The following is a 54,585-nucleotide window of genomic DNA, read 5'->3' as shown; positions in this document are numbered from 1 at the left end:
ACATTTTCCCAACTAACAGATGATGGAAAAACTCTCTATGGCGAAGCAAAAAAACTGCATTACTCATTAAAGGATGATCAGTTAACCATGACTGATCAGGCTATGTTGTCCCAAGATGATAGCGTGATCCGTGGCACCACCATTAAGTACCGAATCTCATCACAGAAATTAGTAGCGGACGGCAATGCCAATGAACGCGTCTCAACAGTCCTTCAACCTCAGCAAGTTCAAGAGAAATAGATTCAGCTATGGCGTTATTGAAAGCGACACATTTAGCAAAAAGCTATAAAAACCGTAAAGTGGTCTCAGACGTTAGCCTTTCGGTTGAGTCTGGTCAGATAGTGGGATTGCTGGGCCCTAACGGCGCAGGTAAAACTACGTCGTTTTACATGATTGTAGGTCTGGTTGCCCGTGATGAAGGCACCATCACTATAGACGGGGAAGATATTAGTATTCTCCCAATGCATAGCCGCGCCAAAATGGGCATTGGCTACCTGCCACAAGAAGCCTCCATTTTCAGAAAGCTCAGTGTTGAAAACAACATTATGGCAGTGCTTGAGACTCGTAATGAGATCACTCAAGAAGAGCGACAAGATAAACTAGAGGACCTGCTAGATGAGTTCAATATTCAGCACATTCGGAAAAGTGCTGGTATGGCGCTGTCTGGCGGCGAACGTCGACGTGTCGAAATTGCTAGGGCTCTAGCCGCTAACCCACAGTTCATCTTACTGGATGAGCCATTTGCGGGTGTCGACCCAATTTCAGTGATTGATATCAAGAAGATCATCGAGCACTTGCGCGATAGAGGCTTGGGAGTTCTTATCACCGACCATAACGTTCGTGAAACCTTAGATGTGTGTGAAAAAGCATACATTGTGAGCCAAGGTCACCTAATTGCTGAAGGAAGTCCTGAAGATGTTCTCAATAATGAACACGTAAAACAGGTTTATCTCGGTGAACAATTCAGACTATGATTTAATAGGCTTGGATAAAATTTTAATAATAGGCTAGCAATACTGCATGAAACCCTCATTACAACTCAAGCTAGGTCAACAGTTAGCAATGACGCCCCAGTTGCAACAAGCAATTCGCTTGCTGCAATTGTCGACGCTCGATCTGCAACAAGAGATTCAAGAGGCCCTAGACTCAAACCCATTACTTGACGTGGAAGAAACCGCGGAAGAAGCACCGCCTTCTAATGAGGAAAAGTCGAGCCCTGAAAGTAAAGAAGAAGCATCTGCAGAGCCAGTTAGCGAACCAGAGCCGAAAGACAGTTCTGAACAAATTGAAAGTTCTGAAATATCGACAGAACTTGAAATGGATACTACATGGGATGATGTCTATAGCGCCAATACCGGTAACACGGGCATTGCCGCTGATGATGACATGCCAATATATCAAGGTGAAACCACACAGTCTCTACAAGACTACTTAGTTTGGCAATTAGACCTAACGCCATTTACTGAAACGGATCGTGCCATCGCCTTAGCCATCATTGATGCTGTCGATGACTACGGCTATCTGACCCTATCCTGTGAAGAGATTCTCGACAGTGTCGATATTGAGGATGTTGAGCTTGATGAGATTGAAGCAGTAAGAAAACGCGTTCAGCAATTCGATCCGCTAGGCGTTGCTTCTCTTAATCTGCAAGATTGCCTACTACTGCAACTCGCCACTTTCCCTGAAGATACTCCATGGCTCGCTGAAGCTAAGTTGGTCTTGTCTGATCACATCGATCAATTGGGTAACCGTGATTACAAACTCGTAATTAAAGAGACTAAGCTTAAGGAAGCGGATCTTCGAGAAGTTTTGAAGCTCATCCAACAGCTTGATCCTCGACCAGGTAGTAAGATCACGCCTGATGAAACTGAGTACGTAGTGCCGGATGTCTCCGTATTCAAAGACCGCGGAAAATGGATAGTTCAGATTAACCCTGACAGTGTTCCAAGACTTAAAGTGAATCAACAATACGCGAAACTCGGTACAGGCAACAGTGCTGACAGCCAATATATTCGCTCTAATTTGCAGGAAGCGAAATGGTTGATTAAGAGCCTTGAAAGTCGCAATGAAACTTTGCTCAAAGTAGCTAAGTGTATTGTCGAGCATCAACATGACTTTTTCGAATACGGTGAAGAAGCAATGAAACCAATGGTTCTCAACGATGTTGCCCTTGCTGTAGACATGCATGAATCGACGATTTCTCGAGTTACCACTCAGAAATATATGCATACCCCACGCGGCATTTTTGAGCTGAAGTATTTCTTCTCAAGCCACGTATCGACCGACAATGGCGGCGAGTGTTCCTCGACAGCCATTCGAGCACTAATCAAGAAGCTTGTTGCTGCAGAAAATCCAGCCAAGCCATTGAGCGATAGTAAAATCGCAGCGCAACTAGCTGACCAAGGAATTCAGGTTGCTAGACGAACAATAGCGAAATACCGTGAGTCGTTGGGCATTGCCCCTTCCAGTCAGCGTAAACGCCTACTTTAAGGCCAATAACTAAGAAGGAAAGTCTATGCAAATTCAAATTGAAGGCCACCACGTCGATGTCACTGAGTCAATGCAGGACTACGTTCAGAGTAAATTTCAAAAGCTGGAACGCTTTTTCGATCATATAAACAGCATTAACGTCATATTAAAAGTTGAAAAATTAAACCAGATCGCAGAAGCTACGCTCCACGTTAATCAAGCTGAAATTCATGCGGCGGCAAATGATGAGAATATGTACGCTGCCATTGACGGGCTTGTCGATAAGCTCGTTAGACAATTGAATAAGCATAAAGAAAAATTAAGTAATCACTAAAATGCAAATAAGTGAAGTATTAACTCTGGACTGCACCAAAAGTGCAGTCCCTTGTACGAGTAAAAAGCGCGCCCTAGAAATTATTAGCGAAATCGCTGCAGAACATACTGGTCAAAACTCTACCGAACTGTTCGAGTGCATGCTGAGCCGTGAAAAAGTGGGCAGCACTGGAATTGGCAATGGTATCGCTATTCCTCATGCCAGAATGCATGACAGCGATAAAGCTGTTGCGGTGTTACTTCAGTGCCAAGCGCCGGTTGACTTCGACTCTATTGATAACCGCCCAGTTGACCTTATGTTCGCACTGCTAGTTCCAGATGCGCAGTGTAAAGAACATTTAAAGACTTTGTCATGTATGGCAGAGCGATTAAATGATAAAACTGTCCTAAAGCAACTTCGTAATGCTCAATCCGATCAAGAGCTTTACGATATTATTGTTAGCCATTAGAACAAGCTGAGAAAAAATGCGATTAGTCGTTGTAAGTGGACATTCAGGCGCAGGTAAAAGTGTAGCGTTGCGAGTACTAGAAGATTCTGGTTACTACTGCGTTGATAATCTACCGATCGATTTACTGGAAGCCTTTGTGGATTCATCGAAAGATTCCCAACAAAGTGTTGCCGTCAGTATTGATATTCGTAACTTGCCTGACAACCTGAATAACTTAACCTCTAAGTTGAAACAATTGTCTAAGCAACACGACGTCAAAGTGCTTTTCCTTGATGCATCAAAGTCAGTGTTGTTAAAACGCTACAGTGAAACTCGTCGTATCCACCCTCTCTCTCAGCGAAAAGATAAACTGTCACTTGAACAGGCCATTGATCTAGAACACACACTTCTCAAGCCCATCAAAGAGCATGCCGACTACACCATTGACTCGAGTGAGCAGTCCATACACGACTTAAGCGAAACCATTCGATTTGAATTAGAAGGCCAAGAGAAGAAAGATCTTGTCATGGTTTTCCAATCGTTTGGGTTTAAATATGGTATGCCAAGTGATGCCGATTACGTGTTTGATGTGCGTTTTCTACCCAATCCACATTGGCAGCCAGAATTAAGACCAATGACTGGACTAGATGCACCAATTAAATCTTTCCTAGAAGCTTATCCTGACGTCATCGAGTTGAAACAACAAATTCAAGGCTTTGTTGAACGTTGGCTACCTTTACTTGAAAAGAACAATCGCAGCTATCTGACTGTTGCAATTGGTTGTACCGGCGGTAAACACCGCTCTGTTTATATCACTCAGCAGATTGGTGAATATTTTGCTCAGCTCGGCCATCAAGTAAAAATTCGTCACGCATCGCTAGAGAAAAACAACTAACAGGAATCCAAATGTCACTATCTCGCACTGTTCTCATTCAAAATCGTCTTGGTTTGCATGCTCGAGCTGCGGTCAAGTTAGTCGAACTAGCGCAGAGCTTCGAGGCAACCGTGACGATTTGTAATCATGAACAGAAAGAAGCGACAGCAGATAGCGTGATGGGTCTTCTTATGCTCGAGTCTGCTCAAGGTGAGAACATCACCATTAAAGCGTCAGGAAACCAGGCTGAGGATGCTCTGCAAGCGGTATGCGAGTTGGTTGAACACCGTTTTGACGAAGACGAATAGATTCCGCACACTTTTCTGTTTTATTTCCACTCTCCGATAACTTCTTCGCGCCCTGTAGGTTACTTGAACCCAAAATTAAGCTACTATTCAGTACATTAAAAAGCAGTTGAGTGTAGGGGGCATCCATGGCGGAGCAAATAGAATTCGATCAAGCTCACCAAACCCTCCAAGAAGTTAGTGAAGCGCTAGAAAATGGCCGCTTCGTTTACGTAAGAAGACAACTTCAGGACATGGAGCCTGAAGATATTGCCCATCTTCTAGAAGCCTCTCCACGTAAAAGTCGTGAAGTCCTGTGGCAACTCACCGACCCTGAAGACTATGGTGAAATCCTTGATGAACTCAATGAGGACGTCAAAGATAGTCTAGTCTCCAAAATGGCGCCAGAAAAACTGGCTGAAGCAACGGAAGGCATGGACACCGATGACGTAGCTTATGTCCTACGTAGTCTGCCTGATACCGTATCGCGCGAAGTCCTGTCACAAATGGACACCGCAGACCGTTTGCGTGTCGAGACTGCCCTTTCTTACCCAGAAGATACCGCCGGCGGTATCATGAATACCGATGTAATCACTATTCGTGGCGATGTCGATGTCGATGTGGTTCTGCGTTACCTGCGCATGAAAGGTGAGCTACCGGAAGCGACAGACGCACTGTATGTGATAGACGAAGAAGATATGCTGATTGGTCACCTTTCTTTGACCACACTTTTAACCACTCAGCCCGATGTCAAAGTCGTCGATGTCATGGACGATGCCGATGAGGCAATCCATGTTGAAACTAGCGATTCGGACGTTGCCTCGTTATTTGAACGACGCGACTGGGTCTCTGCCCCTGTTGTAGATAGCGAACACCACCTAGTCGGTCGTATCACCATCGATGACGTGGTCGATATTATCCGAGAAGACGCCGAACACTCAATGATGAGTATGGCGGGTATGGATGATGATGAAGATACCTTTGCGCCGGTTGTGAAATCTGCTCGTCGACGCAGTGTTTGGCTAGGCGCCAACGTACTTGCCGCTTTAGCAGCAGCATCTGTCTCCAATATGTTTGAGGCCACATTAGAGCAGATGGCAGCGATAGCTGTATTGATGACCATCGTACCTTCCATGGGAGGGGTTGCAGGTAACCAAACCGTTGCCCTAGTAATCCGAGGCTTAGCTTTGGGTCATATCGGTGACAGCAACCGTCGAGAACTGCTACTCAAAGAAGCCGCCATCGGCTTTCTCAATGGTATCCTCTGGGCCCTAATTATCGGTGGTATCGTAGTAGCTTGGAAAGGTGATTGGATGCTAGGCGGGATTATCTCTGCCGCCATGATGACCAATTTACTGGTTGCTGGCATTGCTGGCGTTACCATCCCTATTCTGCTCAAAAAAATGAATATAGACCCTGCCTTAGCGGGCGGAATGGCCCTTACGACCATTACCGATGTTGTTGGTCTTTCGGTCTTCTTAGGCTTAGCCACCATAATGATCAGCTAATGCCAGATACAAAAAGGGCGTAACCAGTAGGTTACGCCCTTTTTCTCTATTTGAGATTTACTCACCAGCGACTTTCATTGATTCCAACAGGATAGAGCCCGTTTGAATTTGTGAGCGCGTTTCAACATCACTGCCAACTGCCACAATTTGCTTGAACATTTGCGCTAGATTACCAGCAACAGTAATTTCCGAGACTGGGTATTGGATTTCTCCATTTTCGACCCAGAATCCTGCAGCACCGCGAGAGTAATCACCGGTAACGATATTGACCCCTTGCCCCATCACTTCGGTGACCAGCAGGCCAGTGCCAAGCGTTTTCAACATGGCATCAAAATCTTGTCCTGTCGACTTAACAAACCAGTTATGAATACCTCCAGCATGCCCTGTTGGCGTCATATTCAGTTTGCGCGCAGCGTAACTAGTCAGTAAGTAGGTCGCCAGTTTGCCGTCAGTGATAATATCTAAATCTTGAGTTGCCACACCTTCGTTATCAAACGGACTAGATGCTAAGCCTTTAAGTAGGTGAGGTTTTTCTTCAATAGCAAACCAATCTGGCAGAATCTGTTCACCCAGTTTATCTAACAAGAACGACGACTTACGGTATAAATTACCGCCGCTAATCCCCATTACTAAGTGTCCCATAAGGCCAGTCGCAACATCATTGGCAAAAAGCACTGGGTATTGACCCGTTTTGACTTTTCTAGGGTCTAGACGCTCAACTGTTTTAATAGCAGCCTTCTCACCGACCAACTCTGGTGTCCACAAATCATCACGGTGACGAGCAAGAGTATAACTGTAGTCACGCTCCATATCGCCATTTTGACCTTGGCCAATGACACTACAGCTAATGCTATGACGGCTAGACGCATAACCGGCCAACAGGCCATGGGAGTTTCCATAGACCTTAACGCCATAGTGGCTGTCGTAACTGGCACCATCACTCTGCTTTATTTTGTCACTGTAAGCTAATGCTGCTTTCTCAGCAGCAATTGCTTTTTGCGCAGCCACATCGGGATTTGGCTCATCTGGATGGAAGAGATCAAGGTCTGGGATATTCGTTACCAACAACTCTTTCGGAGCTGGCCCTGCAAATGGGTCTTCGGAGGTGTACTGGGCAATATCCAGTGCAGCAGCTACCGTTTGTGCAATGGCTTTTTCACTCAAATCAGAGGTTGAAGCACTGCCCTTACGCTGTCCACGGTATACCGTGATACCCAGCGCACCGTCACTATTAAACTCTACGTTTTCCACTTCACACATGCGCGTGGAGACGCTTAAGCCAGTGCTCTTAGTAATAGCGACCTCAGCGGCATCTGAATTTACTGAAGCCATATCCAACGCTTTAGCAACAGCGGCTTCTAGCTCAGCTTGCTGCTGAGCAACTTGCTCTCTTACATCCATAATCCATCTAACTTTTATCGTTTAATTGAGACTAGAATAACAAGGTTTTCGCATTCTCCCCAGATTTCTTGCTAAAATAGCCAATATTCGTAATGAGATAGTGATATAGGCAGTAAACATGGCCCGCAAAAATCAGAAAGCGCCTTGGGAAGAGGAAGAAGAAATCATTTGGGTAAGCAGAACCGAAATGAAAAACGACATGGAAGAGTTGCAAAAACTCGGTGAAGAGTTAGTTGGACTAAAGCCTGCTGTGTTGGATAAGTTTCCTCTTAGTGAAGATCTGAGAGAAGCGGTCGCCGATGCCCAGCGCTTCAAGAACGAAGCTCGACGTCGCCAACTGCAATACATCGGTAAGCTGATGCGCACCGAAGATCCAGAGCCAATTCAGGCGGCTCTCGACCGTGTACGTAACAAGCACTCACAATCTACTGCAGCACTTCACAAGCTTGAACAACTGCGTGACCGTATTGTAGAGCAAGGCGATGAAGCCATCGCGGATGCACTTGAGTTGTACCCAAACCTCGACCGTCAGCGTCTGCGCCAACTTGCTCGTCAGGCCAACAAAGAAAAGAAAGCTGGAAAGCCTGCAAAAGCATTCCGTGAAATTTTCCAAGCACTTAAGCACGAAGAAGAACAAGAGTTCTAACTTCAATACTCAATTTAAGACTATAAAGGCAGCGTAAGCTGCCTTTTTTATATCCATAAAACGCTAATGCGCCGCTTTTACAAACCGCGCGAGCTCTTGATTGTCATGTTGCGCCGTCAACGCCGAGATGTCTCCTTCAGCAGTGATGATGCCATGACTAAGGTAGGCAAACCGGTTGGCAATGGCTCTGGCATCACTAAGGTGATGCGTCACCATAATAACTGTCGCTTGTTTTTCTTGAGCTAGAGAGCGAACAACCGACAGCATTTCTTTACGAAGTACCGGGTCCAACGCCGAAAACGGTTCGTCAAGTAGCCAAATCGGGTGAGGCTGAACAAAGCAACGGGCTAAAGCCACTCGCTGCCTCTGCCCACCGGAAAGCTCAGACGGTAAACGTTGAATCTTATCAATAAGACCCACCTTGTCTGCCGCATCTCGCACTCGCTGTTGATCTTCTGCAGTTAGTTTAAGGGCTGGATTGAGTCCTAGAGCGATATTATCGAACACTGAAAGGTGCTCGAATAAGTTGTGCTCTTGAAACAACATAGACAAAGGCCGCAGGTGAGGCTGCTTAGATTGAATATCTTCATCATCGACAGATATCCTTCCCGATTCAGGCTGACAAAACCCCGCTATAAGCGCCAACAGTGTCGATTTACCAGCACCACTGGGCCCAATCAACGCCAACACATCACCTTTTTCTACTGAGATAGAAAACCGAAACCAATCACTGTGGTAGCGATAATCGACATGATCCATAGTTAACATTATGATTTCTCTCGCTCGGTCGGTACAGGTCGTAACAACGACTCCGTTAAGGTAAATACACCAATACTCAATATAAACAGCACTAGGGATACTACAGCCGCTGCTTGCAATTGATAGCTACCCATCAGCTGATACAGGTAAAGCGGTAAGGTATTAAAGTTCTGACTTCCAAATAGCGCGATAACAGTAAGATCGCCCATGGAAAGGACAAAGCTAATCGAGAAAGCATGCAATATCGGTGCGCGGATTGCTCTCCATTCCATTAACCAAAATCGTCGAATACCATGCAATCCTAAACTTTGCCAAAGCAGGTGATATTGCTTGGCTAACCTCAACATTGGCTGATTAAGTGTTTTGATAACATACGGCAGCGCCATCAAAGCATTCACAACGACAACGATCCCAAACGCAAGACTAAACACATTGGTCATTCCGCGAAGCATTAGAAAAGTCGCTGTGCTCAATACCAACGCGGGTGTCACCAAAATAACCGTACCAACAAACTCCAAGCCATCCGCACGGCCATAGTGAGACTTTATTCGTAACATTCGTGAACTACTCAATAGCACAATGCCAACCACTAACGCGATACTAGCAGCCATGATTGCCACTTGTAACGAGGTCATAACTGCCGACCAGAACTTGCTATCAGCAAGCACTGACCACAATTTCTCATTCAGTCCACTTGCAACAATGGCAATAAGTGGCGGAATGACCAGCATTAGGGTTGCCATGATCCAAAAGCTATCCCAGCACTTTTTCAACCATGAGTCTTGAGGTTGAATGGTTGGCATGTCGCTATAATTGGTTTTACCCTCCAAGTCTCGACTGAATTTGCCAATAAACAGCACCAGTAATGCGCAAATTAACATTTGCCATAATGCCAGAACCGCTCCAGTTTGTAGGTCAAAATCAAACTTGATCGCTTGATAAATCGCTAGTTCAATCGTAGTGGCTTTCGGACCGCCACCTAACGCCATGACGGTTGCAAAACTGGTAAAACACAACATGAAGACTAAGCCAATAACATGAGGTAAATGTGCTTTTAGTCGTGGCCACTCCACTAATCTAAAACACTGCCAGCTGTTCATTCCCAAGTGCAGTGCTAACTTGCGCTGCTCTAGTGGAACACTTTCTATCGTCACTAAAAGCAAACGGGTTGAAAAAGGCAAATTAAAGAATACGTGTGCCAGCAAAATACCGTTTAAACCATAGAGGGAAAACGGCATAGAATCGTTCGAAGTGAGCCACCATTGAGCAATAACGCCTTGATTGCCATAAATGGCGACAATGCCAAACACACCGACCAGTACTGGCATCACCAAGGTGGTCGCAAACAATTTGAGCAACCATGATCTTCCCCAAAAATGGCGACGAGAAAACGCATGTGCCACTGGGATAGCAAGCCCTACACTTAGCAACGTTGATAGACTTGCTTGCCAAAAGCTAAATTTGGCTACGTGCTGGTAGTATGGGTCCGTAAACAGCAGAGCAATATCAGTCATTGACGAGTAGGAAAGCAGTGTCCACAACGAAGCCAGCACATATATGGCAATGAGCAAAGCAATCACTAAACCTGATTTTGGTATTTGGGTCACAATAACCTCAATGGAGAAGTAGACACGAAAACGATTCATTACACCAGTGAAGCTCTGGTGCAGTATTGGCTTGCCCCTGCTTGTACAGGGGCGATAATCTGTAGGTTTTCTCAGATGCCAATACTACTTAATCAGCGCAGACTGCCACTCGCGAATCCAAGCTTTACGGTTATTCGCCACTTCATCTGGACTAAATGTCAGCGCCTCACTTGGAATGGTTAAGCTATCAAAACCTTCAGGTAGCTTGCTCTCAACAACAGGATACATCCAGTTGCCTGTAGGGATTTTTGATTGAAAGTCTTCTGAAACGATAAATTGCATAAATTCATCAGCTAACTTTTGCTTGTCACTGCTGGCCACTTTAGCCGCCACTTCCACCTGAGTGTAATGGCCTTCCGAAAAGTCTGCGGCTGCAAATCGCTTATCTTGCTCGGCAATAATATGGTAAGCCGGAGAGGTCGTGTAAGAGAGAACCAGGTCAGACTCTCCCTCAAGGAACATAGAGTACGCTTCCGACCAACCTTTGGTCACAGTTACGGTCTTTTTCGCTAGCTTTTGCCATGCCTCACTGGAGTCATCACCATAAACAGACTTCATCCAAAGTAAGAGTCCTTGACCCGGAGTTGAAGTGCGAGGATCTTGATAAATCACCTTAAGGTCATCACGTTGCTCAACCAACTCTTTCAGGCTTTTCGGTGGATTTTTTACCTTTTCTTTGTTGTAAACAAACGCAAAGTAACCGTAATCGAAAGGAACAAAAACATCGTCACTCCAGCCGTTTGGTAACTCAAGCGCAGAAAGATCAGCATTGTGTTTAGCCAACAAGCCAGAGGCTTTCGCTTCGCTCATTAAGTTATTATCGAGACCAAGTACGACATCGGCTTGGGAGCTGGAGCCTTCTAGACGCAGGCGGTTTAGAATCGAGACACCATCATCTAGTGCAACAAAGTTGAGATCGCATCCACATTTAGCTTCAAATGCTTTTTCAATCGCTGGACCAGGGCCCCAATCTGAAGCAAACGAATCATAGGTATAAACGGTAAGTGTGTTCGCCGCAGCGAGTTGAGAGGCACTTAGAAGTGTCGTTGCCAAAGCAAGTTTAGCGAGTTGATGTACTTTCACTGGTTCTATCCTTAGATATATATTTTTATATTATATGATCCAGAAAAAGCCTCCATAGAACGGAGTTCTCATCCCTACGCCAGCATTATCTGGATCAGGTATACGGGTGTCAGGTATTACCTTCTCTCAGCACCACTGCTAGTGCACCCCGTGAGTCACAACCTTTAGAAAGCGAATTGTAACCTTTTCGTCACAGATTCGCCAAATCTATCCCTAAACTCGTTTGATTGATGTGGATTTATCGCTGATCGTAGCCCCAGCGAGGCACGAGAGTTTGGTCGATACCCATATGGTCAAGCACACGAGCCACAATAAAGTCGACCAAATCCTCAATAGATTCTGGCTGATGATAAAAACCAGGCGCAGCTGGCATGATGGTCACGCCCATTTGCGAAAGTTTGTGCATGTTTTCTAGATGTATGGTTGAAAATGGCGTCTCGCGTACCACTAAGAGAAGTTGACCACGCTCTTTCATTACCACGTCAGCGGCACGTTCAATTAAATTGTCCGACATCCCATGAGCAATCGCAGCCACACTGCCAGCCGAACATGGGCAGACGATCATCTGTTTGGGCGCTGCCGACCCGGAAGCCACTGGTGAAAACCAATCTTCTTTACCACACACTACCAGCTTATCTGGCGAGCAATTCAGTCTTTGTACTAGTGCTTTGTGCGCGGCATCCGGACCGCTCGGCAGTTTAATATTATGTTCAGTCGCCAACACCACTCTCGCAGCGGAAGAGATCAATAAGTACACGGTATAATCTTGAGCTAACAAGCACTCAAGGAGGCGCATCCCATAAGGAGCGCCAGATGCACCAGTAAATGCCAGCGTGATCGCTTTCTCTACGGGTTTCATTACGCTAATGCCTCTAATAATTTTTGATGAATACCACCAAAGCCACCATTGCTCATCACCAGAATTTGATCGCCTGATTGAGCCTGTTCAACAATGGCCTGCACCAGCTCATCAATAGAGTCACTGACTGTGGCTGGTTGCGAGCATGAGTGCGCAATCTCTTCTACTGACCAATCAATATTGTCGGGCTGGAATAAGAACACCGCATCGGCTTGAGTGAGCGATTGCGCTAATGTCTCTTTGTGCACGCCGCGTTTCATGGTGGCACTGCGTGGCTCTAAAACAGCTAGGATTCGCTGCTTGCCGACCTTGTTACGTAAACCGCCTAACGTCAGTTCAATTGCCGTTGGATGATGGGCAAAATCATCGTATACCGTGACTTGATTCACTTCGCCCTTCAGCTCCAAGCGTCGCTTGGTATTGATAAACTTGCCTAATGCTTCGCACGCAAGATCCGGAGTCACGCCAACATGCCTTGCTCCAGCAATAGCCATCAGGGCGTTATCGACATTATGGTCCCCCACTAGCTCCCACTTCACTTCCCCGACTTTGCTGCCATGTAGGTACACTTCAAAATGCGAACCATCACGCTTTAACTTGTTAGCATGCCAATCCGCATTCTCTCCCGTGTGTTCCACTTCACTCCAACACCCTCTTCCTAGTACGTCACCCAACGCCTTATCTTTACGTGGAGCAAGGATGCGGCCGTTTCCAGGAACAGTGCGAACTAAATGATGAAATTGTCGTTTGATGGCTTCAAGATCGTCAAAAATATCCGCATGATCGAACTCAAGATTGTTCATAATGAGAGTGCGTGGATGGTAGTGAACGAACTTAGAACGTTTGTCAAAAAAAGCACTGTCATACTCATCCGCTTCCACCACGAAAAACATAGATTCACCCAAACGAGCTGACTGACCGAAGTTGCCTAATACCCCACCGACTAAGAAACCCGGTTGATAACCACAATCTTCAAGAATCCAACTTAACATGCTGGATGTGGTAGTTTTTCCATGAGTCCCTGAAACAGCCAGCACCCAGCGATCATGCAAAAGAAACTCTTGTAACCACTGTGGGCCAGAAGTGTATTTCAGATTATGGTTAAGCACGTACTCAACGCAAGGGTTGCCACGACTCATCGCATTCCCAATGACGACAAGGTCTGGAGCAGGATCGAGCTGAGCTGGGTCAAACCCTTCGATAATCTCTATGCCTTCCGACTCCAATAATGTGCTCATTGGTGGATAAACGTTAGCATCACTGCCTGTAACTCGGTGTCCCAACTGCTGGGCCAATACCGCAGCGCCTCCCATGAAGGTACCGCAAATACCCAGAATATGAATGTGCATAGTTCGCTCTCTTAACTCTTTGCGTCTAATTTTACGCTATTGTCGCTATATATACCCAAAGCGTGCGTCAAAAGCGAGAAAGTTAGCGGTTAGGGAAATAAATGTGACATTCATCATACAAAACGGAGCGTGTCAGGGTTACTTCATTACCATTAAAAAGTTCTGCCACCTACAATACACATGTGTGTTGATGAATACCCCCAATAAACGCAATCGTTTGGTTGCCACATTTCTCTCACACACTACCCCCAAGAAAATAAGCAGAAAAGTTAAGGATATAACATGTCTGAAATGCGCACCCTTGGCGAATTCATTGTTGAGAAACAAACTGATTTCCCCCACGCTAGCGGTGATTTATCTTCCCTTTTGTCTTCGATTCGACTCGCTGCAAAAATCGTAAACCGAGAAATTAACAAGGCAGGCCTTGCTGATATTACTGGTTCTGTAGGCTCTGAAAACGTTCAAGGTGAAGCTCAACAAAAACTCGATGTCTATGCTAACGACAAATTTAAAGCCGCTCTGGAAGCGCGTGACCAAGTTTGTGGCGTTGCCAGTGAAGAGGAAGATGAGGCAGTAGCATTTAACAAAGAGCTCAACAAAAATGCCAAATACGTCGTACTAATGGACCCACTTGATGGTTCATCGAACATTGATGTCAATGTATCAGTAGGTACCATCTTCTCTATCTATCGTCGCGTTTCACCGGTTGGTACTCCTCCGACTCAAGAAGACTTCCTACAACCGGGCAACAAGCAAGTTGCAGCAGGCTATGTGGTGTACGGCTCGTCGACTATGTTGGTTTATACCACGGGTAAAGGCGTAAACGGATTTACTTACGACCCATCGATCGGTACCTTCTGCCTATCTCATGAAAATATGATGATCCCTAAAGATGGCACCATCTATTCCATTAACGAGGGCAACTATATTCGCTTCCCTATGGGTGTGAAAAAGTATATCAAGTACTGCCAAGAGAATGTGCCAGAAGAGAAGCGTCCATACACGTCTCGCTACATTGGCTCCTTGGTATCTGACTTCCACCGCAACCTGCTTAAGGGCGGCATCTACTTGTACCCAAGCACGCAAAGTCACCCAAGTGGTAAACTGCGCCTACTGTATGAGTGCAACCCAATGGCTTTCATCATGGAGCAAGCAGGCGGCTTAGCATCGGATGGCACTCAACGTATCATGGATATCAAGCCTACCGAGCTTCACCAGCGAGTCCCATTCTTCGTCGGCTCAAGCCGAATGGTTGAAAAAGTCGAGTCTTTCCTAGAAGAATATAAAGACCAATAACTTCGAAGTGCCTCTCAATAGAGGCACTTTTTGTTTTAAAACTAACCAAGTATACTCTTTGTAAACGATTCGTGTTTCAGCCCTCTATTTCCTCCTTAAAGGAATAATGAATACAGAAAAGGAAAGTCAAAATGAGCTTAAACAATGTCCCTGCAGGTAAATCATTACCTGATGATATCTATGTAGTGATTGAAATCCCGGCTAACGCCGATCCAATTAAGTACGAAGTCGACAAAGACTCTGGTGCTGTTTTCGTTGACCGCTTTATGTCAGCACCTATGTTTTACCCATGTAACTATGGTTACGTAAACGAAACGCTTTCTCTTGACGGTGATCCGGTTGACGTGTTGGTACCGACACCTTATCCGTTGATGCCTGGTTCAGTAATTCGTTGCCGTCCAGTAGGCGTACTTAAGATGACCGACGAATCTGGTGAAGATGCAAAAGTCTTTGCCGTACCTCATAGCAAGCTTTCTAAAGAGTACGACCACATTCAAGATGTAGATGATATCCCAGAGCTACTCAAAGCTCAGATCACACAGTTCTTTGAGCGCTATAAAGAACTCGAAGCGGGTAAGTGGGTCAAAGTCGATGGCTGGGCCGATGTTCAAGCGGCAAGAGAAGAGATTGAAACTTCCTTTGAGCGCGCTAAGTCAAAATAACGCTCGCTGAATACATGAAAAAGCTCTCTAAATTAGAGAGCTTTTTACTTTGGCTTAGAGTAAAGGAGCTAATAGCCGTAGCGGCCACGAGAAGCTTTGCCATTGTTATACCAGGTTCGAAAAGTTGGTTTGATATCATCACAGATGCCACGATACATTTCCCCTCGCTTTCCCAGAATGCTTGGGTCTTGTTGACAGTATGCGATACGACCTTCCTCATAGCCGTTAGAATAGGCCTGGTATAAATCTTCCGTGAAATCTATGGTAGTCGAAGATTGTAACTGTTGAACTGACAGTTTCTCATACCCTATAAGAGCTTGCTCCAGACCGTACTGCTGCCAGTCTTGAGGCATAACAGAAGTAAGAGAAATTTGTTGAGCACAACCCGACATGATTAGTAAGCCAATGATGAATAACAGCCTCATACGATCCCCCCAGCACTAATTGCTAGCGCTTAGCGCGAGCATTTTTACCACGCCAATACTCATCGAGATACATTCGGTCTACATCGTTACAAATACCGTAATAGATTTTGCCATTTCTTCCTAAGACAAACGGATCTTGTTTACAGTATTCACTCTTACCTTCTTGATATCCTTTGAGATACGCTTTGTATTGACTAGCTGTGACGTCAGGCACTTTAGAGCGTAGCTTCGTTTCTGGTTCAACAATATAGCCCTTCAACGCCCATTGCTCGCCAAACTGTTGCCAGCTCATATCACTCTTGTCAGTGGGAGGCTGTAGTTGGACACAACCCGCTAACAGCCCTCCAATTATTAACAACAACCAAGGCCTCATATTACCCTCTCTATTCCGCTTGTTACTTCATAAGTATACGAGAAAAAGCGCGAATCGATTACGTTGTGCGGCGGCGCAGCAACGGCTCGTGTTAATCCACTTCAAACTGATACAGGAAGGTTACAGAGCTATAAAGCCCAGACACCGCTTCAACGTAAAAGTCTTCAATGATTCGATAGCGTATGGTGAATTCACCAAGGGAGTTAAAAATACCTACCCCATATTTCACTTGTAGCCCTGGCAGAACATACCCACTCACGGTTACTTGAGAGTCATTACCACTACCTGCAGTATCAAGCTGTAAGTCTTGTACACCAAAAGCTTGGCCAATATCGCCGACCACTTTACCACTGCGAGCTAAACTCAAACCAATCAAGGTCGTGGTTAGTGCATTACCACCTGTTTCACCATCAATATCTTGGCCACGTAACAAGTAAGAAAGGGCATTTGCTTGTGGCATAGTTGGATCAGAGAAAATCTCGATTTTAGGCTCTGATGCCAAACCGGTTACTTTTACCCCGGCTTTAACATCATCAGCTGTGGTCTCTGGGTTTCGTATCGCGGTAATATTGACGTAAGGCTGATCAACAGGCCCAGTCATTAGGATTTTACCTTCTTCAATCAACAAGTCTTGACCAAATGAAGTATACGAACCGTTGATGATATTGACTTCACCTTGAACAAATGGCCCTTTATCTTTTTGGGAAACTTGTAATCGCCCTCTTAAGTCACCCTTTAAGCCAAATGCAGATACACGAAAATCATTACCGATGTTAATCACAACATCACTTTCGATATTGAAAGGAACCACTGCTTCTTTGTCGATAGGCGTCATATCAGGGTTGAGTAGTACTTGGTCACTGGATACCGACACTGCACTCTGGGGCAGTTCCTCAACCAAAATTCGTCCCCAGGGCAAGCCTATCGTACCCGTTACTTTCGCCAGCTGTGGGTTGGCCTCGATGGTCATATCCGGGACAACCTTAACTTTCACCATCGGTGGCACTTCGACATTCAACTCATCGGCAAACACTCTCAATTTGGTGCGCCATGCATTGAGATCCTGCCAATTACCCTCACCGGATAATTGCAGTTCGCCATCATCAGTCTGAATTTTCGCATCTAAGTTGGCGTCATAACCATTGAAAGCAATGTTCACACCACCCGACTTCACTTGAATTGGCGAAATGTCACCTTGAAGGGAAAGGTCCGAAATGGAAAAGTCACCAAACAACTGCGGATGTAGAGCATCCCCTTTAATTTTGATGTTTGAATCAAGATTCGCTTTGAGCTTATTGAACTCTCCAATAACAGGCTGCAGGAAGTCCAAGTTAAACGTAGAAAGGTTGATCTCACCCTCTATCTTTTTATTGTCTGCGAGCACATCAGGTAAGGTCACTTGACCAGAAAGATCGCCGTTATCTGTTACGTCTACTAACCAACTGGCTTCGAGCTTATCATCCGCTAAATTCGCCGATACATTCACCTTATCCCAGCCCATGACAAGAGGCGCTTCTAGTGTTTGCGTGACCTTGCCCTTCGGCAGGCTCACATCCAGCTTAACTTGCGGAGCAACCTCTGGCGCCCACTTTGCCCACACCGTCACATTAGCGGTCCCTTCCACATTGGTATTTTTAGGAATGTAAGCATCAAGCTGTTTAAAGTTGAAATTCTTCACTGTGACTAAGGCTTCACCTGACGTCCCTGCCTGAATGTCTTTTTCCAAACACACTTTCGAGTCAGCTTGTGCCCAACAGTGCGCCGAGACATCTGCCACTTGTTTATCGATATCCACTTTGATATCGATAGGATCCACCAAATCAAGCGGCCCTTGTTCTGACTCTAAATGGACGTCAGCAAGTCGCCCAGTCCAAACAAGGTTTGGCTTATCCTGAAGAGAACCGTCTAAGTCAATCTTTGCAGACAGGAGGTTGGAAACAAGATCTAATGACAGTGTATGCCGTGCTTGGGTACCACTTAAGGCAAGATCCACACTCTCCACAACCTGTTCTTGATAAGTAACCCCAGAAGCCTTTAGTGAGAGGTTCGCCTGAGCTTGCTCAAGAGGTAAAGGTTTCGCCGTACCGGATAAAGATAAGCTATCGATACTTGCTTCTTGTTTCCATTTTACTTTTTCTACTTTGAGATCGGTGGCAATATCAGGTTCTAACATCGCCCCTTTAATACCCACCGTCCCTTTCAGAAGACCAGTGAGATCTGGAACCGATTTCGCTAAGTCAGGAAAATCGATGCGAACATCCATATTCCAATCCTTATCGAGGGTTCCTTTTGCACTTAGTTGGTTTGGACCATGAGCGACTGACAGCCCTTCAGTCCTGACTTTATACTTGCCCTTGCCAGAAGTGTCTGCAGCTTCTAGTTGCCCTTTAACGTTTAGCGGGTAATTACGAAGTACGCCAACAATATCAAGAGTAGGAACCGACACGTCCCAACCACCAGCCTCTGTAAGTTGGCCACTGGTGACAATATGGCCGCTAATGTCGCCTTCTGCCTCTGGCCATTGAAGACCTGGTTGAATGTGTGTGAGGTTAATATCCCCTTTCCAGTTTATCGGCGACTCCCAGTTCGCCATAACCTGACCAGTAATGTTGCCACCTAAGCTATCAATGGAGAGCTCACTTAGGTCAATTTGCTTCAAGTCACCCTTACCAATCAACTGGACTGCCACATCTGGAATGTCCTTACCTGATGCTTGAGCGTTTAGAGCAACGTCATACCCTTCCAATGAGCCTTTCGCTTTCAAGCTTTCAATAGCAACTTGATAATCACTTTTACCGGTTAATGGCCACGTCGCTTTTGCATCACTGATCGTGGCATCAAACGGAAGTGTTGGTTCCAGTGGCTGCAACTCTCCATTTAAAGCACCAGTGATTAGCCCGGAAAACTGACTATCTAGAGATAGCTTTTCAACGCTTCCTTTAGCCTCTAGTTGTAACCTCTGACCCGCCAAATCTGTTTGTTTGAGATGAGCCGTAAGGAACAGGTCTAATGGGTAGCCCTGATTTAAGGTGATGTCTCCATTAAGAAGGGCATCCACTTGCGGCATGTCTAGCTGTAGTTTATCCACATGAACATCGTGTTCACCTGCTCGGCCCACCAACTGCAAATTATTGACAATGACAGGCTCATCTTGCTCAAGTTTAAAGTCTTGAATTTCGATTCCCGCAATATTAACGAAGAGCGGAATTAATACCTCTGGTAGCTCGATAGCCTGAGGCTTGGTCTCCTGTTGAGGCTCTTGTGGTTCTGCACTGGTCTCATCCGACGGCGCTAACGCTACTCTAGGTGATTTTAGTAAGGTATCACCGACCGTGAGCTTGGAACCGGTCATTGCGAGAGACGTAGAAAAAACATCCCAATTCACTTTAGTGCCTAAGATATCCAAATTGATATCACTAAAGTTCACCTTACCGATCGCAATTGGAATGGGTGTTGAGATTGACGTGAGCGGCTCGCTTGGCTCGGTAGAAGGCTCACTTGGTGCGACTTCAGGCATCGAAAAGTTCAAACCCGTTATCGCCAGTTCATTAATACATACCCTAGGATCGCTCAAGCAGTTGAGATCAACGGCCAACGTCAATGACTGAGCGTTAAGATCAATATGGAGACTCTCGTCGACAAAACTGACTTGGTTAAGAGTAAACCTGGGGAATAGTGAGCCCTTGGCTTCCGACACCTGTAACTGAGGCAGCGCTTTGTTTACCCCCCAAAGAATGCTGTTCAACCCAGCATTAGTGAACATAGCGAAGGCCAGCGTTGCCACAATAAGTAGTATCAACGTCGCAAAGCCGATAGAGACCCACTTGGTCACTCGCCAAACTTTTAACATCATAATTCTGGCCCTAAACTAAAGTGAATACGCCATTCTGCTTGCGGTTTCTGATCTAACCCCTTTGCATAATCAAATTTCACCGGGCCAACAGGCGATACCCAACGGATACCGAAACCGGCACCACGTTTCCACTCTGGACTATCATTAAATGCATCACCAACATCGAAAAACGTCGCTGCCCACCAATTTCCAGTAATACGATATTGATACTCTAGTGTACTGGTCGCCAAGTATTGGCCACCGGTCTTATTACCGACATCATCCTGAGGAGAAATACTCTCATAGTCGTAACCTCGGATACTGTTATCACCACCTGCATAGAATCGTAGTGACGGTGATAACTTAGAAGGGTCACTAGCAATGTTGGCACCAACATCCACTTTAAAAATACCACGATGATTTTCACCAATACTGGAAATCCATGTGGACGTTCCACGCATGCGGAACACGGAAGTTTCTGAGAGGGCGCGCTCGTCGCCGACTTCAAACATGATGGTCTGTTTGTTACCACTCATCGGCAGTACACCACCTCGAGACACCACTCGTGAATACGATAGGCCAGGTAAGACGAACTGACCTAACTCACCTTGCGTATTGAACTCGTAGTTCTCCACCAAATAACGTAGATAAGCGGTGCGATGCCAACCGCTATCGAGCACCCAGTGACGCTCGAAGGCCAAGTTGGATTCCAAAGTCTTTTTATCACTTCGGTTTACGTTTTTTAGACCATATTGAATGAGATAGTAATCTTTCAGCACATCATCCAAAGGAATCTTGTAGCTTGCGGTCACCTGTTGTTCAGGAATAGAGAGATCAAGACTGGTATTAAAGCTGTGGCCATGTTCGTTCAGCCATGGTTTTTTCCACTTGAACTTAACTTTTGCCCCCACATCAGTGGAGTAACCAAGACCCGTTTCAAATTGGTTTTTTACTTGCGGGGCCAATGACACCTTCATAGGTAACTCTCGGCCTTTACCTACTTGCGATAAGTCAGGCTCAACGAATACCGATGAAAACCATTCGGTATTAGATAAGTTCTGGTTATGGATACCGACTTTAGAGGCAAGATAATCATCCCCTGTTTTATATGGTTGTAATGATTCTACTTTTTGAATATCGATCTGACTGCCGGTGATGGTGGTTTTGCCAAATTGATAGCGAATCCCACTATCGTAATGCAATCGAATAAAAGCTTGGTTAAGTTCAGGGACCACTTCGAGTCGGCTCAGCACATATCCGCCATCGAAGTAACCTTTTTGCAAAGCAAGATTACGAATACTTGATTTCATCGCATCGTATTGGCTGTGGTTTAAAATGACACCTTCTTTAAGAGGCGTCAGTCGGATAAGACGCAGAAAATCTTCATCGCTCTTCGCTTCACCAGAGATATCAATATCAACCAATTTGATTCTCGTCGGCTCACCTGCATTGACGTTTACAATCAGCTCAGAGTCCTTATCGTCTACGGAGAACTCGATACGGGCATTGTAATAACCCACCGCATTCAGGGCTGTATTGATTTCTTTGGTTAGGCGAGATTGAAATCGAAGTGACGTTGAGTATTCACTGGGCTCAATAGCGGATATGTAGGCATCAACATTATCCTTCAATGCACCACTTAAACCATTAATATCCAATGACACACCATCTTTTGCCATCGCTAAACTCGATGACAGCAACAGAATTAGCGGTGGTAATACTCTCTTTATCATGCTTTATTGTTGAGACTGTGATTCGTTGTTTTTGTATTGAACTGGAATGATAACCCCGATCAATTTAGAAGTCTGTAGTCACCACCCACATGATGACAGATTAGCGTTATTTTATTGATGGTTTTCAGAAACTTCGTACACCCAATAATAGTCCAAAAAGGAGCCTATGATGCGTAAAACGGAAATGATATCAGCAGACCAAGCTCTACCGGGGCGTGACCATGCCATCGCAAAAATGGAGCCACACTTCATCAATCAATCTGACCTCAATGCCTCACTTCAAGAGCATCAACAGTCTGTCGTTATCGGCCTTGGTTGCTTTTGGGGAGCCGAGCGTGTGTTTTGGCAGTTAGACGGTGTTGTCTCGACATCCGTCGGCTATGCGGGTGGCTACACTCCAAATCCGACCTATGAAGAGGTCTGTTCTGGAAATACAGGGCATACTGAAGTGGTGCGTGTTGTATTCGACAGTCGGGTAACCTCTTTGACAGACATACTCAAAGTCTTTTGGGAGAAACACGATCCAACTCAAGGAATGCGTCAAGGGAACGATATTGGTACTCAGTACCGCTCTGCTATTTACGTTAATGATGAGCAACAGCTTTTGACGGCGCAACAGACTCAGCAACAATACCAACAGGCACTTGGTGATACTTCCATAACAACAGAAATTGCCTTACTCAATCACTACTACCTTGCTGAGGTATACCACCAGCAATATCTCGCTAAGAACCCTAATGGGTATTGTGGAATTGGTGGTACAGGCGTCTGTTTTCCTCCTCAATAACCAGACGGCGCACAACAAAAAACGCTCTTGGTTTCACACCAAGAGCGTTTCTAAAAAATTCTATTGATATATCTGTTCTACATCGCGAGCGCAGCAATCTCGATGTTAATCTCTTTAAATGCATCGAGTTTTTGTTTGTCACCGACCTCTGGTAGTAACACTTTGCCGTTATCGAACCGAAACACCCCGATACCCGCAATAAAAAACTGTCCCTTAAAAAGCGTTTTAACAAATTTAGCAATTTGTCTCGGACGATAAACCGTAAACTTTCGCAGCATAACCTAACCTCAATATCCGTTTGAGTACAACCATCATGTTCTCGCTTTATGCGAGTGTTGTCGCAATATTTTTTGCGCTCGGGACAAGTATACAGCATATTTATTCGTTCACAAAAGATAAATTAACATCTTTGCAACAAACTATAAATTACTGTTATGCTTGGTATGATTTTATCAAGTAAAGGACATCTCTTGGTCAAATCGCACCAATAACATTGTGGTAATTCCTAGGTTAACCTATGGTATGCCGCTCAACACAAAGTAATGGAAACAATTACAATGAAACTAAAGCCTCTCCTAACAATAGCTATGCTGTTTTTACCCACTCTTGCTATGGCCACGAATTTACAAGTTGGTGGCAACGCACGCTCAATATCTGTGAAGGATCATGGTGAGCTTATTCTCAACAATGATGCAATTACTTACCAAGCGTGGAGCAGTAAAGATATGCTTGGCAAAGTACGAGTTATTCAAGCCATCGCTGGCCGTAGTAGCTCAAAAGAGATGAACGCCCCACTAATGAAAGCCATTACGGATGCAAAATTTCCAGAAGACAGCTACCAAACCACGACAATTATCAACCAAGATGATGCGATGTGGGGCACAAGCTCCTTTGTCAAATCTTCAGCTGAAGACAGCAAGCAAGAATTCCCATGGTCATCCATGGTGCTCGATAAACACGGCCTAGTTGCCAATGCATGGCAACTCAAAGAAGATAATTCAGCAATTATCGTTCAAGATAAGCAAGGCAAGATTCTGTATGTTAAAGAAGGCGCTTTAACAGATAGTGAGGTTCAAGAAGTGCTGACGATGATCAGCGATAACCTATAACCTCTCGCTATGTTGAAATCACAATGGGAGCAAAGTCGCTCCCATTGTTTTTTTCCTGTTAGAAACCCAAAGCGGACCATTGTTTACGTTGGTAAATATTTTGATTTGTTATAACATAACAGATCAAAATTAAACGAGAACAAGTCGCATGTCGCTGATTCAACCGATGAAAACAGGTTCTAAGCTAAGAGCTGCATTGTGCTTAAGCTTGCTGCTGCTTGCTCTCAATGCCCTATCCATCGAGCACAGCTACGATTCTCACATCGACCACCAGGAACATCATTGCCCTTTATTTACCAAAGGCACCCATTCACTTCCCGTCAGTCTTTTCCATGCAGCGTCAGTGGTTGTTTCTCATTCAAGATTGATCAATATAGATAATAGTGTCTGCCATTCAAAGCCGGAGTGCATCAGTGCACGCTCACCGCCTTTGTTTACCTAGATTCACTAAAATCATCTATTGTTATCACAGACTAAAATTTAAGGAATCCCAATGAAACTCAAGATGACTCTATTAGCTGGACTCGTAGTCTCCCAATTTGCGGTGGCAGAAGAAAACTTCCGACAACACGATGCCCATGTTCACGGCCATGTCGAGTTCAATATTGCTCAAGATGGACAAGACCTTTTGGTGGAGATTACGGCTCCTGGCGCGGATGTAGTCGGCTTCGAGCATGCCCCAAAAACTGACGCAGAAAAAGCGGCGCTTACCAAAGCCAAGGCGACACTCAACGACGTGAATAACCTACTGATCCTACCAAAGGCTGCTGGATGCCAACTCGTGGATGCGGATATTGATAACACGCTAGAGTCTCATCAAGGCCATGATGACCACGATGACCATCACAACCATAAAGATCATGATGATCATAAAGGTCATGACGACCACCACGATCATGACCATGACGGACACGATGATCATAAGGGCCATGACGACCATCATGACCATAAAGAACACGATGATCACAAAGGTCATGACGACCACGACCACGACCACGACCACGACCACGACCACGACCACGACCACGACCACCATGATGGACATGGTGAGTTCAACGTGCAATACCAATTTACCTGTAGTGATTTCAGTAAGTTAAACCAAATTGACACAAAATGGTTTAGCTACTTCCCTGCAACTGAAAAAGTCTCTGTTAACCTATTAACGGACACAGCACAATCTGCAACTGAACTAACCTCTGGCAACACTGTCATTAAACTGTAAGCATCTCGCCCTAAGAAGTAGCTTTGCTCTCTTAGGGCATCTTCTTGGATAAGAGGACATTATGGCTAGAGTAATCGAACTCACCGATCTCACTTTCAAATGGCACCCAGAACAAGCCCCCACACTCGATATTCCTTCACTAACTGTAGAACAGGGTGAACATCTATTCTTAAAAGGACCAAGTGGCTGCGGGAAATCAACCTTATTGGGGCTACTCACTGGTATCAATACAGCAACTTCAGGCAATGTTGTCGCTCTGGGACAGTCACTACAATCATTATCTGCCAGTGCAAGAGATAAATTTAGGGCGGATCATATCGGTTATATATTCCAACAGTTTAACCTGCTGCCGTATCTCTCTGTCATTGATAACGTCACCTTACCTTGCCGGTTTTCTCAAGTCAGAAAAAACAAGGTAGCGGGCCCTTTAGAGCAAGAAGCCAAGCGGCTTCTCGAACACTTAAGGCTGCCTTCACACCTTCTCAACAAACCAGTGATTGAGCTCAGTATCGGTCAACAACAACGTGTGGCCGCCGCACGTGCCTTAATTGGTCAGCCTGAATTTCTTATTGCCGATGAGCCAACTTCGGCTTTGGATCACGATAACCGAGAAGCTTTTATCGAATTACTTATGGAACAAGCTAACCAAGCTCATTCCACGCTGATCTTTGTCAGCCACGACCCGACGCTCGAATCCCTATTTACGCGAAGCGAAAATTTACTGGATATCAACCAAGCGAGAGCATTATGAGTATTACATTGAAACTAGCTTGGAAAAGTCTTCTCAACCGAAAAACCACCGCATTGTTAACCGTTATGACAGTGGCGATTTCGGTTATTCTTCTCATGGGTGTTGAACGTATTCGAACTCAAGCAAAAAGCAGCTTTGCCAACACGATTTCAGGTACAGACCTCATCGTCGGCGGTCGTTCTGGCCAAGTGAACCTGCTGCTCTACTCTGTCTTTCGTATTGGTAATGCCACCAATAATATCGATTGGAAAAGCTATGAAGAGTTTAGCCAACATCGCGCTGTTGACTGGGCAATTCCCATTTCTCTTGGAGACTCACACAAAGGTTTTCGAGTCATGGGAACTAATCACAGCTATTTCGAGCACTACCAATATGGACAGAAGCAACATTTAAGCTTCTCTTCAGGCCATGAGTTTAATGGGCTATTTGAAACCGTGCTGGGCTCCGATGTTGCCAAATCCCTAGGCTATGATATTGGCAGTGAAATCATTATTGCGCACGGCATCAGTGATGTCGGCTTTAGCCGTCATGAAAACCTCCCTTTCAAAGTGGTCGGTATACTCGCCCCAACAGGGACACCAGTCGATAAAACCGTTCATGTTTCTCTTGAAGCAATTGAAGCGATACATGTTGGTTGGGAATCTGGTGCAAATCTGGGTAACACACCAAGCAAAGAACAGCTGGAACAGATTGACTTCCAACCAAAGCAAATCACGGCCATGTTGATAGGCCTTAAGAGCAAGATTCAGACTTTCGCTCTACAAAGACAGATTAATACCTATAAGCAAGAACCACTAAGCGCCATTCTTCCAGGTGTCGCCTTGCATGAATTATGGGGCATGATGAGTGTGGCAGAACAAGCGTTGCTTATCGTCTCTATTTTTGTTGTCGTCGCAGGTTTGATGGGAATGCTCTCGAGCTTACTGACTAGTTTACAAGAGAGACGAAGAGAGATGGCGATACTACGTGCTATGGGAGCTAGACCACGACACGTATTCACCTTGTTGGTCAGTGAGGCCACCGTTCTAACTTCTGTCGGTATCATTTGCGGTATTGGTGGCATGTATGCCATGCTAGCGGTCGCTGCGCCAATCATCACTGCAAACTACGGTATCAATATTGCGCTAACCGCAATTACTGCTCATGAGTGGATGTTGCTAGGGTTTGTTCAAATCGCAGGAATGATCATTGGATTCTTCCCTGCACTGCGCGCGTACCGACAATCATTAAGCGATGGCATGACCATCCGAATTTAGCGAGATTGACATGAAAATACTGCCTAAACTCGTTGGCATTCTATTATTAACGATAAGCATTCTAATGCCACATATGGCGTTAGCACAGGATGAATCTGATCTATTAAAACTCGATTGGATCGATTTGATCCCCGAGAAAGAACGCAACCAGTTTGATGCGATGGGCATGCCTGCCATTGATCACTCTGGCGGTGTAATGGAGCAATCAAAATTGGGCTCTGTCCGACAAGAGCTTAATGGCAGTATGGTCAAGATCCCTGGCTTTGTTATTCCACTTGAAGGCGATGAAGACATGGTGACTGAATTTCTATTGGTTCCTTACTTTGGCGCCTGTATTCACGTACCACCACCGCCACCAAACCAAATCATTTATGTAAAGTTTAAAGAAGGTGCACCTGTACATCGTTTGTGGGATGTTATTTACGTGGTAGGAACATTGAAGACGGAAACCATCAATTCTGAGCTCGCTGAAACTGCCTATCTGATTGATGGAATCCGTATTGAAGATTATGACGATGGTTAGAATGCACGCTGAATAGCGTAGAGGCGTTAAAAGTAAACATTTCGTTAACAGTGCTAGCTTGTCATATTGCCAATCAATCTTCTACTTAGCTGATGAAAGTAGATAGATAAGCTAGCACTCCGAGATAAACACATAGCAATAATGCTACCGAAACGTGTTTTTTAACTCTATTCTCTCCTGAGTGACTCATAAAGCCCTCCTTAGTTACATCTCAAATTTAACAAAAATTTATCATTTATCCCAGCATTTTTTACAATATGATGGCCGTTATTGTTAATTCGGAAAATAGCTCACATAAATAGAACTAGTCAGCACCATAAAATATCGCTAAATTGATGATCAATCGTACAATTTTACGGCCTATCTTGAATTCGTTTTATGAGCAAATTACCTGTCGATCAGCAATCACAAACTACCGAGCCAAACACGCAGAACGAACAGGCTCACAAAAAAAGCCACCATATGAAGGACAGTGGCAGCAGAATACGTGCTATTGCTCAAGCACATAGTTTGGACGCATTGATTGCAGAGGAAACCCCAAGTAAAAGCCTATTTGAACGCGCCATGTTGCGCGAAAAGCAGAGTAAAGAGCAGCGACAAAAGAACTTAGAACAAATTGTGAAAGCCGCGCTGACATCGTGCAAAAATGAAGTGGCAGGAGAGCCAGACTTTGACTGGCTGGTGCGTTATTTCGACATGGCCAAGGAAATTCACAACAGCTCAATGCAAAAACTATGGGCACAGGTGCTAAAACGGGAGGTGACCAATCCAGGTTCAACTTCGATGAAAGCTCTAAAAACCCTCAGAGACATGACGCCAAAAGAAGCACAAACTCTACAACGCGCTGCTTCTTTGGCTTGCAGTTTTGGTACCGATACTAGTCGAAAACTACTGCTTGGTATTCGCCATCAGGCAGGGTTATTTAGCTTTTCTAAACGCGAAAGCCTTGATGAACTAAGCCTAGGTGAATTTCAATTTCCCTATTCCAGCCTGTTATTACTTGTTGAGCTCGGCATCCTGCTCGCCACCGAATTAGAGTCCGGTGAAATTACCAAAGAGCCCGCACTTAAGCTCAGTTATCAAGGTAAAGAAATGACGTTGCAGCCAAAGCATAAAGGCATCACGTTAACCTACTACCGATTTACCCCAACGGGTAACGAGTTGTGCCAATTGCTTGGAAACCGTAGCAATAACCAGTACCGCGATAAACTACTAGAGTTACTGAATAGAAAGTTCATTGTGAAGGGTGACACGGCCAACTCGTTTCATCATACGGTTTAGCGAATGATACTTCGCTCAGTCAGTCCCTGAATACACTGTTCAACCAGTTCCTCAACTTTATATGCGTCGGCATTTAAATGAATTTCTGGTTCGATGGGTTGTTCATATTCAGAATCTATCCCGGTGAAATTCTTGATTTCTCCCGCTCGTGCTTTCTTGTATAACCCTTTAGGATCCCGCGCTTCACAAACCGCCAAGCTCGCATCAACAAAGACTTCCAAGAATTCGCCTTGAGGTAATAGCTCACGCACTAAAGCTCGCTCTTCTCGGTGAGGAGAGATAAAGGCTGAGAGCACGATAAGACCCGCGTCCGCCATCAATTTTGTTAGCTCACCAACTCTTCGAATGTTCTCTCGTCTATCTTGCTGAGAAAAGCCTAGGTCTCGACAGAGCCCGTGTCGCACATTATCGCCATCTAGCAAATAGGTGTGATAACCGCGTTGCGTAAGTTCAGTTTCCAGAGCGCCTGCCACCGTTGATTTTCCAGCACCGGAAAGCCCCGTAAACCACAACACTACTGGCTGCTGATTTTTTAAGGTTGCACGCTCTGACTTGGTTACCTGATGCTGATGCCAAATAACGTTTTCATCTTTGTTTATTTCGGCGCTTGCCAGTGCACTATTTGACATAGTAAGTCCTTGTAAAAATACTTAAAACGGGAAGAAATAGGGAATAAGTGCCAATACCAAAACGGAATAGACAATAGAGATAGGTATCCCAATTCTCATGTAATCTTTCAGTTGGTAATTACCAACGCTATAAACCAGTAGATTAGTCTGATAACCATAAGGAGAGATAAAACTCGCGCTCGCACCAAACAGCACAGCCATTATGAAAGGCATGGGATCAACGCCGTAGCCGACCGCCATACTGTAGCCAATGGGAAACGCCAATGCCGCGGCAGCATTATTGGTCACCAATTCGGTTAGAATAAGTGTCACTAAGTAAGTGGCCACTAATGCTCCAAATACGCCCCAACCATTGAATAGCTCGATAAACATCGCTCCCATTCGCTCAGAGAGGCCAGTAGATATCATCAACTGCGCGATAGACAACGCCGAACCAACAATCACCACAATGTCGACCGGAAAGCGACGCCTTAGCTCGCCAATATTAACGATGCCAAAGGCCAGAACCGCGATTAGATACAGTGCTAATCCCTTAATTATGGGGAGAATGTGAGTGAGCGCTAACGCAATCACAGCAACAAAACCAAGCAGCACGTAACTCGACTTAGCAAAATCAAGTTTGGCACTGGAATCTAAGTCATTAACTAGCACAAACTCTTTTCGATGCTGGCGACGTGCTTGTTCGAACCCTTTACCGGGCGCCAACACCAATGTATCTCCGGCCTGTAAGATAATATTGCCGAGACCACCTTCTAGTCGTTCATGACCACGCCTAATCGCCACCACAACAGCATCAAAACGGTCACGAAAATGGCTCGATTTAAGCGTGTTATTACAGAAGGTCGCCGATGAGCTGACCACCACTTCCAATAGGTTCTGTCCGTTGAGATGGTGCTGCCCGAAAAACGTCAAACCCTGAATTTCTTGAAGAGTAGCAACACTTTCCACATCACCACAAAACAGCAGACGATCCTTAGCTTGAAGGACAAAGTTAGGGTCCACTGAAGCCAGAGTTTCACCATCTCGTACCACTTCAGCCAAAAACAACTTTCGTAACGCCCTGAGATTGTTCTCTGCAATGCTTCGTCCCACTAGTGGTGAGCCAGGCTCCACTCGAGCTTCCAAAAAGTAGGGCAAATCATCTTGATTCGCATCATCATAATTAGGCAGAAGATAACTTAATGGAATCAGTACCAATACTCCACCGACTAAGACACTAAGTCCTATCCAAGTGGGTGCAAAAAAGTCCAAACTGGGTAAGCCCACATCTTCGACGAAGCTATTGATTATAAGGTTGGTAGAAGTGCCAATTAGCGTCAGTGTGCCTCCAAGGATAGCCGCATAAGATAGAGGAATAAGCAGCTTTGAAGGGGCATGACGCTGGTTGCGCTTAATAGCACCAATTAATGACACAACAACAGCGGTATTGTTGGTAAAAGAAGAGAGCAAAGCCGTAGAGACCCCAAGCTTTGCCACCACTGAGCCTAAACGGCCTGTAGCAATGGAACGACTAACCCAACTGATCAATCGAGTTTTTTCTAACGCCGCAGACGAGAGAATCAGTAGCACCAAAGTTAATAGCGACGAATTAGTAAAATTGGTCGCTATTGCATTAAGCTCTAACATACCGGAAATAAACGCGATAAACGCAGCACCAGCAAAGATAAGGCTCGGTTTTATCTGGGTCGCGATCAAGCAAGCAATGATAGACATCAACAGTGCTAGCACTACTCCTTGTTCCCACATATCCTTCTCCCTACTGCTTAATGCTACGTTACATTGATTTCACGTCACAATGGTTCCAACTAACTAAGACGTTAGATATTGGCATCCCACTCAGGGAAGTGCTTCATAATGAGTGCTTTCAGTTCTTTCTCAAATGCCCCCATGCGCTCTTGAGGTGAACGTTGTTCTTCAGCTAATGCTTCACGGACCAAGCCTGCACCTACTGTGACATTAGTGAGTCGGTCGATAACAATAAAACCACCGGTATCTTGCACCGCATCATAACTATCTACCGCAACCGACTCTGTAAGTGACCACTCACATAAACCAATACCGTTGAGAGGCAAAGCGTCAGTATCAAAAGACTTCAGTGTATTAATGTCATATTGATGACGAACACCTTCTAGCTGGCCCTGAGTTTTCTTACCTGCAATCTTGATGTCATAGCTTTTACCTGCAGCCAAAGGCTCATCAGTCATCCAAACCACATCAGCAAGCAGACGATTTGACGACACCACTTTCGCGTCTTGTTTTACAATCAAGTCACCGCGACTAATATCGATCTCATCACTTAAAGTCAGCGTTACTGCTTGACCAGCAAATGCGCGAGGCAAATCACCATCGAACGTCACAATACGTTCTACACGTGATGTTTTCCCAGAAGGTAGTGCTTTGATTTCATCGCCAACCTGTATTTCGCCTGAACCAATGGTGCCAGCAAAACCGCGAAAATCGAGGTTAGGTCTATTCACATATTGCACTGGGAATCGGAAATCTCCATTCTGCTTCTCTTGGTCGATATCGACTTTTTCTAGCAGATCAAGCAGTGGCTCTCCTTGATACCAATCCATGTTGTTGCTCAAGTCGACCACGTTATCGCCTTCTAGAGCAGAGATAGGAATCATCTGGATATTGATGTCTTTACCTAAGTTTTCCGAAAACGTTAGGTATTCATCACGAATTGCTTCGTAACGCTGTTGAGAGAAGTCCACTAGGTCCATTTTATTAACCGCGACGATAAAGTGCTTAAGACCCAACAAGCTCGAAATAAACGAATGACGACGCGTCTGATCCAATACTCCTTTTCGAGCATCGATCAAGATAACTGCAAGATCACAGGTCGACGCACCGGTCGCCATGTTACGAGTGTATTGTTCGTGCCCTGGCGTATCGGCAATAATGAATTTTCGTTTCTGGGTTGAGAAATAACGGTAAGCCACATCGATGGTAATACCTTGTTCGCGCTCTGCTTGCAGACCATCAACCAATAAGGCTAAATCAGGCTTCTCACCCGTTGTTCCCACTCGTTGACTATCAGAGTGAACGGCCGCCAATTGATCTTCATAGATTTGCTTAGAGTCGTGGAGTAAACGGCCAATTAAGGTACTCTTGCCATCATCAACCGAACCGCAGGTAAGGAATCGGAGTAAAGATTTGTGTTGATGCTGATTCAGGTAGCCTTCAATACCTAGTTCAGCAAGTTGTGTTTCTACTGCGCTATTCATAATCTGTTCCTTCGATCCTTAAAAGTAGCCTTGACGTTTCTTAAGCTCCATCGATCCTGACTGATCGTGGTCGATCGCTCGTCCTTGTCGCTCACTGGATGTAGCCACTAACATTTCTTCTATGATGCCTGTCAGTGTGTTCGCTTCCGATTCAACGGCACCCGTTAATGGATAGCAACCTAATGTTCTAAAGCGTACGCTCTTATGTTCCACAGTCTCATTAGAACCAATCTCCATGCGATCATCATCAACCATGATCAGCATGCCATCACGCTCGACAACGGGACGTGGGGCTGCAAGATAAAGTGGAACGATTTCGATATTCTCTAAGTAGATGTATTGCCAAATATCAAGCTCAGTCCAGTTAGACAATGGGAATACACGAATGCTTTCCCCTTTATTGATTTGACCGTTGTAGGTTTTCCACAGCTCTGGACGTTGGTTTTTAGGGTCCCAAGTATGGTTCTTATCACGAAAAGAGTAGACTCGCTCCTTAGCTCTCGACTTCTCCTCATCACGTCTTGCACCACCAAACGCTGCATCAAAACCATATTTATTTAACGCTTGCTTAAGTCCCTGCGTTTTCATGATATCGGTGTGCTTTGAAGATCCGTGTACAAATGGACTGCACCCCATCGCAAGCCCTTCTGGATTCTTGTGAACCAAAAGCTCAAATCCATATTTCTCTGCAGTGCGATCGCGAAATTCGATCATTTCTTTGAATTTCCAATCGGTATCAACATGCAGCAACGGAAATGGGATTTTTCCGGGATAAAATGCTTTGCGAGCTAAATGCAGCATGACAGAAGAGTCTTTGCCGATGGAGTACATCATGACTGGATTATCAAATTCGGCAGCCACTTCTCGGATGATATGGATGCTTTCGGCTTCCAATTGTTTTAGGTGTGTGAGTCTTTCTTGGTCCATGTGTTGTGCTTCCTTTTTCTATGTCGGCCACACTGTGACCAACACAAGACTGATTCAATAATGACTGTGATTAGGCGCGCTGACTTGCGACTCGTTGGTTTGGCTGAACCTCATCATGCTCTCGATTAAACCACGATAGCTCGTCAGCAAGAGAGACGACTTCTCCTACAACAATAAGTGACGGTGATTCAGCCTGCTGCGCTAACTCAGGTAAATTCGATAACTGGCCACGCAACACTTTTTGTGAACGCTGAGTCCCACGTTCAATAATTGCGACTGGAACGGCATTACTACGACCGTGCGCAAGCAGTTGTTGCTGTATGTAGTCGGACTTCATCAGTCCCATATAGATGACAAGCGTTTGATTACCCCTAGCTAAGGTTGACCAATCCATATCATCAGCGTCAGGCTTTAGATGTCCTGTAACAAACAATGCAGATTGCGCGTAGTCGCGATGAGTAAGCGGGATGCCTGCATACGCTGTCGCACCTGCCGCTGCCGTGATACCAGGAATAACTTGAAATTGGATGCCTGCTGCCGCGAGTACCTGCAGCTCTTCGCCGCCGCGACCAAATACGAAGGGGTCACCACCTTTAATACGTGCGACCTTATGTCCACTTTGCGCAAACTCTACCAATAATTGATTGGTCTTCTCTTGCGGAACACTGTGGTGACCAGCACGCTTACCTACACAAACCAAAATGGTACTTTCCGGCACCAACTCCATGATGTCATCAGAAACCAGGTAGTCGTAAAGCACGACATCCGCTTGTTGAAGTAGATTAAGAGCCTTCAGGGTAAGTAGCTCAGGATCGCCGGGGCCTGCACCAATTAGCGCAACTTCACCCGCTCGTAATATTGAACTTGGCAACTTGGGCTTACGATAACTGCTCACCAAAGTTGGTGTGGCTACCTTGCCCGTTGGGAGTGGTTGAGACGAATCCATAATAACAATCCTTCGCTAGTCGAATGATGGCATTATGACCACTCCTCTATATTACCTGAAATTCTAAAATTTCATTTTTTATTCCAAAAGTCACTAAGAAGATTTTATTAGCGCAGAACAATGTGAATTTTTGATCCATCTTCCGCCCGATTTTGACGAATGGAACTAGGCTTGAAACAAAAGTTGCGAGATGTGTATCAGATTGCACTTGAGTGTGCATTTAAGATCACACTTTTTATGTATACGTAAACTTTCTTACACAACAAATTGCTACACTTAGCAAGTTTAAAATCAATTACCCCTACAAAGGATATGAAGATGAAAGTGGCAGTGAAACCTATTTCAATTGCAGTTCTTGGTGGCATGCTAGCGATGGCGGGCCCAGCAATGGCAGATGAAATTAAGCTCCGAATTATCGAAACAACTGACATTCACACCAATGTCATGGACTATGACTATTACAAAGATAAGCCAACTCAGAAGATTGGTTTAGCTCGAGCTGCCACACTAGTAAAAGAAGCGCGTAATGAAGTAACGAACAGTGTTCTCGTTGATAACGGTGACCTTATTCAAGGTAGTCCGATGGGCGATTATATGGCGTCTAAGGGCATCAAGCCTGGTGAAACACATCCAGTCTATAAAGCGATGAATCAATTGGACTACGATGTGGGTAACATCGGTAACCACGAGTTTAACTACGGTCTAGAGTTTTTAGCGACAACATTGGAAGGTGCTAACTTCCCGTACGTCAGCGCTAACGTATTTGATAAGAAAACGGGCGAACACTACTTCAAGCCTTATTTAATCAAAACACACACCTTCAAAGACACTGATGGCAATGCTCACGAAGTTAAAGTTGGTTATATCGGCTTTGTTCCACCACAAATCATGGTATGGGATAAGAAGAACTTAGAAGGTAAAGTTTTCGCCAAAGACATTAAAGAAACCGCTGAAAAGCTCGTCCCTCAAATGAAAAAGGAAGGCGCAGACATTATTGTTGCGATTCCTCACTCTGGCGTTTCAAGTGACCCTTACAAAGCTGGCGCAGAAAACTCGACCTATTACTTATCTGAAGTAGACGGTATTGATGCCATTGCATTTGGTCACTCTCATGCCGTGTTCCCTGGTAAAGGTTTTGACAATATTCAAGGCGTTGATAACCAAAAAGGTACAATTAACGGTGTTGCAGCGGTTATGCCTGGCCGTTGGGGTAGCCACGTCGGTGTGATGGATCTTGTGTTAGAACAAGATGGCGATAGCTGGAAAGTCGCGGAAGCGCAAACAGAAGCACGCCCTATTTTCGACGCTACCAATAAGAAACCACTTGTTGACGCTGATAAAGGCATCGTTAGCGCAGTCAAAGAAGATCACAATGCAACACGCGACTTCGTTAATCAACCTATTGGTAAAGCGAATGACGTGATGTACAGCTTCCTTGCTCTAGTTCAGGATGATCCTACGGTTCAAATCGTCAACTTAGCGCAAAAAGACTATGTAGAGACCATGATTCAAGGTGATCCGGACCTAGATGGTTTACCGGTACTTTCTGCTGCAGCTCCATTTAAAGCCGGTGGTCGTAAAAATGACCCAGCAAACTTCACTGAAGTAGAGTCAGGTCAGCTTACATTCCGTAACGCAGCCGACCTTTATCTCTATCCAAATACACTAGTTGCTCTGAAAGTAACCGGTAAAGAAGTCAAAGAGTGGCTTGAGTGCTCTGCTGGCCAATTCAAGCAAATTGATGTGACATCAAGCCAGCCTCAATCGCTTATCGATTGGGATGGTTTCCGCACTTATAACTTTGATGTTATGGACGGGGTAAACTACCAGGTCGATGTCAGTAAGCCTGCTCGTTATGATGGTAACTGCAAACTACTTGATGGTAACAGTGAGCGAATCGTAGATCTTACCTACAAAGGTAAACCAATCGACATGAAACAAACCTTTATCATTGCGACTAATAACTACCGTGCATACAGCAACAAGTTCCCTGGTACAGGCAGTGATTTCATTGCGTTTGATTCACCGGATGAAAACCGTACTATCGTGGCCAACTACATCTCTAAAGTTAGCCAAGAAAAAGGTGAAGTCACACCAAGCGCAGATAACAACTGGCGTTTTGCTCCTATCAAAGCGGATGTTGCATTAGATGTTCGTTTTGAAACATCACCATCGGATAAAGCGGCACAATTCATCGAGGACAAAGGTCAATATCCAATGAAGAAAGTCGCTACTGATGATGTCGGTTTCGCGGTTTACCAAATCGATCTACAAAAATAATTAAGTTAATCGATATTAAGCCACGCATAATGCGTGGCTTTTTTTTTGCTGTCCGTTTAGTCTAAGAAAAAACAGTGACAAGTGAGAACTATGATTAATTGGAACACTAAAACCTTTACCCAGCTAACCACACTTGAGTTGTATGAACTGTTGAAGCTTCGAGTCGACGTGTTTGTCGTAGAGCAAACCTGCCCTTACCCTGAGTTGGATAATCATGACCAAGTTAACGGAGTTCATCATTTAATGGGCTATGATGGGGACACTCTTGTCGCATGTGCAAGACTATTACCCAAAGGCACTACTTACGACTATGTGAGTATCGGTAGAGTCGCAACTAAAGCGTCACATAGAGGTGGCGGACTTGGTCATGATCTCATTGTTCAAGCCAAGCTGGAGTGCCAGCGTCTTTGGCCTAATGAAACCATAAAGATTGGCGCACAATCTCATCTACAAAAATATTATTCGCGACACGGTTTTGAAGCTTGCTCTGAAGAGTATCTGGAAGACGATATCCCCCATATAGATATGAAACTTCTAAAATAAACAAAGGGGCCAATATAGGCCCCTTTGTTTATTGAATAGCTCTTAATTACTTCGTTGTCACTTACTACGACCGAAGCCTCCATCTGATAGTCTAAAGAACATGATGGACTGATCGCCACGTTCAATTTGTAGAATATCGAGATTACCTTCTGGGCTGAATTTGAACCGAATCAACTGACCTTGCTTAATACGACTTAACGGTTTGTCGCTTCCTTCTATTCTTGCTAACGAATTCAGGTCGGCCATAGATAACTGGTTTTTACGAAACACCTGCGCCAGTGTGTCACCTTTTTTGACGGTATACTCACGCCAATTGGTTTCTACTACCTGCTCAGACTGCACGCTGGAGGGTTGTTCGCTAAGAGACTCGGTATTAACACTTACAGCGATTCGCTGATTGGCCAGAGTCGCTTGAGCGGTTTCGTTCTTTTTGGTTGGGATGAGTAGTAATACCACCAATAGAGGAATTAGAACGCTTAATAGACGTCGATGAAGACGTGGAAGTCTCATCCAGAACGCCTTAATTTTTGACGTCCATTGTGAAACATCAGGCTTATTTATTTTCTTTAAGCTCGAAAAGTCGAGAGCCTGCCATTTGTCCTTTAGCACTTGAACGTGGTCAACTTTTTGCTTCTTTCTTTGACGACGATTCATTACATTCCGTCTCCTAATAAACAACCGCTTCAGTTTAAAAAAACCTGCGTTTAGAGTATAGGAAAATCGCAGGAATTACCTTTTATAGCAGTCAAATGTCACAACTTTAACAACGAAAACGAATTAATTAGTAAAAGTTGGTTAGAGCGTTTCGGTTTCACACTAGAACTGGTATCCTTTCACCTTCATTCGAATAGCAAGAGAGACCGTCATGTCTGACGTGAAATTAGAAACTGTAGAACAGAAAGCAAGCTATGGTATTGGTCTACAAATGGGCCAACAACTTGCAGGTAGCGGCCTTGAAGGCCTAAACGTAGACGCAATCGCTAAAGGCATTGCAACTGCGCTAACTGGTGACATGCCAGAAATCGAAATCGACGCAATCAATGCAGCTCTTCAAGAGCTTCACACTCGTGCAGAATCAGCTCGTCAAGAAGCGGCGAAAGCAGCGGCAGCAGACGGCGAAGCTTTCCTAAAAGACAACGCTCTACGTTCAGAAGTAACTGTTCTTGAGTCTGGTCTTCAATACGAAGTAATTACTGAAGGTACTGGTGCAGTACCAACCGCAGAAAACACAGTACGTGTTCACTATCACGGTGAACTAACAGACGGTACTGTCTTCGACAGCTCAGTATCTCGCGGTCAGCCTGCAGAGTTCCCTGTGACTGGCGTAATCAAAGGTTGGGTTGAAGCACTTCAACTAATGCCTGTAGGTTCTAAGTGGAAACTATACATTCCTCAAGACCTAGCATACGGTGAGCGTGGCGCTGGCGCTGCTATCCCTCCATTTGCTGCTCTTGTATTTGAAGTAGAGCTTCTAGACATCCTAGCGTAATGTCACATTAAAATTGAATCTAAAGCAGTGCTATTAAGCGCTGCTTTTTTTTACGCTATGCTTTAACTATCAATAATTAATAGGACAAAGCATGACTAAAAGTGTGATTTTAACCTTAGCGATAACTACCACCTTCTCATTCAATAGCTACGCCGAATTCGATATATCTGGCGTTAGTTCTGACTCTGCGAGTAGTCTATTAAATAGCGCCTCTCAATTGGCTCAAACTAACTCACCAGTTGTCGACAACTTAGTTAAAGAGCTGTCGATTTCACCACAACAGGCAGCAACAGGCACTGGTGCGCTGCTTTCTCTAGCTAAAAATCAGTTGGGCTCAGGACAAGGGAGTGAATTGAATTCACTAATTCCAGGGCTAAGTTCACTCACAAATAGTAGTTTGTTCAGTTCCGTAGAGAATATGGAAAGTGTTAAAAATGCCTTTGCATCAGTAGGATTGGACCCAGCTTTGATCTCCCAGTTCACACCTGTGATTTTGGATTATCTGGGTACACAGGGCGCGAGCAGTGGCTTAATGAACTCGTTGGGTAGCTTATGGCAGCAATAGTCAACATTGCTACGCTATGTTCTATCGATAGCAAATTCTATAGATACAAAAAAGCCGAGCATAAATGCTCGGCTTTTCAGTTCTTACGAACCTACTGATTACTCAGCAGCAGCTTCTTCAGATGCTTCTGGGCGATCTACAAGCTCAATGTAAGCCATTGGAGCTTTATCACCAGCACGGAAGCCAGCTTTTAGGATACGAGTGTAACCGCCCTGACGAGCAGCAAAACGTGGACCTAGTTCGTTGAATAGTTTCGCAACTACTTCGTTATCACGAGTACGTGCAAATGCTAGACGACGGTTAGCAACACTGTCAGTCTTAGCTAGTGTAATCAAAGGCTCAACTACGCGACGTAGCTCTTTTGCTTTAGGCAATGTAGTCTTGATTACTTCATGACGTACAAGAGAGCTAGCCATATTGCTGAACATCGCTTTGCGATGGCTGCTGTTGCGGTTGAGTTGACGACCACTCTTACGATGGCGCATGACCTAATCCTTCTAACTAGTATCGATTAATCTTCAGCGATAGACGCTGGTGGCCAATTTTCTAGGCGCATACCCAGAGAAAGACCACGTGATGCAAGTACGTCTTTAATCTCAGTAAGAGATTTTTTACCAAGGTTTGGCGTTTTAAGTAGCTCAACCTCAGTACGCTGTACAAGATCACCGATGTAGTGAATCGCTTCTGCTTTTAGACAGTTAGCAGAGCGAACTGTTAGTTCAAGATCGTCTACAGGACGCAGTAGAATAGGATCGAACTCCGGCTTCTCTTCCTTCTCCTCAGGAACACGTACATCACGAAGATCTACGAATGCATCCAATTGCTCAGCTAGGATAGTAGCTGCGCGACGGATAGCCTCCTCAGGTTCTAGAGTACCGTTCGTTTCCATATCGATAACAAGCTTGTCTAAGTCAGTACGCTGCTCAACACGTGCCGCTTCTACAGCGTAGGCAATTTTGTCTACTGGGCTGTAAGTTGCGTCAACAAGCAAACGACCGATTGGACGCTCATCTTCTTCAGTATGGATACGAGCTGAAGCTGGAACGTAACCACGACCACGTTCAACTTTGATTCGCATAGAAATCTCAGCGTTGTCATCCGTTAGGTGACAAATAACGTGCTCTGGGTTAGCGATCTCTACATCACCATCATGGGTGATGTCACCTGCAACAACAGGGCCTGAGCCTGATTTGTTCAGTGTAATAAACACTTCATCTTTGCCTTCAGCAACGCGAACAGCTAGGCCTTTCAAGTTTAGAAGTATCTCAAGGATATCCTCTTGAACGCCTTCTTTAGTGCTGTACTCGTGCAGAACGCCTTCGATTTCAACTTCTGTCACTGCACAACCTGGCATAGACGAAAGTAAAATACGGCGAAGTGCATTACCTAGAGTGTGACCAAAGCCACGCTCTAATGGCTCAAGAGTTACTTTTGCGTGTGTCGTGCTGATCTGTTCGATGTCAACAAGACGTGGCTTAAGAAATTCTGTTACAGAACCCTGCATTGTGTCCTCTCTTTAGTTTAAACCTTACTTAGAGTAAAGCTCGACGATCAAGTGTTCGTTAATGTCAGCAGGTAGATCTGAACGCTCTGGCATACGCTTGAATGTACCTTCCATCTTGCCAGCATCTACTTCAATCCAAGTTGGTTTTTCACGTTGTTCAGCAACTTCTAGAGCCGCTTTAATACGAGCTTGCTGTTTAGCTTTCTCGCGGATAGAAACAACGTCGTTAGCCGCAACTTTGAAAGAAGGAACGTTTACAACTTTACCGTTAACTAGGATAGCTTTGTGGCTAACTAGCTGACGTGCTTCTGCGCGAGTTGCGCCAAAGCCCATGCGGTAAACTACGTTATCTAGACGACCTTCAAGAAGCTGAAGTAGGTTTTCACCAGTGTTGCCTTTAAGGCGAGCTGCTTCTTTGTAGTAGTTACGGAATTGTTTTTCTAGAACGCCGTAGATACGACGAACTTTTTGCTTCTCACGAAGCTGAACGCCATACTCAGATAGACGACCGCGACGAGCGCCGTGTACACCTGGTGCGTTATCAATTTTACACTTGGTATCGATCGCGCGTACACCAGACTTAAGGAATAAGTCAGTACCTTCGCGACGGCTAAGCTTCAGCTTAGGACCCAAATATCTTGCCATGATTCTTCTCCAATTATCCTAGAAACGTTATACGCGACGTTTCTTAGGTGGACGACAACCGTTATGAGGGATTGGTGTCGCGTCAACGATGTTCGTGATGCGGAAACCAGCAGCGTTCAGTGCGCGAACAGTAGATTCACGACCTGGACCTGGACCCTTAACCATAACTTCCAAGTTCTTAAGACCGTATTCTTTAGCCATTTCAGCACAACGCTCAGCAGCAACCTGTGCAGCGAACGGAGTAGACTTACGAGAACCGCGGAAACCTGAACCACCTGCAGTAGCCCATGCTAGAGCGTTACCTTGACGGTCAGTGATAGTTACGATTGTGTTATTGAAAGAAGCATGGATGTGCGCAACGCCATCTGCAACTTGCTTGCGTACGCGCTTACGAGCGCGAGTTGGTTGTTTAGCCATTGTACTCTACCTTCCCGATTATTTCTTGATCGGCTTACGCGGACCCTTACGGGTGCGAGCGTTGGTTTTAGTACGCTGTCCACGTAGTGGTAGACTGCGACGATGACGAAGACCACGGTAACAGCCAAGGTCCATAAGACGCTTGATGTTCATTGATACTTCACGACGTAGATCACCTTCTACAGTGTACTTAGCTACACCATCACGCAGTTGATCGATCTGCTCTTCAGTTAGTTCACTGATCTTAACATCTTCAGCAATACCCACTTCAGCTAGGATAGCTTGAGAGCGAGTTTTACCGATGCCGTAGATCGCAGTTAGTGCGATTACAGCGTGTTTTTGATCAGGAATGTTAATGCCTGCTATACGGGCCATTATTCACTCCTAGTGTTTCTTAAAAAGAATAGCCGCAGCAAAGCCCGTTATGGATACGCTGCGGAGTGCTACTTCTTTTGCACGCAAAAGGTAGGCCGAGGAATATACTCGACCATACCTTTAATTTCAAGTAAAAATTTCTGCTTAATTAGCCTTGGCGCTGTTTGTGCTTTGGCTCACTGCAAATAACACGCACAACACCGTTGCGCTTGATAACTTTGCAGTTACGGCAGATTTTTTTAACGGAAGCACGAACTTTCATTGCTAAACTCCGTAAATGAAATCTGAGACTACCGCCGAATTAACGGCCGTAACCTTTCAGATTTGCTTTTTTCAACACAGAATCATACTGTTGTGACATCAGATGAGTCTGTACCTGTGCCATAAAGTCCATAATTACTACCACTACGATTAGTAGTGAAGTACCGCCGAAGTAGAAACGAACGTTCCACGCGACCATCATGAACTCGGGAATCAGACAGATAAAGGTAATATATAGAGCACCTGCAAGGGTAAGTCTAGTCATTACTTTATCAATATACTTAGCTGTCTGCTCACCTGGGCGGATGCCGGGTACGAACGCACCAGACTTCTTCAAGTTATCTGCTGTTTCACGCGGGTTGAATACCAACGCCGTGTAGAAGAAACAGAAGAATATAATCGCTGCAGCATAAAGCATTACATACAACGGTTGACCTGGGCTAAGAGCCAATGACACGTCAGTTAACCAACCGAACGCGCTGCTCTCACCATTTTGGCCAAACCACTGAGCCAATGTTCCTGGGAACAGGATAATACTTGATGCAAAGATTGCTGGAATAACACCTGCCATGTTGATTTTCAACGGTAGGTGCGTGCTTTGTGCAGCAAACACTTTACGGCCTTGTTGGCGTTTTGCATAGTTAACGACGATACGACGTTGACCACGCTCCATAAAGACCACAAAGTAAATAACTGCGAAAGCAAGTACAGCAATCAACAGCAGAAGAAGTACGTGCAGTTCACCTTGACGCGCTTGCTCGATTGTTTGACCGATTGCCGAAGGCAATCCAGCAACAATACCTGCAAAGATCAGAATGGAAATACCATTACCGATTCCACGCTCTGTAATTTGTTCACCTAACCACATTAAGAACATGGTACCAGTTACTAAACTTACGGTAGCAATTAGCGTAAACATGGTTTGGTTGATAACAACCAGATTATTGACCATGTTTGGAAGGCCAGTTGCGATACCTATTGCCTGGAATGTTGCAAGTACAAGCGTACCATAACGCGTATATTGGCTAATCTTACGACGCCCCGCCTCACCCTCTTTCTTGAGCTCGGCTAACGCTGGATGAACTACAGTTAGCAACTGGACAACAATCGAAGCCGAAATATACGGCATGATGCCCAGTGCTAAAATAGATGCACGCTCTAATGCACCACCGGAGAACATGTTAAACATTTCTACGATGGTACCTTTTTGCTGTTCGAACAAATCGGCAAGTACAGCCGCGTCAATACCAGGAATCGGCACAAAAGAGCCAGCGCGGAACACTAAAAGTGCACCAATTACAAATAAAAGGCGCGACTTGAGTTCGTTTAAGCCGCTCTTAGCACTACTAAAATCTTGTCCTGGTTTCTTAGCCATCTGTACCTCGTCCCTCGAGATTAATCCTCGATTTTACCGCCTGCAGCTTCGATTGCAGCTTTAGCGCCTTTAGTCACGCGTAGACCTTTAACAGTCACAGCTTTGTTGATTTCACCTGAAAGAACAACTTTTACAAATTCGATGTTCTTAGTGATAACGTTAGCTGCTTTAAGGCTGTTTAGGTCAACAACATCACCAGTTACTTTCGCTAGCTCAGCTAGACGAACTTCAGCAGACACTAGGCTCTTACGAGAAGTGAAACCGAATTTAGGTAGACGCTGTTTCAAAGGCATTTGACCGCCTTCGAAGCCTGGACGAACACTGCCGCCAGAGCGTGATTTTTGGCCTTTGTGACCACGGCCACCAGTTTTACCTAGGCCAGAACCGATACCACGACCTACGCGCTTCTTAGAAGGCTTAGAACCCGCAGCCGGTGATAGAGTATTCAAACGCATTCTGATTACTCCTCAACTTTAACCATGTAGTAAACCTTGTTGATCATACCGCGTACGCACGGAGTATCTTCAAGTTCTACTGTGTGGTTGATTTTACGAAGGCCAAGACCCTTTAGACACGCTTTGTGCTTAGGTAGGCGACCAATTGAGCTCTTAGTTTGAGTTACTTTGATAGTTGCCATGGTGTTCTTACTCCGAAATAGCTTCAACAGTTAGACCACGTTTAGCAGCAACCATTTCTGGTGACTTCATGCTGTCTAGAGCGTCGATCGTTGCACGAACGATGTTGATAGGGTTCGTAGAACCGTATGCTTTAGATAGTACGTTGTGTACACCTGCAACTTCTAGTACTGCACGCATCGCACCACCTGCGATAACACCCGTACCTTCTGCTGCTGGCTGCATGTAAACTTTAGAGCCAGAGTGGCGACCTTTCACCGGGTGGTGAAGAGTGCCTTCGTTAAGCGCTACAGTAACCATGTTACGACGCGCTTTTTCCATTGCTTTTTGAATCGCAGCAGGTACTTCACGGGCTTTACCGTAACCGAAACCTACACGACCGTTACCGTCACCAACTACTGTTAGTGCAGTGAAGCTCATGATTCGACCACCTTTAACCGTCTTAGAAACACGGTTAACTGCGATTAGCTTTTCTTGCAAATCACTAGCTTGTTGTTGTTCTTTAGCCATCTTCCAACCCTACCTTAGAATTTCAGACCAGCTTCGCGAGCAGATTCTGCTAGCGCCGCTACTCGACCGTGGTATTGGAAACCAGAACGATCGAATGCAACAGCAGATACGCCTTTCTCAAGCGCGCGCTCAGCAACAGCTTTACCTACTGCTTTAGCTGCATCGATGTTACCAGTACTCTTAACTTCTTCACGAATTGCTTTTTCTACCGTAGAAGCGGCTGCGATTACTTCAGAGCCGTTCGCTGCGATTACTTGAGCGTAAACGTGACGAGGAGTACGGTGTACTACTAGGCGAGTTGCACCCAGTTCTGCAATCTTACGACGTGCACGTGTAGCACGACGGATGCGAGATGCTTTCTTATCCATAGTGTTACCTTACTTCTTCTTAGCTTCTTTAGTACGCACATTTTCATCTGCGTAACGAACACCTTTACCTTTATAAGGCTCAGGCTCACGGTAAGAACGAATGTCAGCCGCTACTTGACCAACAAGTTGCTTGTCACAACCAGTGATCACGATTTCAGTTTGGCTTGGACATTCAGCTTTAATACCCGCTGGCAACTCGTGCTCAACTGGGTGAGAGAAGCCTAGTGTTAGACCTACAGCGTTGCCTTTGATAGCAGCACGGTAACCTACACCTTTAAGAGTTAGCTTCTTAGTAAAGCCTTCAGTAACACCAACAACCATGTTGTTTACTAGTGCACGAGCAGTACCTGCTTGTGCCCATGCGTTAGCAACACCGTCGCGTGGACCGAAAGTAAGGTTGTTCTCTTCTTGCGCAATAACTACAGCGTTGTTTAGAACGCGAGTTAGTTCGCCTTTAGCGCCTTTAACGGTAATTTCTTGACCGTCAAGTTTCACCTCTACGCCAGCTGGAATAGCGACAGGTGCCTTAGCAACACGAGACATAATCTACTCCTATTAAGCTACGTAACAGATGATTTCACCGCCAAGACCTGCTTTACGCGCAGCGCGGTCTGACATCAGACCCTTGGAAGTAGAAACAACAGCAATACCCAAACCGCCCATCACAGTTGGTAGCGAGTCTTTGTTTTTATAGACGCGCAGACCAGGACGTGAAACACGTTTGATTTGCTCAATTACAGGTTTTGCTTGGAAGTACTTAAGTGTAACTTCTAGCTCTGGTTTTGCTTCGCCTTCAACAGCGAAGTCAACGATGTAGCCTTCAGCTTTCAGTAGTGCAGCAATTGCAACTTTAAGCTTTGAAGAAGGCATTTTTACAGCAACTTTGTTTGCTGCCTGACCGTTACGAACGCGGGTCAGCATATCCGAAATCGGATCTTGCATGCTCATAAGATTTACTCCAAATGATTAAGTGGCAATTACCAGCTAGCCTTACGAAGTCCAGGAATCTCGCCTTTCATGCAAGCTTCGCGAACTTTGATACGGCTTAGACCGAACTTACGTAGGTAACCGTGTGGACGACCAGTTTGGTTGCAACGGTTGCGCTGACGTGAAGCACTTGAATCACGTGGAAGAGACTGCAGTTTAAGAACCGCATTCCAACGATCTTCTTCAGATGCGTTTACATCGCTAATGATAGCTTTAAGAGCTGAACGCTTTTCAGCAAATTTAGCTACTAGCTTCGCGCGTTTTACTTCGCGCGCTTTCATTGATTGTTTAGCCATAACAGTAACCCTTCACCTTACTTACGGAATGGGAAGTTAAAGGCAGCCAGCAGAGCTCGGCCTTCCTCATCGTTTGCAGCAGACGTCGTAATAGTGATGTCTAGGCCGCGAACACGGTCTACTTTATCGTAGTCGATTTCCGGGAAGATGATTTGCTCGCGAACGCCCATGCTGTAGTTACCGCGTCCGTCAAAAGACTTAGCGCTAACGCCACGGAAGTCACGTACACGTGGAAGTGCGATAGAGATTAAACGCTCTAAAAATTCCCACATACGTTCGCCACGCAAGGTTACTTTACAACCAATTGGGTAGCCTTCACGAATTTTGAAACCTGCAACAGATTTACGCGCTTTAGTGATAAGTGGCTTTTGACCAGAGATCGTTGCCATATCAGATGCTGCGTTTTCTAGCAGTTTCTTATCGTTGATTGCTTCACCAACGCCCATGTTTAGGGTGATTTTCTCAATCCTAGGGACTTGCATGACGCTTGAGTAGTTGAATTGTTTGGTCAATTCAGCAACTACAGACGACTTGTAGTAATCATGCAGTTTCGCCATAGTAGAACTCCAAATTACTTTCTAATTAGTTAGAAACAGTTTCGCCGTTAGACTTGAAGAAACGAACTTTCTTGCCATCTTCGATACGGAAACCGATGCGGTCAGCTTTACCAGTAGCCGCGTTAAAGACTGCAACGTTAGAAGCATCAATAGCTGCTTCTTGTTCAACGATGCCACCTTGTTGACCAAGAGCCGGTACAGGCTTCTGGTGCTTCTTAACAAGGTTGATACCTTCAACGATAACTTTACCGGTTGCTAGAACCTTAGTTACTTTACCTTTCTTGCCTTTATCTTTACCAGCAAGAACGATTACTTCGTCATTACGACGGATTTTAGCTGCCATGTTGACGCTCCTTACAGAACTTCAGGTGCTAGTGACACAATTTTCATGAATTTCGCGTTACGAAGTTCACGAGTCACAGGACCAAAGATACGTGTGCCGACTGGTTGCTCAGTAGTGTCGTTTAACAATACACAAGCATTACGGTCGAAGCGAATGACAGAACCGTCTGGACGACGAACGCCTTTACGGGTGCGAACAACTACCGCCTTCAGAACATCACCTTTTTTAACTTTACCGCGAGGAATTGCTTCTTTCACAGTAACTTTGATGATGTCGCCGATGTGTGCATAACGACGGTGTGAGCCACCCAGAACCTTAATACACATTACCTTGCGCGCGCCAGAGTTATCTGCAGCGTCAAGTGTACTTTGCATTTGGATCATTGTTAGTGCTCCGCTAAATATTAAAAACTAGACCCTCTCGGGTCGGGCTGCCTCTTTAAAGGGACGCGAATTGTACCACCCTTTTTTGTGATTGGGTAGACAAAAAATAAGCGGCCCCAAAAAAAATTTGGAGCCGCTTGATTTTCATAAAAAAAACGATTAAATCTTCGCTTTTTCTACAATGCTAACCAAAGTCCAAGACTTCATCTTAGACAGTGGACGGCACTCACGAACTTCAACTGTGTCGCCAATGCCACACTCGTTGTTTTCGTCATGTGCGTGTAGTTTAGTCGTACGCTTTACGAATTTACCGTAAATTGGGTGTTTAACCATGCGTTCGATTGCAACAACAATAGACTTGTCGCCTTTGTTGCTAATTACACGACCTTGTTGAGTACGGATTTGTTCGCTCATTATGCGCCTGCCTTCTCAGTCAAAACAGTTTTCACACGTGCGATATCACGGCGTACAGCTTTCAGAGTATGAGTTTGCTGTAGCTGACCAGTTGCAGCTTGCATGCGCAAGTTGAACTGTTCGCGTAGCAAATTCAAAAGCTCAGCGTTAAGCTCTTCAACGTTTTTTTCGCGTAGATCTTGTGCTTTCATCACATCACCTGCTTAGTTACAAATGTAGTTTTGAACGGCAGTTTGCGAGCCGCTAGGCGGAACGCTTCACGTGCCAACTCTTCAGGTACACCGTCCATTTCGTACATAACCTTACCAGGTTGGATTTGGGCTACCCAGTACTCAACGTTACCTTTACCCTTACCTTGACGAACTTCTAGTGGTTTTTCTGTGATAGGCTTGTCTGGGAATACACGAATCCAGATTTTACCTTGACGCTTAACGTGACGCGTCATTGCACGACGAGCCGCTTCGATCTGACGAGCAGTAAGACGACCACGACCAACAGCCTTAAGACCGAATGTGCCGAAGCTTACGTCTGTACCTTTAGCTAGACCACGGTTGCGACCAGTCTGAACCTTACGGAACTTAGTACGTTTAGGTTGTAGCATCTGTCGACTCCTTACTTACGGCCTTTGCGCTGCTTCTTAGGCTTATCGCCTTTTGGCTCTACAGCGTTAGCTGCTGGCATACCGCCTAGAATCTCACCTTTGAAGATCCAAACTTTAATGCCGATCACACCGTATTGAGTGTGAGCCGAAGAAGTTGCGTAATCAATGTCAGCACGTAGAGTGTGTAGAGGCACACGGCCTTCACGGTACCACTCAGAACGTGCGATTTCAGCGCCGCCTAGACGACCGCTTACTTCCACTTTGATACCTTTAGCGCCAAGACGCATAGCATTTTGTACCGCACGCTTCATAGCACGACGGAACATAACACGACGCTCAAGTTGAGACGCGATGCTATCAGCCACAAGTTGGCCGTCTAGCTCAGGCTTACGTACTTCAGCGATGTTAATTTGCGCTGGTACACCTGCGATTTTAGCTACAGCTGTGCGTAGCTTCTCAACGTCTTCGCCTTTCTTACCGATAACAACGCCAGGACGAGCAGTGTGGATAGTCACACGGATGCTCTTAGCTGGACGCTCGATAACGATGCGTGAAAGAGACGCTTTTGCTAGTTCCTTAGTAAGGAACTGACGTACCTTGAAGTCGCCGTCTAGGTTGTCAGCGAATTCTTTGGTGTTAGCAAACCATGTAGCATTCCAAGGCTTAACGATGCCAAGACGAATACCATTAGGATGTACTTTCTGACCCATTGCTTATCTCCTAGTCTTAAGCGTCTGCAACAACAACAGTGATGTGGCAAGAACGCTTCAAGATACGGTCCGCACGGCCTTTTGCACGAGGCATAATACGCTTCATGATTGGGCCTTCATCTACGAAGATTTTAGCGACTGATAGATCGTCGATATCTGCACCTTCGTTGTGTTCCGCATTCGCGATTGCTGATTCAAGAACTTTCTTAACTAGTACAGCAGCTTTTTTGTTGCTGAAAGTTAGTAGTTCAAGAGCTTGATCCACGTTTTTACCGCGGATTTGGTCTGCAACTAAGCGAGCTTTCTGTGGAGAAATACGAGCAAAGTTATGTTTAGCGATAGCTTCCATCATCTACTCCTTATTTCTTCTTAGCTTTCTTATCAGCAGCGTGGCCGCGATAAGTGCGAGTTGGTGCAAATTCGCCCAGCTTGTGACCGATCATTTCTTCGGTTACGAATACTGGTACGTGCTGACGACCATTATGGACAGCGATGGTCAAACCAATCATTGATGGAATGATCATTGAACGACGGGACCAAGTCTTAACAGGCTTTTTGTCTCCGCTTTCCACCGCTTTCTCTACCTTCTTCAGCAAGTGTAGGTCAATAAATGGACCTTTCTTGAGAGAACGTGGCATGGCGATTCCTCTTTATAGATTACTTGTTACGACGACGTACGATGTACTTGTCAGTGCGCTTGTTCTTACGAGTCTTAAAGCCTTTAGTTGGCTGACCCCAAGGAGATACTGGGTGACGGCCACCAGAAGTACGACCTTCACCACCACCGTGTGGGTGGTCTACCGGGTTCATTACCACACCGCGAACGGTTGGACGAACACCGCGCCAGCGGCTAGCACCAGCTTTACCTAGTTCGCGTAGCATGTGCTCAGCATTACCTACTTCACCGATTGTTGCACGGCCTTCAGATAGTACTTTGCGCATTTCGCCAGAACGTAGGCGTAGAGTTACATATGCACCATCGCGAGCGATGATTTGTGCGTATGCACCTGCAGAACGAGCAATTTGTGCACCTTTACCAGGTTTCAGTTCAACACAGTGTACTGTAGAACCTACTGGGATGTTGCGCATCGGCAGAGTGTTACCTGCTTTGATAGGCGCATCAACACCAGACTGGATAGAGTCACCCGCTTGGATGCCTTTTGGTGCAATGATGTAGCGACGCTCACCGTCTGCGTACAGAACTAGAGCGATGTTTGCGCTACGGTTTGGATCGTATTCTAGGCGCTCAACTTTCGCTGGGATGCCATCTTTAGTACGTTTGAAATCAATCAAACGATAGTGATGCTTGTGACCACCACCGATGTGACGTACTGTGATACGACCGTTGTTGTTACGACCACCGTTCTTAGAGTTTTTCTCTAGAAGTGGAGCGTAAGGCTTACCTTTGTGTAGGTCAGCGTTAACAACTTTAACTACGTGACGACGACCAGGGGAAGTCGGCTTACATTTAACAATAGCCATTGTTTAACTACTCCTGTTATTCCGCACCGCCAACGAAGTCAAGATCTTGACCTTCCGCCAGAGTCACATACGCCTTCTTAACGTCGCTGCGGCGACCTTGACGTAGACCTTGACGTTTAGTCTTACCCTTAAGAATAAGAGTATTTACAGACTTAACTTCAACTTCAAATAGCTTTTCTACAGCTGCTTTGATCTCTTTCTTAGTTGCATCTTTAGCTACTTTGAAAACGATAGTGTTCGCTTTCTCTGCTGCCATAGTTGCTTTCTCAGAGATATGAGGAGCACGTAGAACTTTTAGGATACGCTCTTCAGTGATCATGCTAGCATCTCCTCAACTTGCTTAACTGCTTCTGCAGTAATTACAACTTTGTCGAACGCGATTAGTGAAACTGGGTCGATACCAGCAACGTCACGTGCGTCAACTTTGTATAGGTTACGAGCAGCTAGGAATAGATTCTCATCTACTTCGCTAGTCACGATAAGCGCATCTGTTAGCTCAAGCTCTTTTAGCTTAGCTACAAGCTCTTTGGTTTTTGGAGCTTCTACAGAGAAGTTATCAACAACGATTAAACGCTCTTGACGAACTAGCTCAGAAAGAATGCTCTTCATAGCACCGCGGTACATTTTTTTGTTTACTTTTTGGCTGTGATCTTGTGGTTTCGCAGCAAAAGTAACACCACCTGTACGCCAGATAGGGCTACGAATTGTACCAGCACGAGCACGGCCAGTACCTTTTTGACGCCATGGCTTAGCGCCACCGCCAGATACTTCAGAACGAGTCTTTTGAGCACGAGTACCTTGACGAGCACCTGCTGCAAAAGCAACAACTACTTGGTGTACAAGAGCTTCGTTGAAGTCACGTCCGAAAGTAGTCTCGGAAACAGTTAGTGCATCAGCACCTTTAACCATCAATTCCATTACTTACTCCTAGACGTTAAGCTTTAATAGCTGGTTTTACGATCACGTTGCCGCCAGTTGCGCCTGGGACTGCACCTTTAATAAGAAGCAGATTGCGCTCAGCGTCAACACGTACGATCTCTAGGTTTTGAGTCGTTACACGCTCAGCACCCATGTGACCTGCCATTTTCTTGCCTTTAAATACGCGACCTGGAGTTTGGCATTGACCAATTGAACCCGGAGCACGGTGAGACAATGAGTTACCGTGTGTCATATCTTGAGTAGCGAAGTTCCAACGCTTAACAGCGCCTTGGAAACCTTTACCCTTAGATGTGCCAGTAACGTCTACTTTTTTTACGTCGTTGAAAAGTTCTACGTTTAGCTCAGCGCCAACTTCAAACTCTTCACCGTTTTCCAAACGGAATTCCCAAAGACCGCGACCTGCTTCAACACCTGCTTTCGCAAAGTGGCCAGCTTCTGGCTTAGAAACACGGCTAGCTTTCTTTTCGCCTGCAGTTACCTGGATTGCTGCATAACCGTCAGTATCAAGTGTACGTACTTGAGTTACACGGTTCGCTTCAACCTCAACAACTGTTACAGGGATAGAAACGCCTTCTTCGGTAAAAATGCGGGTCATACCCACTTTACGTCCGACTAGACCAATCATTCTTCTAATCTCCCTTAACCTAGGCTGATTTGAACATCAACGCCAGCAGCAAGATCAAGACGCATTAGAGCGTCAACAGTTTTGTCTGTTGGCTCAACGATGTCGATCAAACGCTTGTGAGTACGGATTTCGTACTGGTCACGTGCATCTTTGTTGACGTGTGGAGAGATAAGAACAGTGAAACGCTCTTTACGAGTAGGTAGTGGAATTGGACCACGAACCTGTGCGCCGGTACGCTTAGCTGTTTCAACGATTTCCGCAGTAGACTGGTCGATTAGTTTATAATCGAAAGCCTTTAGGCGGATACGAATACGTTGGTTCTGCATGAGACAGAGCTCCAATAATTAATTATTACACAAACAATATCGCCACTCATACTCGCGAAGGCGAGAGAATGCCGATTGATTTATGTGAAACCGTAGCACTCTAATTGAGCGCATTGTCAGCTAATTTTCGATTAGCCTACTATCAATGATAGCGGGTTAATTGTATTAACTGCGAACATAAGCTGAGTCTACGTTACTAAGTGATTTACCGAGGTAATTCACTTACTCCTCTTTGCTCATTGGTTCACAACTGGCTTAACCAGTGCGACGCATTATACAGATCACAAAAAGGTATGCAAGGGGTGAGGGAAAATTAATCAGAAATGTCATTTAAAAAGGGCTCAAGCTGGTTGCTTAAGCCCTTGGAAACCATTTAGCCTGATTATTCTTCGTCGACGAACTGTGCTTGTAAGTAGTTTTCTATACCGACTTTTTCAATTAGTCCCAATTGAGTCTCTAGCCAATCGACATGCTCCTCCTCATCTTCGAGAATATCTTGGAACAGATCTCTTGAGACGAAATCGCGCGTATCTTCTGCATAAGCAATAGCATCTTTTAAGTCTGGTATCGCATCCATCTCAAGTTTAAGGTCGCACTCGAGCATCTCTTTGGTGTCTTCTCCGATCATGAGCTTCCCCAAGTCCTGGAGGTTGGGTAGACCTTCCAAAAATAATATACGTTCAATAAGATGATCAGCGTGTTTCATCTCATCGATAGATTCATGGTATTCCTTATCGGCTAGATGCTTTAGCCCCCAGTCTTTGTACATTCTTGCGTGAAGGAAGTATTGATTGATAGCAACGAGTTCATTGCCCAGTATTTTGTTGAGATGTTGAATTATGATTGGATCGCCTTTCATGACAAAAACCTCCTCTTTGGCTCATTAATAACTGTAGAACCTATTGGGGAGGTGTCAAAGTGACCAGACGAAGGTCTTGAGGTTAGCTTACTTTTGCAAGCTGAAGCGTCTGTGTTTCGCTCAAGATTTCTTTAGCTTGTTTCACACACTTACCACATTGAGAGCCAAGAGAAGTGCATTTTCTGATGGTGCGCATATCGCTGATACCCTCTTCGATAGCAAGCTTACGCAGTTTTTTATCAGAGATGCCGTAGCAAAGACAAACAAACATAATACAACCTTAAACAATTCACGGATATAAATATAAACGAGAATTGTTAGCATTACTAGTACTATTTTGGATTGAGGTGGCAGCAATCAGCTAACCCACTGAACAAGAAATACATTTAGTTGAGCAAAAAAAAAGAGGAGCCTAAGCTCCTCTTTTTATGTTTATTGCGATTATCAACTAAATATTAGTCGAAGATCTTAGCAA

70 protein-coding genes and 1 riboswitch (1 of these 71 only partly in view) are annotated in these 54,585 nt (G+C 45.2%); of the genes, 23 read left to right on the top strand and 47 right to left on the bottom strand.

The annotated features are described in order from the left end of the window. From lptA to mgtE, 8 genes are all read left to right on the top strand, one after another. Nucleotides 1-240 carry the 3' end of a lipopolysaccharide transport periplasmic protein LptA gene (gene lptA, locus HW45_RS18770; RefSeq protein ID WP_038228895.1) on the top strand. The gene continues 258 nt to the left of window position 1, outside the view, so the window shows 240 of its 498 coding nt (coding positions 259-498); the start codon falls outside the window, past its left edge; the stop codon is at nt 238-240. Between the two features lie 8 nt (nt 241-248). Beyond that, nucleotides 249-974, top strand: a complete 726-nt coding sequence (gene lptB / locus HW45_RS18765; protein WP_006073275.1) for an LPS export ABC transporter ATP-binding protein — start codon at nt 249-251, stop codon at nt 972-974. Nucleotides 975-1,020: 46 nt separating this feature from the next. Continuing rightward, nucleotides 1,021-2,490 (top strand): RNA polymerase factor sigma-54, encoded by a 1,470-nt coding sequence (locus tag HW45_RS18760; protein WP_038228894.1) that lies wholly within the window; start codon nt 1,021-1,023, stop codon nt 2,488-2,490. Nucleotides 2,491-2,515: 25 nt separating this feature from the next. Then, nucleotides 2,516-2,803, top strand: a complete 288-nt coding sequence (gene hpf, locus HW45_RS18755; protein WP_038228892.1) for a ribosome hibernation promoting factor — start codon at nt 2,516-2,518, stop codon at nt 2,801-2,803. Between the two features lies 1 nt (nt 2,804). Beyond that, on the top strand, nt 2,805-3,251 hold the full coding sequence (gene ptsN, locus HW45_RS18750; RefSeq protein WP_006073263.1) for a PTS IIA-like nitrogen regulatory protein PtsN: 447 nt from the start codon (nt 2,805-2,807) through the stop codon (nt 3,249-3,251). 16 nt (nt 3,252-3,267) lie between these two features. Beyond that, nucleotides 3,268-4,125 carry an RNase adapter RapZ gene (rapZ, locus tag HW45_RS18745; RefSeq protein WP_038228889.1) on the top strand — a complete coding sequence of 286 codons (858 nt, stop codon included), beginning with the start codon at nt 3,268-3,270 and terminating at the stop codon, nt 4,123-4,125. 11 nt (nt 4,126-4,136) lie between these two features. Beyond that, complete coding sequence (locus HW45_RS18740; RefSeq protein ID WP_006073260.1) at nt 4,137-4,412, top strand: HPr family phosphocarrier protein; 276 nt, start codon at nt 4,137-4,139, stop codon at nt 4,410-4,412. A gap of 125 nt (nt 4,413-4,537) precedes the next feature. Further along, complete coding sequence (gene mgtE, locus HW45_RS18735) at nt 4,538-5,896, top strand: magnesium transporter (protein ID WP_006073259.1); 1,359 nt, start codon at nt 4,538-4,540, stop codon at nt 5,894-5,896. Between the two features lie 57 nt (nt 5,897-5,953). Here mgtE and pmbA read toward each other — a convergent pair whose 3' ends face one another. Beyond that, nucleotides 5,954-7,297, bottom strand: a complete 1,344-nt coding sequence (gene pmbA, locus HW45_RS18730; RefSeq protein WP_038228887.1) for a metalloprotease PmbA — start codon at nt 7,295-7,297, stop codon at nt 5,954-5,956. Nucleotides 7,298-7,415: 118 nt separating this feature from the next. On the opposite strand from pmbA, the gene yjgA reads away from it, so the two are divergent. Beyond that, nucleotides 7,416-7,943 carry a ribosome biogenesis factor YjgA gene (yjgA, locus tag HW45_RS18725; RefSeq protein WP_006073257.1) on the top strand — a complete coding sequence of 176 codons (528 nt, stop codon included), beginning with the start codon at nt 7,416-7,418 and terminating at the stop codon, nt 7,941-7,943. A 63-nt stretch (nt 7,944-8,006) separates the two neighbouring features. On the opposite strand, the gene thiQ is transcribed toward yjgA, so the two are convergent. The 5 genes from thiQ to mpl form a co-directional block, all read right to left on the bottom strand. Beyond that, a complete protein-coding gene (thiQ, locus tag HW45_RS18720) occupies nt 8,007-8,711 on the bottom strand; it encodes a thiamine ABC transporter ATP-binding protein (RefSeq protein WP_038228884.1) in 705 nt (234 codons plus the stop codon). Beyond that, nucleotides 8,711-10,309 (bottom strand): thiamine/thiamine pyrophosphate ABC transporter permease, encoded by a 1,599-nt coding sequence (thiP, locus tag HW45_RS18715; RefSeq protein ID WP_200874591.1) that lies wholly within the window; start codon nt 10,307-10,309, stop codon nt 8,711-8,713. The genes thiQ and thiP overlap by 1 nt, the downstream gene beginning before the upstream one ends. Before the next feature lie 123 nt (nt 10,310-10,432). Next, nucleotides 10,433-11,431 carry a thiamine ABC transporter substrate binding subunit gene (thiB, locus tag HW45_RS18710; RefSeq protein WP_038167267.1) on the bottom strand — a complete coding sequence of 333 codons (999 nt, stop codon included), beginning with the start codon at nt 11,429-11,431 and terminating at the stop codon, nt 10,433-10,435. A 54-nt stretch (nt 11,432-11,485) separates the two neighbouring features. Next, nucleotides 11,486-11,592, bottom strand: a riboswitch (TPP riboswitch). A 77-nt stretch (nt 11,593-11,669) separates the two neighbouring features. Then, a complete protein-coding gene (locus tag HW45_RS18705) occupies nt 11,670-12,290 on the bottom strand; it encodes a flavin prenyltransferase UbiX (RefSeq protein WP_038228881.1) in 621 nt (206 codons plus the stop codon). Further along, nucleotides 12,290-13,639, bottom strand: coding sequence for a UDP-N-acetylmuramate:L-alanyl-gamma-D-glutamyl-meso-diaminopimelate ligase (gene mpl / locus HW45_RS18700; protein ID WP_038228878.1), 1,350 nt, complete (start codon nt 13,637-13,639; stop codon nt 12,290-12,292). Before mpl ends, HW45_RS18705 begins: the two co-directional genes overlap by 1 nt. 282 nt (nt 13,640-13,921) lie before the next feature. Between mpl and fbp the strand changes: the two genes are divergently transcribed. Continuing rightward, nucleotides 13,922-14,935 carry a class 1 fructose-bisphosphatase gene (gene fbp, locus HW45_RS18695; RefSeq protein WP_006073244.1) on the top strand — a complete coding sequence of 338 codons (1,014 nt, stop codon included), beginning with the start codon at nt 13,922-13,924 and terminating at the stop codon, nt 14,933-14,935. Between the two features lie 131 nt (nt 14,936-15,066). Beyond that, a complete protein-coding gene (gene ppa / locus HW45_RS18690) occupies nt 15,067-15,597 on the top strand; it encodes an inorganic diphosphatase (RefSeq protein WP_006073242.1) in 531 nt (176 codons plus the stop codon). Nucleotides 15,598-15,665: 68 nt separating this feature from the next. On the opposite strand, the gene HW45_RS18685 is transcribed toward ppa, so the two are convergent. From HW45_RS18685 to tamA, 4 genes are all read right to left on the bottom strand, one after another. Beyond that, entirely contained in the window at nt 15,666-16,022 is a 357-nt protein-coding gene (locus HW45_RS18685) for a DUF2799 domain-containing protein (protein WP_038228876.1), read from the bottom strand. A gap of 22 nt (nt 16,023-16,044) precedes the next feature. Then, on the bottom strand, nt 16,045-16,395 hold the full coding sequence (locus tag HW45_RS18680) for a DUF2799 domain-containing protein (protein WP_006073240.1): 351 nt from the start codon (nt 16,393-16,395) through the stop codon (nt 16,045-16,047). A 91-nt stretch (nt 16,396-16,486) separates the two neighbouring features. Then, complete coding sequence (gene tamB / locus HW45_RS18675) at nt 16,487-20,245, bottom strand: autotransporter assembly complex protein TamB (RefSeq protein ID WP_038229621.1); 3,759 nt, start codon at nt 20,243-20,245, stop codon at nt 16,487-16,489. Beyond that, nucleotides 20,245-21,960, bottom strand: coding sequence for an autotransporter assembly complex protein TamA (tamA, locus tag HW45_RS18670; protein ID WP_038228874.1), 1,716 nt, complete (start codon nt 21,958-21,960; stop codon nt 20,245-20,247). The genes tamB and tamA overlap by 1 nt, the downstream gene beginning before the upstream one ends. Before the next feature lie 166 nt (nt 21,961-22,126). Here tamA and msrA point away from each other — a divergent pair, with 166 nt between their 5' ends. Further along, complete coding sequence (msrA, locus tag HW45_RS18665) at nt 22,127-22,747, top strand: peptide-methionine (S)-S-oxide reductase MsrA (RefSeq protein ID WP_038228873.1); 621 nt, start codon at nt 22,127-22,129, stop codon at nt 22,745-22,747. Nucleotides 22,748-22,824: 77 nt separating this feature from the next. On the opposite strand, the gene HW45_RS18660 is transcribed toward msrA, so the two are convergent. Next, complete coding sequence (locus HW45_RS18660) at nt 22,825-23,025, bottom strand: DUF1107 family protein (protein WP_006073236.1); 201 nt, start codon at nt 23,023-23,025, stop codon at nt 22,825-22,827. A gap of 279 nt (nt 23,026-23,304) precedes the next feature. Between HW45_RS18660 and HW45_RS18655 the strand changes: the two genes are divergently transcribed. The 7 genes from HW45_RS18655 to HW45_RS18630 all read left to right on the top strand — a co-directional run bounded on the left by HW45_RS18655 (nt 23,305) and on the right by HW45_RS18630 (nt 28,889). Next, nucleotides 23,305-23,856, top strand: coding sequence for a YtfJ family protein (locus tag HW45_RS18655; protein WP_038228872.1), 552 nt, complete (start codon nt 23,305-23,307; stop codon nt 23,854-23,856). A 148-nt stretch (nt 23,857-24,004) separates the two neighbouring features. Beyond that, on the top strand, nt 24,005-24,298 hold the full coding sequence (locus tag HW45_RS28985; RefSeq protein ID WP_081875859.1) for a DUF2607 family protein: 294 nt from the start codon (nt 24,005-24,007) through the stop codon (nt 24,296-24,298). A gap of 51 nt (nt 24,299-24,349) precedes the next feature. Continuing rightward, nucleotides 24,350-25,078, top strand: a complete 729-nt coding sequence (gene zrgA, locus HW45_RS18650; RefSeq protein ID WP_038228871.1) for a zinc uptake protein ZrgA — start codon at nt 24,350-24,352, stop codon at nt 25,076-25,078. Nucleotides 25,079-25,139: 61 nt separating this feature from the next. Then, the gene (locus HW45_RS18645; RefSeq protein WP_038228870.1) at nt 25,140-25,829 is read left to right on the top strand and encodes an ABC transporter ATP-binding protein; all 690 of its coding nucleotides are present in this window, start codon (nt 25,140-25,142) and stop codon (nt 25,827-25,829) included. Continuing rightward, on the top strand, nt 25,826-27,085 hold the full coding sequence (locus HW45_RS18640) for an ABC transporter permease (RefSeq protein WP_006073230.1): 1,260 nt from the start codon (nt 25,826-25,828) through the stop codon (nt 27,083-27,085). The genes HW45_RS18645 and HW45_RS18640 overlap by 4 nt, the downstream gene beginning before the upstream one ends. A gap of 64 nt (nt 27,086-27,149) precedes the next feature. After that, nucleotides 27,150-27,608 carry a DUF3299 domain-containing protein gene (locus tag HW45_RS18635; protein ID WP_200874593.1) on the top strand — a complete coding sequence of 153 codons (459 nt, stop codon included), beginning with the start codon at nt 27,150-27,152 and terminating at the stop codon, nt 27,606-27,608. Nucleotides 27,609-27,986: 378 nt separating this feature from the next. Beyond that, complete coding sequence (locus HW45_RS18630; protein ID WP_006073223.1) at nt 27,987-28,889, top strand: TIGR03899 family protein; 903 nt, start codon at nt 27,987-27,989, stop codon at nt 28,887-28,889. Here the strand turns inward: HW45_RS18630 and cysC are convergent. The 5 genes from cysC to cobA form a co-directional block, all read right to left on the bottom strand. Further along, on the bottom strand, nt 28,886-29,518 hold the full coding sequence (gene cysC, locus HW45_RS18625) for an adenylyl-sulfate kinase (RefSeq protein ID WP_081875858.1): 633 nt from the start codon (nt 29,516-29,518) through the stop codon (nt 28,886-28,888). The genes HW45_RS18630 and cysC overlap by 4 nt on opposite strands. A 21-nt stretch (nt 29,519-29,539) precedes the next feature. Further along, entirely contained in the window at nt 29,540-31,264 is a 1,725-nt protein-coding gene (locus tag HW45_RS18620; RefSeq protein WP_038228867.1) for an SLC13 family permease, read from the bottom strand. Between the two features lie 71 nt (nt 31,265-31,335). Then, nucleotides 31,336-32,748, bottom strand: a complete 1,413-nt coding sequence (cysN, locus tag HW45_RS18615) for a sulfate adenylyltransferase subunit CysN (protein ID WP_038228866.1) — start codon at nt 32,746-32,748, stop codon at nt 31,336-31,338. Between the two features lie 18 nt (nt 32,749-32,766). Further along, nucleotides 32,767-33,675: a sulfate adenylyltransferase subunit CysD gene (cysD, locus tag HW45_RS18610; protein WP_038228865.1), complete on the bottom strand. Its 909-nt coding sequence runs from the start codon at nt 33,673-33,675 to the stop codon at nt 32,767-32,769. A 70-nt stretch (nt 33,676-33,745) separates the two neighbouring features. Beyond that, nucleotides 33,746-34,621: a uroporphyrinogen-III C-methyltransferase gene (gene cobA / locus HW45_RS18605; protein ID WP_038228864.1), complete on the bottom strand. Its 876-nt coding sequence runs from the start codon at nt 34,619-34,621 to the stop codon at nt 33,746-33,748. A 318-nt stretch (nt 34,622-34,939) separates the two neighbouring features. Here cobA and cpdB point away from each other — a divergent pair, with 318 nt between their 5' ends. Next, a complete protein-coding gene (cpdB, locus tag HW45_RS18600) occupies nt 34,940-36,901 on the top strand; it encodes a 2',3'-cyclic-nucleotide 2'-phosphodiesterase (RefSeq protein WP_038228861.1) in 1,962 nt (653 codons plus the stop codon). Between the two features lie 90 nt (nt 36,902-36,991). Continuing rightward, entirely contained in the window at nt 36,992-37,444 is a 453-nt protein-coding gene (locus HW45_RS18595) for a GNAT family N-acetyltransferase (protein WP_031494177.1), read from the top strand. 57 nt (nt 37,445-37,501) lie between these two features. On the opposite strand, the gene HW45_RS18590 is transcribed toward HW45_RS18595, so the two are convergent. Next, nucleotides 37,502-38,098, bottom strand: a complete 597-nt coding sequence (locus HW45_RS18590) for a LysM-like peptidoglycan-binding domain-containing protein (RefSeq protein WP_038228859.1) — start codon at nt 38,096-38,098, stop codon at nt 37,502-37,504. A 211-nt stretch (nt 38,099-38,309) separates the two neighbouring features. On the opposite strand from HW45_RS18590, the gene HW45_RS18585 reads away from it, so the two are divergent. Both HW45_RS18585 and HW45_RS18580 read left to right on the top strand, forming a co-directional pair. Then, nucleotides 38,310-38,933: an FKBP-type peptidyl-prolyl cis-trans isomerase gene (locus HW45_RS18585; protein ID WP_038228857.1), complete on the top strand. Its 624-nt coding sequence runs from the start codon at nt 38,310-38,312 to the stop codon at nt 38,931-38,933. Between the two features lie 91 nt (nt 38,934-39,024). After that, nucleotides 39,025-39,498, top strand: a complete 474-nt coding sequence (locus tag HW45_RS18580) for a DUF2780 domain-containing protein (RefSeq protein WP_038228855.1) — start codon at nt 39,025-39,027, stop codon at nt 39,496-39,498. Between the two features lie 98 nt (nt 39,499-39,596). On the opposite strand, the gene rplQ is transcribed toward HW45_RS18580, so the two are convergent. The 30 genes from rplQ to HW45_RS18430 form a co-directional block, all read right to left on the bottom strand. Further along, complete coding sequence (rplQ, locus tag HW45_RS18575) at nt 39,597-39,983, bottom strand: 50S ribosomal protein L17 (protein WP_031493230.1); 387 nt, start codon at nt 39,981-39,983, stop codon at nt 39,597-39,599. A gap of 26 nt (nt 39,984-40,009) precedes the next feature. After that, nucleotides 40,010-41,002, bottom strand: coding sequence for a DNA-directed RNA polymerase subunit alpha (locus tag HW45_RS18570; RefSeq protein ID WP_038228852.1), 993 nt, complete (start codon nt 41,000-41,002; stop codon nt 40,010-40,012). A 24-nt stretch (nt 41,003-41,026) separates the two neighbouring features. Next, the gene (gene rpsD / locus HW45_RS18565; protein WP_038228850.1) at nt 41,027-41,647 is read right to left on the bottom strand and encodes a 30S ribosomal protein S4; all 621 of its coding nucleotides are present in this window, start codon (nt 41,645-41,647) and stop codon (nt 41,027-41,029) included. Nucleotides 41,648-41,674: 27 nt separating this feature from the next. After that, nucleotides 41,675-42,064, bottom strand: coding sequence for a 30S ribosomal protein S11 (gene rpsK, locus HW45_RS18560; RefSeq protein WP_001118870.1), 390 nt, complete (start codon nt 42,062-42,064; stop codon nt 41,675-41,677). Nucleotides 42,065-42,082: 18 nt separating this feature from the next. After that, nucleotides 42,083-42,439 carry a 30S ribosomal protein S13 gene (gene rpsM / locus HW45_RS18555; protein ID WP_005450559.1) on the bottom strand — a complete coding sequence of 119 codons (357 nt, stop codon included), beginning with the start codon at nt 42,437-42,439 and terminating at the stop codon, nt 42,083-42,085. A gap of 148 nt (nt 42,440-42,587) precedes the next feature. Further along, nucleotides 42,588-42,701 (bottom strand): 50S ribosomal protein L36, encoded by a 114-nt coding sequence (gene rpmJ, locus HW45_RS18550; protein ID WP_000868186.1) that lies wholly within the window; start codon nt 42,699-42,701, stop codon nt 42,588-42,590. 39 nt (nt 42,702-42,740) lie between these two features. Next, complete coding sequence (secY, locus tag HW45_RS18545) at nt 42,741-44,075, bottom strand: preprotein translocase subunit SecY (RefSeq protein ID WP_006075579.1); 1,335 nt, start codon at nt 44,073-44,075, stop codon at nt 42,741-42,743. Nucleotides 44,076-44,095: 20 nt separating this feature from the next. Then, entirely contained in the window at nt 44,096-44,530 is a 435-nt protein-coding gene (gene rplO / locus HW45_RS18540; RefSeq protein ID WP_006075578.1) for a 50S ribosomal protein L15, read from the bottom strand. Between the two features lie 5 nt (nt 44,531-44,535). Then, the gene (gene rpmD / locus HW45_RS18535) at nt 44,536-44,712 is read right to left on the bottom strand and encodes a 50S ribosomal protein L30 (RefSeq protein WP_004410429.1); all 177 of its coding nucleotides are present in this window, start codon (nt 44,710-44,712) and stop codon (nt 44,536-44,538) included. A gap of 7 nt (nt 44,713-44,719) precedes the next feature. Next, on the bottom strand, nt 44,720-45,220 hold the full coding sequence (rpsE, locus tag HW45_RS18530; protein WP_006075577.1) for a 30S ribosomal protein S5: 501 nt from the start codon (nt 45,218-45,220) through the stop codon (nt 44,720-44,722). A gap of 14 nt (nt 45,221-45,234) precedes the next feature. Continuing rightward, entirely contained in the window at nt 45,235-45,588 is a 354-nt protein-coding gene (rplR, locus tag HW45_RS18525; RefSeq protein ID WP_038228845.1) for a 50S ribosomal protein L18, read from the bottom strand. Between the two features lie 9 nt (nt 45,589-45,597). Next, nucleotides 45,598-46,131, bottom strand: coding sequence for a 50S ribosomal protein L6 (rplF, locus tag HW45_RS18520; RefSeq protein ID WP_038228841.1), 534 nt, complete (start codon nt 46,129-46,131; stop codon nt 45,598-45,600). Nucleotides 46,132-46,143: 12 nt separating this feature from the next. After that, the gene (gene rpsH / locus HW45_RS18515) at nt 46,144-46,536 is read right to left on the bottom strand and encodes a 30S ribosomal protein S8 (protein WP_004738788.1); all 393 of its coding nucleotides are present in this window, start codon (nt 46,534-46,536) and stop codon (nt 46,144-46,146) included. A gap of 29 nt (nt 46,537-46,565) precedes the next feature. Beyond that, nucleotides 46,566-46,871, bottom strand: a complete 306-nt coding sequence (gene rpsN, locus HW45_RS18510; RefSeq protein WP_038228838.1) for a 30S ribosomal protein S14 — start codon at nt 46,869-46,871, stop codon at nt 46,566-46,568. Nucleotides 46,872-46,888: 17 nt separating this feature from the next. After that, the gene (gene rplE / locus HW45_RS18505) at nt 46,889-47,428 is read right to left on the bottom strand and encodes a 50S ribosomal protein L5 (protein WP_038228835.1); all 540 of its coding nucleotides are present in this window, start codon (nt 47,426-47,428) and stop codon (nt 46,889-46,891) included. Between the two features lie 25 nt (nt 47,429-47,453). Beyond that, nucleotides 47,454-47,771, bottom strand: a complete 318-nt coding sequence (gene rplX / locus HW45_RS18500; protein WP_006075571.1) for a 50S ribosomal protein L24 — start codon at nt 47,769-47,771, stop codon at nt 47,454-47,456. Between the two features lie 11 nt (nt 47,772-47,782). Beyond that, nucleotides 47,783-48,154 carry a 50S ribosomal protein L14 gene (gene rplN, locus HW45_RS18495; protein WP_006075569.1) on the bottom strand — a complete coding sequence of 124 codons (372 nt, stop codon included), beginning with the start codon at nt 48,152-48,154 and terminating at the stop codon, nt 47,783-47,785. Nucleotides 48,155-48,313: 159 nt separating this feature from the next. Beyond that, nucleotides 48,314-48,568 carry a 30S ribosomal protein S17 gene (gene rpsQ / locus HW45_RS18490; RefSeq protein ID WP_006075722.1) on the bottom strand — a complete coding sequence of 85 codons (255 nt, stop codon included), beginning with the start codon at nt 48,566-48,568 and terminating at the stop codon, nt 48,314-48,316. Then, nucleotides 48,568-48,759, bottom strand: coding sequence for a 50S ribosomal protein L29 (rpmC, locus tag HW45_RS18485; protein ID WP_004736737.1), 192 nt, complete (start codon nt 48,757-48,759; stop codon nt 48,568-48,570). The genes rpsQ and rpmC overlap by 1 nt, the downstream gene beginning before the upstream one ends. After that, nucleotides 48,759-49,169 (bottom strand): 50S ribosomal protein L16, encoded by a 411-nt coding sequence (rplP, locus tag HW45_RS18480; RefSeq protein ID WP_006075723.1) that lies wholly within the window; start codon nt 49,167-49,169, stop codon nt 48,759-48,761. Before rplP ends, rpmC begins: the two co-directional genes overlap by 1 nt. A gap of 11 nt (nt 49,170-49,180) precedes the next feature. Continuing rightward, nucleotides 49,181-49,879 carry a 30S ribosomal protein S3 gene (rpsC, locus tag HW45_RS18475; protein ID WP_006075724.1) on the bottom strand — a complete coding sequence of 233 codons (699 nt, stop codon included), beginning with the start codon at nt 49,877-49,879 and terminating at the stop codon, nt 49,181-49,183. 16 nt (nt 49,880-49,895) lie between these two features. Beyond that, on the bottom strand, nt 49,896-50,228 hold the full coding sequence (gene rplV / locus HW45_RS18470) for a 50S ribosomal protein L22 (RefSeq protein ID WP_031495620.1): 333 nt from the start codon (nt 50,226-50,228) through the stop codon (nt 49,896-49,898). 10 nt (nt 50,229-50,238) lie between these two features. Next, nucleotides 50,239-50,517, bottom strand: coding sequence for a 30S ribosomal protein S19 (rpsS, locus tag HW45_RS18465; RefSeq protein WP_031495622.1), 279 nt, complete (start codon nt 50,515-50,517; stop codon nt 50,239-50,241). A 19-nt stretch (nt 50,518-50,536) separates the two neighbouring features. Beyond that, nucleotides 50,537-51,361 (bottom strand): 50S ribosomal protein L2, encoded by an 825-nt coding sequence (gene rplB, locus HW45_RS18460; RefSeq protein WP_031495624.1) that lies wholly within the window; start codon nt 51,359-51,361, stop codon nt 50,537-50,539. 16 nt (nt 51,362-51,377) lie between these two features. Continuing rightward, complete coding sequence (gene rplW, locus HW45_RS18455; RefSeq protein WP_031495626.1) at nt 51,378-51,680, bottom strand: 50S ribosomal protein L23; 303 nt, start codon at nt 51,678-51,680, stop codon at nt 51,378-51,380. Further along, nucleotides 51,677-52,279: a 50S ribosomal protein L4 gene (gene rplD / locus HW45_RS18450; protein ID WP_038228833.1), complete on the bottom strand. Its 603-nt coding sequence runs from the start codon at nt 52,277-52,279 to the stop codon at nt 51,677-51,679. Before rplD ends, rplW begins: the two co-directional genes overlap by 4 nt. Nucleotides 52,280-52,295: 16 nt before the next feature. Beyond that, nucleotides 52,296-52,925, bottom strand: a complete 630-nt coding sequence (rplC, locus tag HW45_RS18445) for a 50S ribosomal protein L3 (RefSeq protein ID WP_006075756.1) — start codon at nt 52,923-52,925, stop codon at nt 52,296-52,298. Nucleotides 52,926-52,939: 14 nt separating this feature from the next. After that, a complete protein-coding gene (gene rpsJ, locus HW45_RS18440; RefSeq protein ID WP_031495630.1) occupies nt 52,940-53,251 on the bottom strand; it encodes a 30S ribosomal protein S10 in 312 nt (103 codons plus the stop codon). Nucleotides 53,252-53,633: 382 nt separating this feature from the next. Next, nucleotides 53,634-54,110 (bottom strand): bacterioferritin, encoded by a 477-nt coding sequence (bfr, locus tag HW45_RS18435; RefSeq protein WP_038228832.1) that lies wholly within the window; start codon nt 54,108-54,110, stop codon nt 53,634-53,636. A gap of 82 nt (nt 54,111-54,192) precedes the next feature. After that, nucleotides 54,193-54,381, bottom strand: a complete 189-nt coding sequence (locus HW45_RS18430) for a (2Fe-2S)-binding protein (protein ID WP_038228830.1) — start codon at nt 54,379-54,381, stop codon at nt 54,193-54,195. Nucleotides 54,382-54,585: the final 204 nt, after the last annotated feature.

Source organism: Vibrio sp. ER1A (assembly GCF_000733315.1).
In the GTDB taxonomy this organism is placed as follows: Bacteria; Pseudomonadota; Gammaproteobacteria; order Enterobacterales; family Vibrionaceae; genus Vibrio; species Vibrio mediterranei.
Note: the sequence above shows the minus strand (reverse complement) of the source record. Positions and strands in the feature narration are given on the sequence as shown.

What these genes read in the sequence shown, in the direction of transcription:
- lptB (WP_006073275.1), top strand. Translation starts at nt 249, where the DNA reads ATGGCGTTATTGAAAGCGACACATTTAGCAAAAAGCTATAAAAACCGT.
- HW45_RS18760 (WP_038228894.1), top strand. Translation starts at nt 1,021, where the DNA reads ATGAAACCCTCATTACAACTCAAGCTAGGTCAACAGTTAGCAATGACG.
- hpf (WP_038228892.1), top strand. Translation starts at nt 2,516, where the DNA reads ATGCAAATTCAAATTGAAGGCCACCACGTCGATGTCACTGAGTCAATG.
- ptsN (WP_006073263.1), top strand. Translation starts at nt 2,805, where the DNA reads ATGCAAATAAGTGAAGTATTAACTCTGGACTGCACCAAAAGTGCAGTC.
- rapZ (WP_038228889.1), top strand. Translation starts at nt 3,268, where the DNA reads ATGCGATTAGTCGTTGTAAGTGGACATTCAGGCGCAGGTAAAAGTGTA.
- HW45_RS18740 (WP_006073260.1), top strand. Translation starts at nt 4,137, where the DNA reads ATGTCACTATCTCGCACTGTTCTCATTCAAAATCGTCTTGGTTTGCAT.
- mgtE (WP_006073259.1), top strand. Translation starts at nt 4,538, where the DNA reads ATGGCGGAGCAAATAGAATTCGATCAAGCTCACCAAACCCTCCAAGAA.
- pmbA (WP_038228887.1), bottom strand. Translation starts at nt 7,297, where the DNA reads ATGGATGTAAGAGAGCAAGTTGCTCAGCAGCAAGCTGAGCTAGAAGCC.
- yjgA (WP_006073257.1), top strand. Translation starts at nt 7,416, where the DNA reads ATGGCCCGCAAAAATCAGAAAGCGCCTTGGGAAGAGGAAGAAGAAATC.
- thiQ (WP_038228884.1), bottom strand. Translation starts at nt 8,711, where the DNA reads ATGTTAACTATGGATCATGTCGATTATCGCTACCACAGTGATTGGTTT.
- HW45_RS18705 (WP_038228881.1), bottom strand. Translation starts at nt 12,290, where the DNA reads ATGAAACCCGTAGAGAAAGCGATCACGCTGGCATTTACTGGTGCATCT.
- mpl (WP_038228878.1), bottom strand. Translation starts at nt 13,639, where the DNA reads ATGCACATTCATATTCTGGGTATTTGCGGTACCTTCATGGGAGGCGCT.
- fbp (WP_006073244.1), top strand. Translation starts at nt 13,922, where the DNA reads ATGTCTGAAATGCGCACCCTTGGCGAATTCATTGTTGAGAAACAAACT.
- ppa (WP_006073242.1), top strand. Translation starts at nt 15,067, where the DNA reads ATGAGCTTAAACAATGTCCCTGCAGGTAAATCATTACCTGATGATATC.
- HW45_RS18685 (WP_038228876.1), bottom strand. Translation starts at nt 16,022, where the DNA reads ATGAGGCTGTTATTCATCATTGGCTTACTAATCATGTCGGGTTGTGCT.
- HW45_RS18680 (WP_006073240.1), bottom strand. Translation starts at nt 16,395, where the DNA reads ATGAGGCCTTGGTTGTTGTTAATAATTGGAGGGCTGTTAGCGGGTTGT.
- tamB (WP_038229621.1), bottom strand. Translation starts at nt 20,245, where the DNA reads ATGTTAAAAGTTTGGCGAGTGACCAAGTGGGTCTCTATCGGCTTTGCG.
- tamA (WP_038228874.1), bottom strand. Translation starts at nt 21,960, where the DNA reads ATGATAAAGAGAGTATTACCACCGCTAATTCTGTTGCTGTCATCGAGT.
- msrA (WP_038228873.1), top strand. Translation starts at nt 22,127, where the DNA reads ATGATGCGTAAAACGGAAATGATATCAGCAGACCAAGCTCTACCGGGG.
- HW45_RS18660 (WP_006073236.1), bottom strand. Translation starts at nt 23,025, where the DNA reads ATGCTGCGAAAGTTTACGGTTTATCGTCCGAGACAAATTGCTAAATTT.
- HW45_RS18655 (WP_038228872.1), top strand. Translation starts at nt 23,305, where the DNA reads ATGAAACTAAAGCCTCTCCTAACAATAGCTATGCTGTTTTTACCCACT.
- HW45_RS28985 (WP_081875859.1), top strand. Translation starts at nt 24,005, where the DNA reads ATGTCGCTGATTCAACCGATGAAAACAGGTTCTAAGCTAAGAGCTGCA.
- zrgA (WP_038228871.1), top strand. Translation starts at nt 24,350, where the DNA reads ATGAAACTCAAGATGACTCTATTAGCTGGACTCGTAGTCTCCCAATTT.
- HW45_RS18645 (WP_038228870.1), top strand. Translation starts at nt 25,140, where the DNA reads ATGGCTAGAGTAATCGAACTCACCGATCTCACTTTCAAATGGCACCCA.
- HW45_RS18640 (WP_006073230.1), top strand. Translation starts at nt 25,826, where the DNA reads ATGAGTATTACATTGAAACTAGCTTGGAAAAGTCTTCTCAACCGAAAA.
- HW45_RS18635 (WP_200874593.1), top strand. Translation starts at nt 27,150, where the DNA reads ATGCCACATATGGCGTTAGCACAGGATGAATCTGATCTATTAAAACTC.
- HW45_RS18630 (WP_006073223.1), top strand. Translation starts at nt 27,987, where the DNA reads ATGAGCAAATTACCTGTCGATCAGCAATCACAAACTACCGAGCCAAAC.
- cysC (WP_081875858.1), bottom strand. Translation starts at nt 29,518, where the DNA reads ATGTCAAATAGTGCACTGGCAAGCGCCGAAATAAACAAAGATGAAAAC.
- HW45_RS18620 (WP_038228867.1), bottom strand. Translation starts at nt 31,264, where the DNA reads ATGTGGGAACAAGGAGTAGTGCTAGCACTGTTGATGTCTATCATTGCT.
- cysN (WP_038228866.1), bottom strand. Translation starts at nt 32,748, where the DNA reads ATGAATAGCGCAGTAGAAACACAACTTGCTGAACTAGGTATTGAAGGC.
- cysD (WP_038228865.1), bottom strand. Translation starts at nt 33,675, where the DNA reads ATGGACCAAGAAAGACTCACACACCTAAAACAATTGGAAGCCGAAAGC.
- cobA (WP_038228864.1), bottom strand. Translation starts at nt 34,621, where the DNA reads ATGGATTCGTCTCAACCACTCCCAACGGGCAAGGTAGCCACACCAACT.
- cpdB (WP_038228861.1), top strand. Translation starts at nt 34,940, where the DNA reads ATGAAAGTGGCAGTGAAACCTATTTCAATTGCAGTTCTTGGTGGCATG.
- HW45_RS18595 (WP_031494177.1), top strand. Translation starts at nt 36,992, where the DNA reads ATGATTAATTGGAACACTAAAACCTTTACCCAGCTAACCACACTTGAG.
- HW45_RS18590 (WP_038228859.1), bottom strand. Translation starts at nt 38,098, where the DNA reads ATGAATCGTCGTCAAAGAAAGAAGCAAAAAGTTGACCACGTTCAAGTG.
- HW45_RS18585 (WP_038228857.1), top strand. Translation starts at nt 38,310, where the DNA reads ATGTCTGACGTGAAATTAGAAACTGTAGAACAGAAAGCAAGCTATGGT.
- HW45_RS18580 (WP_038228855.1), top strand. Translation starts at nt 39,025, where the DNA reads ATGACTAAAAGTGTGATTTTAACCTTAGCGATAACTACCACCTTCTCA.
- rplQ (WP_031493230.1), bottom strand. Translation starts at nt 39,983, where the DNA reads ATGCGCCATCGTAAGAGTGGTCGTCAACTCAACCGCAACAGCAGCCAT.
- HW45_RS18570 (WP_038228852.1), bottom strand. Translation starts at nt 41,002, where the DNA reads ATGCAGGGTTCTGTAACAGAATTTCTTAAGCCACGTCTTGTTGACATC.
- rpsD (WP_038228850.1), bottom strand. Translation starts at nt 41,647, where the DNA reads ATGGCAAGATATTTGGGTCCTAAGCTGAAGCTTAGCCGTCGCGAAGGT.
- rpsK (WP_001118870.1), bottom strand. Translation starts at nt 42,064, where the DNA reads ATGGCTAAACAACCAACTCGCGCTCGTAAGCGCGTACGCAAGCAAGTT.
- rpsM (WP_005450559.1), bottom strand. Translation starts at nt 42,439, where the DNA reads ATGGCCCGTATAGCAGGCATTAACATTCCTGATCAAAAACACGCTGTA.
- rpmJ (WP_000868186.1), bottom strand. Translation starts at nt 42,701, where the DNA reads ATGAAAGTTCGTGCTTCCGTTAAAAAAATCTGCCGTAACTGCAAAGTT.
- secY (WP_006075579.1), bottom strand. Translation starts at nt 44,075, where the DNA reads ATGGCTAAGAAACCAGGACAAGATTTTAGTAGTGCTAAGAGCGGCTTA.
- rplO (WP_006075578.1), bottom strand. Translation starts at nt 44,530, where the DNA reads ATGCGTTTGAATACTCTATCACCGGCTGCGGGTTCTAAGCCTTCTAAG.
- rpmD (WP_004410429.1), bottom strand. Translation starts at nt 44,712, where the DNA reads ATGGCAACTATCAAAGTAACTCAAACTAAGAGCTCAATTGGTCGCCTA.
- rpsE (WP_006075577.1), bottom strand. Translation starts at nt 45,220, where the DNA reads ATGGCTAAAGAACAACAACAAGCTAGTGATTTGCAAGAAAAGCTAATC.
- rplR (WP_038228845.1), bottom strand. Translation starts at nt 45,588, where the DNA reads ATGGATAAGAAAGCATCTCGCATCCGTCGTGCTACACGTGCACGTCGT.
- rplF (WP_038228841.1), bottom strand. Translation starts at nt 46,131, where the DNA reads ATGTCTCGTGTTGCTAAGGCACCTGTCGCTATTCCAGCTGGCGTAGAG.
- rpsH (WP_004738788.1), bottom strand. Translation starts at nt 46,536, where the DNA reads ATGAGCATGCAAGATCCGATTTCGGATATGCTGACCCGCGTTCGTAAC.
- rpsN (WP_038228838.1), bottom strand. Translation starts at nt 46,871, where the DNA reads ATGGCTAAACAATCAATGAAAGCGCGCGAAGTAAAACGCGCGAAGCTA.
- rplE (WP_038228835.1), bottom strand. Translation starts at nt 47,428, where the DNA reads ATGGCGAAACTGCATGATTACTACAAGTCGTCTGTAGTTGCTGAATTG.
- rplX (WP_006075571.1), bottom strand. Translation starts at nt 47,771, where the DNA reads ATGGCAGCTAAAATCCGTCGTAATGACGAAGTAATCGTTCTTGCTGGT.
- rplN (WP_006075569.1), bottom strand. Translation starts at nt 48,154, where the DNA reads ATGATCCAAATGCAAAGTACACTTGACGCTGCAGATAACTCTGGCGCG.
- rpsQ (WP_006075722.1), bottom strand. Translation starts at nt 48,568, where the DNA reads ATGAGCGAACAAATCCGTACTCAACAAGGTCGTGTAATTAGCAACAAA.
- rpmC (WP_004736737.1), bottom strand. Translation starts at nt 48,759, where the DNA reads ATGAAAGCACAAGATCTACGCGAAAAAAACGTTGAAGAGCTTAACGCT.
- rplP (WP_006075723.1), bottom strand. Translation starts at nt 49,169, where the DNA reads ATGCTACAACCTAAACGTACTAAGTTCCGTAAGGTTCAGACTGGTCGC.
- rpsC (WP_006075724.1), bottom strand. Translation starts at nt 49,879, where the DNA reads ATGGGTCAGAAAGTACATCCTAATGGTATTCGTCTTGGCATCGTTAAG.
- rplV (WP_031495620.1), bottom strand. Translation starts at nt 50,228, where the DNA reads ATGGAAGCTATCGCTAAACATAACTTTGCTCGTATTTCTCCACAGAAA.
- rpsS (WP_031495622.1), bottom strand. Translation starts at nt 50,517, where the DNA reads ATGCCACGTTCTCTCAAGAAAGGTCCATTTATTGACCTACACTTGCTG.
- rplB (WP_031495624.1), bottom strand. Translation starts at nt 51,361, where the DNA reads ATGGCTATTGTTAAATGTAAGCCGACTTCCCCTGGTCGTCGTCACGTA.
- rplW (WP_031495626.1), bottom strand. Translation starts at nt 51,680, where the DNA reads ATGATCACTGAAGAGCGTATCCTAAAAGTTCTACGTGCTCCTCATATC.
- rplD (WP_038228833.1), bottom strand. Translation starts at nt 52,279, where the DNA reads ATGGAATTGATGGTTAAAGGTGCTGATGCACTAACTGTTTCCGAGACT.
- rplC (WP_006075756.1), bottom strand. Translation starts at nt 52,925, where the DNA reads ATGATTGGTCTAGTCGGACGTAAAGTGGGTATGACCCGCATTTTTACC.
- rpsJ (WP_031495630.1), bottom strand. Translation starts at nt 53,251, where the DNA reads ATGCAGAACCAACGTATTCGTATCCGCCTAAAGGCTTTCGATTATAAA.
- bfr (WP_038228832.1), bottom strand. Translation starts at nt 54,110, where the DNA reads ATGAAAGGCGATCCAATCATAATTCAACATCTCAACAAAATACTGGGC.
- HW45_RS18430 (WP_038228830.1), bottom strand. Translation starts at nt 54,381, where the DNA reads ATGTTTGTTTGTCTTTGCTACGGCATCTCTGATAAAAAACTGCGTAAG.